A 54,416-nucleotide genomic window follows, 5' to 3' on the forward strand; every position below is an offset into this window, starting at 1 on the left:
AACTCAATTGACTTAAAGCTCTTGGCTGAACGTCTGCAAGAAATGGACTCATCCATCCCCAGCAGGCGCCCGCACAAATTTCCTGCGCACACTGTCAAAGATCGTCAAACCCGGCGGCCTTCCGGCCAACCATCCCAGGGCGTTTCGCTCAAGGGAGCCGCACATTATACGAGAGTTTCGGAGAACGTCAACACCTTCGCGCCGACTTTTTTCCGCCCCCGCCGCCGTGCCAGCCGTCGAGGGCCGCGAACTATAACGACCTATCTCAGGATTGGGAAGAGGGGGTGTCGCCGGCCTTGCCGCGACGGCGTTCCAGCCACCCCAGCGCCGCCAGTACGGCCAGCGTCAGCGCGGTGGCGCCGACCGCCAGCACGTAGCTGTGCACGCCCACCGCGATGCCGATCACCGCGACCATCAGCAGCGACGCGGCGGTGGTGATGCCGGTGACGACCGACTGGTCGCCGCCGCGGAAGATGGTGCCGGCGCCGAGGAAACCGACGGCCGCGACCACGGCTTCGATCAGGCGGATCGGATCCAGCCGCACCAGGCCGCTGTAGGCCTCGGAGGCATAACGGTGCGCAAGCAGGTCGACCAGGCCGACAAGCAGCGCTGCCGCGCCGGCGACCAGCATGTGCGTGCGGAAACCCGCGGGCCGGTTCTTGATTTCGCGCTCGTAGCCGATCGCGCCGCCGAGCACCATTGCAACGGCCATGGTGCCGACCAGCTGCAGCTGCAGTTGCCAGTTTTCCAGCACTCCGGGCATGCGGCCTCCGCGTGGTTGCGCGGGACTCAGGCCTGGACCAGGCGCACCCGCGCGAAGTTTCGCTTGCCAACCTGCAACACGCCTTCGAAACCCGCGGTGAACGGGCGCTGCGCATCCTCGAAGACTTCGCCGTCGATGCGCACCGCACGCTCCTTGAGCTTGCGGTTGCCTTCGGAGTTCGAGGCCACCAGGCCCGCGGCCACCAGCAGCGCGGCGATGCGCAGGCCGTCGGCCGGCACGGCCACGTCCGCCTGCGGCAGCAGTGAGGTGTCGCCTTCGCCGCGCACCACCGCGTGCCAGCCGGCGATCGCCTGCTCGGCCGCGGCGGCGCCGTGGAAACGCGCAGCCAGTTCCCGTGCTAGCCCGAGCTTCGCATCACGCGGGTTGAGCGCACCGGACGCGACGTCGGCCTTCATTTTCGCCAGCGCCGACAGCGACACATCGAAGCTCAGCAGCTCGTACCAGCGCCACATCAGTTCGTCGCCGACCTTCATCGCCTTGGTGACGATGTCGATCGCCGGCTCGTTGATGCCGATGTAGTTGCCCAGCGACTTGGACATCTTGTTGACGCCGTCCAGTCCCTCGAGCAGCGGCATCGTCAGCACCACCTGCGGCTTCTGGCCGTGGTGCTCCTGCAGGCCACGGCCCATCAGCAGGTTGAACTTCTGGTCGGTGCCTCCGAGTTCGACGTCGGCCCGCAGCGCCACCGAGTCGTAACCCTGCACCAGCGGATACAGGAATTCGTGGATGGCGATCGATTGCTGCGCGGCGTAACGCTTGGCGAAGTCGTCGCGCTCGAGCATGCGCGCCACCGTGTGCTGGCCGGCGAGACGGATCATGTCGGCCGCCGTCATCTTGCCGAACCACTCGGAATTGAAGCGCACCTCGGTGCGCTCCCGGTCCAGCACCTTGAAGACCTGGTCTTCGTAGGTACGCGCATTGGCCGCTACGTCCTCGGGCGTGAGCGGCTTGCGGGTGGCGCTCTTGCCGGTCGGGTCGCCGATCATCCCGGTGAAGTCGCCGATCAGGAAGATCACCCGGTGCCCGAGGTCCTGGAACTGCCGCATCTTGTTGAGCAGCACCGTGTGGCCCAGGTGCAGGTCGGGCGCGGTCGGGTCGAAACCCGCCTTGACCCGCAGCGGCCTGCCCTCGCGCAGGCGCGCGGCCAGTTCTTCGGGCTTGAGGATCTCGTCGGCGCCGCGGCCGATCTGTTCAAGGGCGTGGTCGATGTCGGGCATGGCTCGTGGGGGTCCGGGGCAGGGTCGGCCGCAGGGCCGTCGTTAAACTGAGGTTAATGGAAAGTTAAAGGGAGCAGACGGAAAAATCCAGCCAAGACAAGGGTTTGACGCTGGTATTTATTGCTGGTTATCGTAGCCCGACATCACCACTTGGCAGGGGAAGCCCTTGCAACACCGCGAAACGTTCTCCCCCAGCCGCTGGTCCCGGGATCACTGGATCCTCGCCAGCCTCTTCGCCGCCCTCGCCGTCCTCGTCGCCACCATCATCCCCGGTTTCGCCTCCGCCATGCGCGCGGGCGACGACGGCGATGCGCGCAGCGTGGTTTCGCTGGCGCTGCCGCCGCGGGAGAAGGCCGACGAGGCGCCCACTGCCGCGGCCGGTCCGGCCTGGCAGTCGGTGACGATCGAAAGCGGCCAGACCCTGGGCGAGGTGTTCTCCGACATGGGCGTGCCGGCCACCGCGATGCTGCAGGTGCTGGAGCTTCCCAGCGCTGAGAAAGCGCTGTCGCGCGTGCGCGCCGGCGCCGAGCTGGATTTCGACCTGGGCCCGGCCGGTGAACTGCGCGGCCTGCGCTTCGAGCGCGACGAAGGCGCCAACGTCGAGATCCAGCTGGTGGCGGGCAAGTACGAGGAGAAGGTGATCGAGCGCCCGCTCGAGCGCCGCGTAATGATCGCCAGCGGCGAGATCGACAGCTCGCTTTACGCCGCCGGCGCCAAGGCCGGCCTCGGCCCGGCCGTGATCAACGAGATGGCCAACGCCTTCTCCTACGACATCGACTTCACCCAGGACCTGCGCGTCGGCGACACATTCCAGGTGGTCTACGAGGAAATCTGGCGCGACGGCGAACGCCTGCGCAGCGGTGGCCTGGTGGCCGCCAGCTTCCACAACCGCGGCAAGGAATTCACCGCCCTGCGCTTCGAGCGCAATGGCAAGGCCGAGTACTTCGACCTCGCCGGCCGGCCGCTGAAGAAGGGCTTCATGCGCATGCCGATCGAGTTCGCGCGCATCAGCTCGCGCTTCAACCCGCGCCGCAAGCACCCGGTGCTGGGCACGGTGCGCGCGCACAAGGGCGTGGACTACGCGGCCGTCACCGGCACGCCGATCATGTCCGCCGGCGACGGCCGCATCGCGTTCGCCGGCTGGCAGCGCGGCTACGGCCGCACGATCATCGTCGACCACGGCCGCGGCTACACCACGCTGTATGCGCACATGTCCCGCCTGGGCAAGCACAAGGTCGGCCAGCGCGTGCAGCAGGGCGCCACCATCGGCTACGTCGGCGCGACCGGCCTGGCCAGCGGCCCGCACCTTCACTACGAATTCCGCGTCAACGGCGCCCACCGCGACCCGCTGACCGTCACCATGCCCAAGCCCGATCCGCTGTCCGGCGCCGAGCTGGCGGCCTTCCGCGCCGCCACCGCGCCGGCCATGGCCCAGCTCAAGCGCGTCGGCGGCACCCGCCTCGCCTCGCGCTGACGCCATGGCGCCTGCCGGCGACCCCTCCGAGCCCGCCGCGACCGACGGCGGGCTTTTTCTTGGCCTGATCTCGGGCACCAGCGCCGACGGGATCGATGCCGCGCTGGTGCGTTTCGGGCCGCGCGTCGAAGTGGTTTTCGCACGTACGTACCCGCTGCCGCCGGACGTGCTCGACGAGGTGCTGCGCCTGTCGCAGGCCGAGGCGCGGATCAGCCTGGATGAAGTCGGTCGCCTCGACACCCGCCTGGGCCATGCCTTCGCCGGCGCCGCGCGCCAGGCGCTGGCCGATGCCGGCGTGCAGGCCGAAGACGTCACCGCGATCGGCTCGCATGGCCAGACCCTGCGTCACGACCCCCGGGGCGCGGCACCTTTCACGCAGCAGCTGGGCGACGCCTGCGTGATCGCCGAAATCACCGGCATCACCACCGTGGCCGACTTCCGTCGGCGCGACGTCGCCGCGGGTGGCCAGGGCGCACCCTTGATGCCGGCCTTCCACGCCGCCGTGCTGCGCGATCCGGGCGAGGACCGCGCGGTGCTCAACCTTGGCGGCATCGCCAACCTGAGCCTGATGCCGCGCGAGGGCGGCGTGCGCGGCTTCGACACCGGCCCGGCCAACGGCCTGATGGATGCCTGGTGCCTGGCGCACCGGCAGCTGCCCTACGACCGCGGCGGCGCCTTCGCCGCCGAAGGCCGCGTCGACCCGGCCCTGCTGTCGGCCCTGCTGGCCGATCCGTGGTTCGGACTGCCGCCGCCCAAGAGCACCGGCCGGGACCAGTTCCAGCTGCAGTGGCTCGGGACCTTCCTCGGCACGCAGTCGCCGGCCGACGTGCAGGCCACGCTGTGCGAGCTCAGTGCCGCCACCGTGGCCGATGCCCTGATGCGCGAGATGCCGGCCTGCCAGCGCCTGCTGGCCTGCGGCGGCGGCGTGCACAACCCCGAACTGATGCGCCGGCTGGCGGCCCGCCTGCCCGGCGTCACCATCGCCAGCACCGCCAGCGCCGGCATCGATCCGGATTTCGTCGAAGCCACCGGTTTCGCCTGGCTGGCGCGGCAGACCCTGGCCGGACGCCCCGGCAACCTGCCTGCCGTGACCGGCGCCCGGGGCCCGCGCATCCTGGGAGCGATCCACCGCGCCTGAGGCGGCGGCTTATTCGCCCGGCTTCTTGGGCGGCACCATGTACGAGGGCGCGTCGTCGGGCAGGCTGTTGAGCGCCGCCATGGCTTCGGCGAAGGCTCGGCTTTCGTCGTCGTTCCAGGAGCCGGTGAGGCGGGCGATGTCACCCGGCTCCGGCGCCGGTTCGGGCTCGATGATGCCCAGCGCCTGCTTGAGCAGGTGCAGGATCACGTCGTTGAGCGGCCAGCCCTTCTGGCGCGCCATCTCCTTGATGCGCTCGGCAATCCGCTCGTCGATGTCGCGCAGCAGGAAGTCGGCCATGGCCTCGATCCTCGGGGGGACGCCCAGCATACGGCCACGGGCGGGGATGGCAAGGCCGGGGATTCAGCCAGCGTTGCCCCGGTAGCCGGCATCGCCCAGCGATTGTTCGACCAGGCCGGCGCGCAGCATGAACAGGTACAGCAGCAATCCCGGCAAGGCCACCAGCGTCGTGAGCAGGTAGAACTGCACGTAACCCAGCGATTCGATCAGCGCGCCGGCGGTGGTGCCGGTGACCAGCCGGCCGACCACGCTCGCCGCCGCCGACAGCAGCGCGAACTGCGTGGCGGTGAAGGCCAGGTTGCACAGCGCCGACAGGTAGGCGACCACGACCACGCCGCCGATGCCGCTGGCGAGGTTCTCGAAGCCGATCGTGAAGGCCAGAAGCGCGTTCGAATGCCCCACCGAAGCCAACCAGGCGAAGCTGAGGTTGGACACCGCCATCAGCGCCAGCGCGATCAGCACCGAGCGCTTCATGCCGATCGCCGCGTACATCATGCCGCCGATGAAGATGCCGGCCAGCATCGCCACGAAACCGAAGCCCACGTCGTACGTGGCGATCTCGTCGTTGCTGAAGCCCAGGTCGTTGAGCAGCAGCCGCAGCGTCAGGTTAGCCAGGGTGTCGCCGATCTTGTGCAGCAGTACGAACAGCAGCACCAGGAAGGCGCCGCGGCGCCGGAAGAATTCCAGCAGCGGACCAGCGGTGGCTTCCCAGGCCTGGCGCAGGCCGCGGTGGGTGGCCACGACCACGTGCCGGGCCGGTTCGCCGAGCACCAGGCCGGTCAGCATCGCCGGCAGCGCGAACACCGCGCACAGCAGGTAGGCCAGCGACCAGCCGTGCCGCGCGGCGACGAACAGCGCCAGCGAACCCGCCGCGACCGCGCCGATGCGCCAACCGTATTGCGACATGCCCGAACCGACGCCCAGCTGTTCGGGCTTGAGCGTTTCGATGCGGTAGGCGTCGATGACGATGTCGTAGGTGGCCCCGGCCGCGCCCAGGCACACGGCCGCCAGCGCGAACACGGCCAGGTTGGCCTTGGGATCAAGCAGGCCCAGCCACACCACCGCGGCCATCGCCAGCGTGCCCGCCAGCACCAGCCAGGACACGCGCTGGCCCAGCCGGCCCAGCAGCGGCAGCCGCACCGAATCGACCAGCGGCGCCCACAGGAACTTGATGTTGTAGACTAGGAAGGCCAGCGAAAACGCCGTCACCGCCTTCTTGTCGATGCCGTCCTGCGCCAGGCGGGTGGTCAGCGTGGCGCCGATCATCGCGAACGGGAAACCCGAGGAAATGCCCAGCATCAGCGCCGCCAGGGGTTCGCGCTGGATGTAGGGCTTCAGGCCGGCGCCGAGCCGGTCGATCCAGGTCGCGCTCACGCGTAATCCACCACGAAGGGCGCGTGGTCGCTGAACTTCGGCTCGGGATGGATGCTGCAGCCGCGCAGGCGGTCGCGCAGCGAGGGCGTGACCACCTGGTAGTCGATGCGCCAGCCCACGTTCTTGGCGCGGGCGGCGCCGCGCTGGCTCCACCAGGTGTAGTCCTCGCCTTCGGGACGCAGATGGCGATAGCTGTCGACCCAGCCGCGCTCAAGGAAAAGCTTGTCCAGCCAGGCGCGCTCCTGCGGCAGGCAGCCCGAGTTCTTCTGGTTCGAGGTCCAGTTCCGGATGTCCCTGCGCGTGTGCACGATGTTCCAGTCGCCGCAGATCACGTAGTCGCGGCCGCTGGCCAGCCACTGGTCGAAGATCGGCGTGATCCAGTCCATGCAGCGGAACTTGTAGTCCTGGCGCACGTCACCGGAGGAGCCGGAGGGGAAATACAGCGACACCACGCTCAGATTTCCGAAGCGCGCCTCGATGTAACGCCCCTCCTCGTCGAAGTCGGGCCAGCCCAGGCCCGTCAGCACCTCGTCCGGCGCCTGCCGACTGTAGATGCCAACGCCGCTGTAGCCCTTCTTGGTCGTGGCGTCGCGAAAATGGGCGTGGTAACCGGCCGGTCGCAGGTCGGGCGCGCCGAGCTGGTGTTCCTGGGCCTTGGTTTCCTGGATGCAGACGATGTCGGCGTCCTGTCCGGGCAGCCAGTCGAAAAAGCCCTTGCTGGCGGCCGAGCGGATGCCGTTGGCGTTGAAGCTGATGATTCTCAAGGTGGGGGGAACCCGGTCGATTTACCCGAAAGGTTAGCCCAAACCCGCGCCGGCGCGGGTGCCCGCGACGCACCGGCTGTTGCACAATCGGGCTTTGCCCCACCAGGTTGCCCCATGAAACCGCACCAGAGCCGCTTCCTGGACCTGGCGCTGGACCGGCAGGTCCTGCGTTTTGGCCAGTTCACCCTCAAGTCCGGCCGCACCAGCCCCTATTTCTTCAATGCCGGGCTGTTCGATTCGGGCGCGGCGCTCAAGGCGCTCGGCGAGTGTTACGCCGACGCGCTCGAGGCCTCCGGGCTGGCGTTCGACATGCTGTTCGGGCCGGCCTACAAGGGCATCCCGCTGGCAACGACGCTGTCCGTGGCCCTCGCGGCGCGCGGCCGCGACGTGCCGGTGGCCTTCAACCGCAAGGAAGCCAAGGCCCACGGCGAAGGCGGCACGCTGATCGGCGCGCCGGTGCGTGGCCGCGTGCTGATCGTCGACGACGTGATCACCGCCGGCACCGCGATCCGCGAATCGATCCGCACGATCATCGACGCCGGCGGCGAACCCTGCGGCGTGCTGATCGCGCTCGACCGCCAGGAGCGCGGCCAGGAAGGTGAGCGCTCCGCCGCCGAAGAAGTGACGGCGGAATTCGGGCTGCCGGTGTTTTCCGTCGCCGGCCTGGACGAACTGCTGGCCCACGCCGACGAGCGGCCCGGGCTGGCCGGGCACAAGGACGCCCTGGTGGCGTATCGTGCCGCCTATGGAAGCCGTCGCTGAACGCCGGAGCCCCCGCATGAAGACCAAGCTCACCTGCATCGCCCTCGCCCTCGTCGTGGCCGCCGGCGCCGCCGCCGGCCAGGAAAAGACCAAGAAGCTCTATCGCTGGGTGGACAAGGACGGCAAGGTCCAGTTCTCCGACACGCTGCCGGATGAAGCCCTGCAGCAGGCGCGCACCGAGATCAACGCCGAGAGCGGCATGACCACCGGCGCGGTCGATCGCGCGCTGACGCCCGAAGAGCAGGCCGAACACGAACGCCTGGCCGCGGAGCAGGAAGTCCAGCGCCGCGCCGACGAAAAGGAGCGCCAGACCGAGGAAGCCATGCTGGCCTCGTTCCAGACCGAAGAGGACCTGCGCCGCTCCTACGGCGTGCGCGTCACGCTGATGCAGGAAAACCTCAACGCCATCGAAGCCGGCATCGGCAGCCAGCGCAACAGCCTGACCAGCCTGCTCGCGGACGCCTCCGAGGCCGAGCTGGCCGGCCGGCCGGTCAACGCCAAGCAGGCCGCCACCATCCGCGAGCTGCGCGAGGAAATGGCCAAGCAGCAGAACATGCTGGTCATCAAGCAGGCGGAGTTGATTAAGCTCGACCAGGAGCTGGAGCACCTGGTCAAACGCTTCCATGAACTCAAGGGCGACGGCGAGCCCTCTCCCGCACCGGCGCCGCCGGCCACCGCGCCGGCCGGGGAAACCCCGACCGGCTGACCCGCTTCAGGCGGTCAGAACGGCAGCTGCAGCGACGGATCGGTCGCCAGCAGCTGCTCGCGGAAGGCGGCCTTGATGCGCTCCAGCGACGCCTCGTCCTTGGCGTCGAAGCGCAGCACCAGCACCGGCGTCGTGTTCGACGCGCGCACCAGGCCCCAGCCGTCGGGCCAGTCGGCGCGCAGGCCGTCGATGGTCGCCAGTCGCGCACCCTCGAACTTCGCCCGGCCCAGGAATTCCTCGATGAAGGTGTACTGCCGGCCTTCCTCGACCTCGATCTTGAGCTCCGGCGTCGACACGCCCTTGGGCAGGCTGTCGAAGATCTCCTGCGGCGACTCGCCGCGGCTCGAAAGGATCTCGAGCAGGCGCGCGGCGGCGTAGATGCCGTCGTCGAAGCCATACCAGCGCTCGCGGAAGAAGAAGTGGCCGCTCATCTCGCCGGCGAGCTCGGCTTCGGTTTCGCGCATCTTCGCCTTGATCAGCGAATGCCCGGTCTTCCACATCAGCGGGCTGCCGCCGTGGCGCAGGATGTGCATGGCCAGGTGGCCGGTGCACTTGACGTCGTAGATGATGCAGGCGCCCGGGTTGCGTTCGAGCACGTCGGCCGCGAACAGCATCAGCAGGCGGTCGGGGTAGATCATCTCGCCGGCCTTGGTGACCACGCCCAGGCGGTCGCCGTCGCCGTCGAAAGCCAGGCCCAGGTCGGCGTCCACGCGCTGCACCACGTTGACCAGGTCGCGCAGGTTGGCCGGGTCGCTGGGGTCGGGGTGGTGGTGCGGGAAGTTGCCGTCGACCTCGCAGAACAGCGGCTCGACGTCGGCGCCGATCGCCTCGAGCACCTGCGGCGCGAACGCACCGGCGATGCCGCTGCCGCAGTCCACGACGACCTTGAGCTTGCGTTCGATCTGGATGTCGCCGGCGATCTTGTTGATGTAGTCCTCGGCGATCTCGCGCTTGCTCGCCAGCCCCGGTTCGTCGGCCGTATGAAGGTCGTTCTCGGCAATGCGCTCGTACAGCTTCTGGATGGCGTCGCCGGCCAGCGTCTCGCCTTCGATGACGATCTTGAAGCCGTTGTAGTCGGGCGGGTTGTGGCTGCCGGTGACCGACACGCAGGAACCCGCGCGCAGCTGGTAGGCCGCGAAGTAGGTGACCGGCGTCGGCGCCTCGCCGATGTCGAAGACCTCGCGGCCGGCGCGGCGCAGGCCGTCGATGAGCGCGGCGGCCATGCGCGGCGACGACAGCCGGCCGTCGCGGCCGACCACGATCGATTTCGCGCCCTGGGCATGCATCACGCTGCCGATGGCCTGGCCGATCAGGCGGGCGGTTTCCTCGTCGAGCGTCTTTCCGACCACGCCGCGGATGTCGTAGGCGCGGAAAATGCTGCGGTCGAGCGCGGCGCGCGGCGGCGCCGGCGGCATCGGCGGCTTCTCCACGCCAGCGGCCTCCGGCTCGGGCGCCTTGATCCGGCCACTGGCCTGGAGTTCGGCCAGCGTCGGGCCATCCCCGGCCGGGACCTCTTCGGCCTCCTCGACGACGCCCTTGCGCCGAAGCTTCAGGTGCGGCTGCAGCAGCAGGCCGGCCGCGACCAGCACGCCCAGGGCGGCCAGCAGGAAGTGGCTGAGCATCGCGCCGCTGCCCGCCGGCGCCGCCGCCACCACGCGCAGGCGCGTGCCGGCCACCGGCACTGCACCGAATTCGGCGCCCGTGGCCAGTTCGGCATTGCCGCGCTCGAAGACGCTGTGCCGGCCCTGACGCAGGGCCAGGTAGGCACTGTCGGACAGGTCCGCGGAGGACAGCGGGCCGACGACCGTTTCCAGCGGCAGGCGCACATACACCACCGACAGCACGCGGCCATCGGCCAGCACGGGTGCGGCCAGCCCCAGCTTCGGGGCGCCGGCGTCCATCACGATGGCGGCGCGCGTGGTGTTGTCCTGCAGCGCCAGTTCCAGGATGCCCAGCTTGCCGTAGCCGAACGCCTTCGGGTCGGCGTAGGGCTGGTCCAGTCCCGGGTCGTGCCATTCCACCGCCTCGACCCCGGCCCAGCCACCGGTAATCACGGCGTCGGCCGACGCCTGGTCCTCGCGCTGCAGCGCAGTGGCCAGGGCGACGCGGCTGCGCCGGCCCTCGAGTTCCGAAACCGCGGCCTGCAGGCGGTTGACCACCTCGGCACCGGCGGCAACGCGGGCGGCATCCACCTGGGTCTGCAGGCGGGCCGCGCCCAGGTCCTGGACGCCTGCCCAGGCGAACCAGGCCGCGACCAGCAGGGCCAGTGCCGCCAGCAGCCAGGCCGGCTTGATGGAGCTCAACGCGTTCTTACCCGACGATTTCATGCTTCCCCCTGGTTCCGGCGCGGTTGCCCGCCCCGATCAGCGCGTCCCGGTGTGGCCGAAGCCACCTTCCCCGCGCGCGCTGCGTTCGAATTCATCCACCTGGCGCAGGACCGCCCGGGCCACGGGCAGGAACACCAACTGGGCGACACGGTCCCCGGGGCTGATGGTGAGCGGTTTCTGCCCGCGATTCCAGAGGCTCACCATCAGCGGACCCTGGTAATCGGCATCGATCAGACCCACCAGGTTGCCCAGCACCAGCCCGTGCTTGTGGCCCAGGCCCGAGCGCGGAAGGATCGTGGCGCACAGGCCCGGGTCGCCGATGTGGATGGCCAGGCCGGTCGGCACCAGTTCGGCCTCGCCCGGCGCCAGCTCCAGCGGCGCGTTGATCATCGCGCGCAGGTCCATGCCGGCCGCATGTGCGGTGGCGTAGTCGGGCAGCGGGAACTCGCTGCCCAGGCGGTCATCCAGGCACTTGAACTGGATCTGCGTGGTCATTCCATGGCCTCCAGGCGTTGTGCAACCAGGTCCAGCAGTTCGGCGGCGACCCGCGTCTTCGGACCGTGGCGAATGTCGTGCCGACCGTCGCGCCAGAACACCGACAGGGCGTTTTCCTCGGATTCGAAACCCTGGCCCGGCCGCGAGACGTCGTTGGCGGCGATCAGGTCCAGGCCCTTGCGCTGCAGCTTGTCGCGGGCATAGGCCTCGAGTTCGGCGGTTTCGGCGGCGAAACCCACCACCAGCCGAGGGCGCGCGGCGTGGGCGGCGACATCGGCAAGGATGTCGGGGGTGCGCACCAGGGTCAGCGTGAGGCTTTCACCGGACTTCTTGAGTTTCTGCGGCAGGGTTTCGGCCGGGGCGTAATCGGCGACCGCGGCGGCGCCGATGTAGGCGTCCTGGCCGGGCAGGGCCGCCATCACGGCGGCATGCATCTGCGCGGCGCGGCGCACGTCGATGCGGGTGACGCCCGGCGGCGTCGGCAGCGACACCGGGCCGGCGACCAGGGTGACCTCGGCGCCCATGCGCCGGGCGGCATCGGCGAGCGCGAAGCCCATCTTCCCGGAGCTGCGGTTGCCCAGGAAACGCACCGGATCGATGTCCTCGAAGGTCGGGCCGGCGCTGACCAGCACCCGGCGGCCGGCCAATCGCGGGGGCAGCAGGCTGGCTGCGACGGCGGCGACGATGTCGGCAGGCTCGGAAAGCCGGCCTTCGCCGACCTCGCCGCAGGCCTGGCCGCCGCTGCCGGGGCCGATCACCTGCACGCCGCGCGCCACCAGCGTGGCCAGGTTGGCCTGGGTGGCCGGATGCGCCCACATCACCCGGTTCATCGCGGGCGCCACCAGCAGCGGCGCTTCGCTGGCCAGGCACAGGGTGGAAAGCAGGTCGTTGGCGTGGCCTTGGGCAAGGCGGCGCAGGGTGTTCGCGGTGGCGGGCGCGACCAGCACGCGGGTGGCCCAGCGCGCCAGTTCGATATGGCCCATCGCGGCCTCGGCGGCTTCATCCCAGAGCGAGCAGCGCACCGGGTGGCCGGACAGCGCCTGGAAGGTGGTGGTGCCGACGAAATGGCGGGCGGCCTCGGTCATCACCACGCGCACCTCGGCGCCCGCGTCCTGCAGGCGGCGCACCAGGTCGGCTGCCTTGTAGGCGGCTATGCCGCCGCTGACGCCGAGCAGGATGCGTTGTCCCTTCAGCTCGTGCACCGGGTTTCCTTACCTTGCTGAACGCGCCTAGCTTACCCGAAGCGCCCATCGCCCCTGATGTCGGGGCGCCGCCCGCCGCGCGATGCTGCCGGCATGCGACTTCAGGACTGGCCCGAACACGAACGACCCCGCGAAAAGCTGCTCGGCCGCGGCCCCGCGGCCCTGTCGGACGCCGAGGTGCTGGCGCTGCTGATCGGCACCGGCCAGCGCGGCGCCGACGCCGTGGATGTTGCCCGCCGCCTGCTGGCCGGGGCCGGCGGGCTTCGCGGCCTGCTCGACCTGCCCGCCGAGCGCCTGGCGCGCCTGCCCGGGCTCGGCATCGCGCGGGCCTGCCGTCTGGCGGCGGTGGTCGAACTCGGCCACCGCCACCTGGCCCAGGAGCTGGCCCGCGGCGAAGCGCTCACCGACCCGGCCAAGGCCGGCGACTACCTCACCCGCCGGCTGCGCGCCCTGCCCTACGAAGTGTTCGCCTGCCTGTTCCTCGACACCCGGCACCGGGTGATCGCCTTCGAGGAGCTGTTCCGCGGCACCCTCGACGGCGCCGAGGTGCACCCGCGCGAAGTCGTGCAGCGCTGCCTGGCCCACCACGCGGCGGCCGTCATCCTCGGCCACAACCACCCCAGCGGCTGCACCGAACCCAGCGCCGCTGACCGCGCCGTCACCGCCCGCCTGCGCCAGGCCCTGGGCCTGGTCGAGGTGCGCCTGCTCGACCACTTCATCGTCGGCGACGGACCGGCCTGTTCGATGGCGCGGCTGGGTGCCCTGTGACCGGCCTGGCTGGCATCGCCCTGCCGCTACGTATACTCCCGGCAGGCACGGGCCAGACGCGCGGGAGCAGGCGTGATCCTCGGGGTTGCACATCATTACGCCGCCGACGCGGTCGAGACCGGCCTGCCCGACGCCGCGGCGGCGCGGCGGCGGCTCTCGGAAAACGACCCAGGCCTGGTGCCGCGCCTGGAAGCCGCGGGCGCCCGCGCGGCCGGGCCGGCGCCGGGCACCGCCGACCTCCGGCGCCACGTCGATGCCGCCGTGCTCGGCCTGGCCCGGCTGGGTTTGCGCCATGGCCACCTCGGCGGCGACCTGCACGATTACCACTGCGAAACCCACGTCATGGAAGTGGCCGAGCGTCGCCTGGGCCATGCCATCGACGCGCTGGGCCATGCCTGGCTGCCTGCCGCCGACTGGCTGGCCCTGTTCCTGTTCAGCGCCTGCCACGACCTGCGCCAGCGCGAATCCTTCGATCCGCCGGGACCGGTCGGCGGCAACGAAGCGGCCTCGATCGCCGAAACCTTCCGCATCCTCACGGCCTGCGGTTTTTCGGAGGTGGCCGACCGCGACACCTTCATTGCACTGGAGCTGATGATCGCCGGCAGCACCTTCGACGCCCGCCCGCTGCCGCATCCGGAAGCGGCCGACCTGGCCACCGCCGCCGGCGGCGCCCTGGCGCGGGGACTCGGCCTGTGGCTGGACGGCGAACGTCCCGACTGGGCCTCGGACCCCGCACTCCGCCGCGGCGAACGCCTGGGCCGCCTGGCCGCCGACCTGGACACCGCCAATGTCGGCGAATCGTTCGGCCACCTGGCCGACAGCGCGCTGCGCCTGTGCCGGGAGCGCGAACGCCGCGCCGGCCGGGCCTTGGACCGCGCCGAAAGCGGCCCGCCCTGCCTGGGCTTCCTGAGCCGGGGCCAGCTGGCCTACTTCTTCGAACTGCACCGCTTCGCCAGCCGCGAGGGCGAGCGCGTCTACGGACCGGGCAAGCTGGCCAACGGACCCGGCGTGCGGCGGGTGTCGGCGGCGCTGCTGCAGCGCTTCGAAACATCGCCGCCGGCCAGCGGCCAGGCGGTGCTCGACGCCTTTGCCGGACTGGCCGCCGCCGAAGACGGCTGAGCGGGGCGCCAGACGAGCCTCCCGCCAAAAAAGAAGGGCCGGCTTTTGGCCGACCCCTGCCCCGGCACCCGGCACGCGGCCAGTCCGAAAGTTCTAGAGAGAGCACGTTGTCTCTGCGTGCCCGGGCATTCTCGGCGACGGGGGTGACAGCGCCATGACAGCACCCGGCCCCGGGCGCGATACAATGCCCAGTTCACCCCCGTGGAATCCAAACAGCCGTGAAAGACCACCTTCGCGAACTCGTGGCGCAGGCCCTGCTTGATCTCAGGCGGCATGGCCGCCTGCCGCAGGACCTGCCGACCCCCGCCTTCGTGGTCGAACGCACCAAATCGCGCGAACACGGCGACTACGCCTCCAACGTGGCGATGCTGCTGGCCAAGCCCACCGGCATGAAGCCGCGCGAGCTGGCCGACCTGCTGGTGGCGTCGCTGCCGGCCTCGCAGCACGTGGAGAAGGTGGCCATCGCCGGCCCGGGCTTCATCAACTTCACGCTGGCCCGCGGCTGCCGCCTGGGCACGATCCGCCGCGTGTTCGAACTGGGCAAGGACTACGGCCGCATGCCCGAGGGCAGCGGCGAGTCGGTGACCGTGGAATTCGTGTCGGCCAATCCCAACGGCCCGCTGCACGTCGGCCACGGCCGCGGTGCCGCCTACGGCGCGTCCGTGGCCAGCCTGCTCGACGCCGCCGGCCACAAGGTCCAGCGCGAGTATTACGTCAACGATGCCGGCCGCCAGATGGACATCCTGGCGGTGTCGGTGTGGCTGCGTTACCACGAGCTGGGTGGCGTCAACGTGCGTTTCCCGGACAACGGCTACAAGGGCGAATACGTCGTCGACATCGCCCGCGGCCTGCGCGCGAAGGCCGGCGACGGCCTGCGCCACAGCACCATCGAGATCACCGACGGCCTGCCGCCCGACGAAGGCCAGGGTGGCGACAAGGAAAGCCACGTCGATGCCCTGATCGCGCGCGCCAAGCAGCTGCTGGGCGAGGCGGGTTACCGGCAGGTGTTCGAGTCGGGCCTGGCCTGGTGCCTGGGCGACATCCGCGACGACCTGGCCGGCTTCGGCGTCAACCACGACAACTTCTTCTCCGAACGCTCGCTGATGACCGAGGGTTACGTCGACCGCGCCATCGCGACGCTCGACGAACAGGGCCACCTGTACGAACAGGAAGGCGCGCTGTGGTTCCGCGCCACCAGCTTCGGCGACGACAAGGACCGCGTGGTTCGCCGCGAGAATGGCGTCACCACCTATTTCGCCTCCGACCTGGGCTACCTGCTCAGCAAGTTCGAGCGCGGCTACGAGCGCGCGATCTACATCTTCGGCGCCGACCACCACGGTTACGTCGCGCGCCTGAAGGCCGCGGCGCAGGGCCTGGGCCTGGACCCGGCCAGGATCGAGGTGCAGCTGGTGCAGTTCGCGATCCTGTTCCGCGGCGGCGAACGCGTGCAGATGTCCACGCGCGCCGGCAGCTTCGTCACGCTGCGCGAGCTTCGCGAGGAAGTGGGCACGGACGCGGCGCGCTTTTTCTACGTGATGCGCGGCAACGACCAGCACCTCGATTTCGACCTGGACCTGGCCAAGAGCCGCAGCAACGAAAACCCGGTCTATTACATCCAGTACGCGCACGCCCGCGTCAGCTCGCTGTTCCGCCAGCTGGCCGAGAAGCAGCTCACCTACAACCGCGGCGCCTGCGAGGCGGCTCGCCAGCGCCTGGTCGAACCGCACGAGGACGTACTGATCGACGAGCTGATGCGTTTCCCGGAGGTGGTGGAAGCCGCCGCCGCCGGCCGCGCGCCGCAGGTCGTCGCGAACTACCTGCGTGAGCTGGCCGCTGCCTTCCACGCCTTCTACAACGCCCAGCCGATCCTGGTCGCCGACGAGGAGCTGCGCAACGCCCGCCTGGGCCTGGCCAAGGCCACCCAGCAGGTGCTTGCCAACGGCCTGGCGCTGCTGGGCGTGTCCGCCCCGGAGAAGATGTAATGGCCCGCCGATCCAAGAACCAGGCCAAGCGCAACGGCAGCCAGGGCACGCCCGGCTGGGTCTGGCTGCTCGGCGGCCTGGTGCTGGGTGCGGTGATCGTCGTGGTGCTGCTGGTGCGCAACGGCGGCGATGTCGGCCAGCTGGTGCCCAAGCCCGACCCCGAGGCGCGGGCCCCGGTCGCCACCGACGAACCCGTGGCCCAAGACGCGCCCGAGCCGCGCAAGCCCAAGTACGACTTCTACGACGTGCTGCGCGACAAGGAAGTGGTGATCCCCGACGCCGAGCTTGCCGCCCAGGCCCGGGCCGAGGCCGAGTCGCCGCCCGCCACCGAACCGGCGCCGGCCGCCGACGGCGCGCGCTTCCTGATCCAGGCCGGCGCCTTCCGTTCGTCGTCCGACGCCGAGGCCCTGAAGGCCCGCATCGCGCTCACCGGCGAAGTCGCGCGGGTCGAGCCGGCGCAGATCGAGGGCGGCACCATCTACCGCGTGCGCCTGGGTCCCTACCCGAACGCCGCCAGCCTGGCGGCCGCCAAGGGCGCGCTCGGCAACCACGGCATCGAGGCCCTGGCGATCAGGGCGGAATAAGCTTCAGGCGCGGGAGAACGCGCGATGGGCTGGAACATCGAGTACCTGGCGGACCAGGACGTGGTGCAGGTCACCGCGGAAGGCCTGCACGACCGCAGGACGCTGCGCGAGCTCACCCGTGACGCCGTGGTGGCCGGCCACCAGCACCGCTGTCCCCGATTCCTGGTCGACCATCGCCGCACGCGCCTGGCGCTGGGTGCGGCGGAAATCTTCGACATGCCCCGGCGCGGCGAAGACGCCGGCTTCGGCCCCGACCTGCGCATCGCGATCCTGATCGAAGCCGACGGCCCGACCCGCGGCGACTTCGAGTTCTACGCCGTGCAGTGCGGCAATCTCGGCATCCACGTCATGCGGCTGTTCTTCGACCGGGACCAGGCGATGGAGTGGCTGACAGCCGACAGAGCCTGACAACATTGTAGGAGCGCCTTCAGGCGCGAATTTCTTCTTTGCCAGAGGCAAAAGCAAAAGATTCGCGCCTGAAGGCGCTCCTACAAGGTGAGCCGATCAGTCGCGCTTGAGCAGGATCAGCGCCGAGGTGTCGGCATCGCCTTCGCCGCGCTTCACCAGCTCGGCGTAGTCGGCCAGGGCCTGGTCGACCACCGGCGTGCGCAGGCCCAGCCCGGAGGCCATGCCCTGCACGATGCGCAGGTCCTTGACCAGGTGGCCGCACTTGAAGCCCGGCGTGAACTGGTTGGCCAGCATCGTCGCGCCGCGCTTTTCCAGGAACCAGTTGCCGGCGGCGCCGGCCATCAGGGTCGGCAGCAGCTTCTCCGGGTCCAGGCCCAGCTTCTCGCCCAGCGCCAGGCCTTCGCACACGGCTTCGTTGATGCCGGCCACCAGCACCTGGTTGACCGCCTTGGTGGCCTGGCCGGCGCCGGTGTCGCCCATGTGCGTGATGCGCGCGGCATAGGCTTCGAGCACCGGCCGGGCCTTGGCCAGGTCGGCGTCGCTGCCGCCGGCCATCACCGACAGCTTGCCGTTGCGCGCGCCTTCGACGCCGCCGGAAACCGGCGCATCGACAAAACCAATGCCCTTCGCGGCCAGCAGCGCCTGCGCCTGGTGCGCGGTGTCCACCGACACCGTCGAATGGTCGATCACCACGGCACCGGCCGCCAGCACGCCGGCCAGGGCCTGCACGTTCTCCAGCACGTCGGCATCGAGCGAGACACACAGCGCGACCACGTCGCAGCCGGCGAAGTCTTCGGATGAAGCCGCGGCGGCCACGCCCAGCTCTTCCGCCAGCGCCTGCGCCTTCGAGGTCGTGCGGTTGCCGACGACCGCGAGCAGCGCACGTGCGTGCAGATGCCGCGTCATCGGCGCGCCCATCGCGCCCAGTCCGATGAACCCGGCCTTCATGCCTTGCCTCCGTCCGCGTTCTCTTCGTGCAGGTAGGTGTAGCCGGTCAGGCCGGTTTCCAGGTCCACCAGCAGCTTGGCGGCCTCGGCCGGATCCAGGCCGGCGGCGTCGACCTTGGCCTTGTAGGCGCTGCGCAGTTCATTGAGGTCGTAACCGACGTAGTCGAGCATCACGTCGGTGGTGTCGCCCTTGCGCTGGCGGGCGACGGAATACGCGCCGCCTTCGCCGAGCTCGACGTTGGCGGTGTCGGTGTCGCCGAACAGGTTGTGGATGTCGCCCAGGGTCTCCTGGTAGGCGCCGACCATGAAGATGCCCAGCCGGTAGCTTTCGCCCTCGCGCGGCGAGTGCAGGGCCAGGGAGCTGTCGAGCGATTCGGACTCGACGTAGCTGTCGATGCGGCCGTCGGAATCGCAGGTGAGGTCGGCGATGACGCCGCGGCGGTCCGGCGTTTCGTCCAGGCGCGCGATCGGGACGATCGGGAACACCTGGTCGATGGCCCAGACGTCGGGGATCGATTCGAACACCGAGAAGTTGACGAAATACTTGTCGACCAGGCGTTCGTTGAGCTCGTCGAGCACGTCGCGGTGGCTGCGCTCCTGCGCCGTCAGGCGTTCGCGCACGGCGTGGGCGATCGCGTAGAACAGGTCGTCCAGGCGCGCGCGGTGGCGCAGCGTGATCTGGCCCAGCGCGTACAGGGCCTGGCCCTCGGCGAGGTGGTGCTGGGCTTCGTGGAAGAGTTCCAGCGCCGGCCGCTGGCCGAGCGCGGCGTGGGTTTCGCGCAGGTGGCGCACCACGGCCGGTTCGTCGTCGTCAGAGCGCGGCACCTGGCCTTCCGGCGCCCGTTCGACTTCCGACACGTTTACCACCATCACCGCGTGGTGCGCGGTCATCGCGCGGCCGGCTTCGGTGACCATGCGCGGCGGCGTGATGCCTTCTTCGGCGCAGGCTTCGGCCAGCGGCTGCACGAGGGTGTGCGCGTACTGGTCGAGGCCGTAGTTGATCGAGCAGAAGCCGCGCGAGCGCGTGCCTTCGTAATCCACGCCCAGGCCGCCGCCCGAATCCATGAAACGCACGTTGCAGCCCAGGCGGGTGAGTTCGACGAAATAGCGCACCGCCTCGCGCATGCCGTTGGCGATGTCGCGCACGTTGGAGATCTGGCTGCCCATGTGGAAGTGAAGCAGCTGCAGGGTGTCGAGCATGTCGGCGGCCTTCAGGCGTTCGACCAGGTCGAGCACCTGGCGCGGCGAGAGGCCGAACTTGGCCTTGTCGCCGCCGCTGTTCTGCCACTTGCCGGCGCCCAGCGAGGCCAGGCGCAGGCGCACGCCCAGGCCCGGCTTCACCCCCAGGGCCTTCGATTCCTCGATCACCATCGCCAGCTCGCTGGGCTTCTCGATGACGATGAAGGTTTCCAGGCCCAGCTTGCGGCCGACCAGGGCCAGGCGGATGAATTCGCGGTCCTTGTAGCCATTGCAGATGACCAGGCTGCCCGGCCGGGCCAGGCCCAGCACGGCCATCAGCTCGGGCTTGGAGCCGGCTTCCAGGCCGAAGCCTTCGCCGCCCGCCTCGGCCAGCTCGCCGGCGACGCCGCGGTGCTGGTTCACCTTGATCGGGTACACGGCGGTGTAGCCGCCCTGGTAGTCGAGTTCCTTCATCGCGCGGCCGAAGGCCGCCTGCAGCTTGCCCAGGCGGTCGCCGAGGATGTCGGAGAAACGCAGCAGCAGCGGCAGCTTCAGGCCGGCGTCGGTGGCCCTGGCCACGACCTCGGGCAGGGCCAGCTCGGGGCCGCCGGCGCCGCGCGGGCGCACGACCATCCGGCCCTGGGCGTCCACGTCGAAATAGCCCTCGCTCCAGTAGGGAATGGAGTAGGTGTGGCGGGCGCGGTCGAGGGACCAGGCGGGCATGGGCGCGGATTCCGGGGAAAAGGTGGGGGCGTAGTGTACCGCCCGGGGGTCGTGGGTTCATGCGCGGGCGGTACAATGCGCCCCCACGTTCAGCTACCCCCGGATACCGCGATGACCACCACTTGGCTGCATGAAAACTTCGAGCACACGGGTTCGGCCTTCGGCCTGCGCATGAAGCGCAAGCTCGAGGAAGTGCAGTCGCCGTTCCAGAAGATCGAGATGTACGAAAGCACCGACTGGGGCAACGTCATGCTGATCGACGGCGCGATGATGGTGACCACGCGCGACAATTTCTTCTATCACGAGATGATGGCGCACGCGCCGCTGTTCACCCACGCCGACCCGAAGGACGTGGTGATCATCGGCGGCGGCGACTGCGGCACCCTGCGCGAAGTGCTGCGCCACCCCGGCGTGCGCACGGCTGTGCAGTGCGACATCGACGAGCAGGTGACGCGCATGGCCGAGAAGTATTTCCCGGAGCTGTGCGAGTCGAACAACGACCCGCGCGCGACGGTGATGTTCGACGACGGCATTGCCTACATGAAGAACGCCAAGCCGGAGTCGATCGACGTGATCATCGTCGATTCCACCGACCCGGTCGGCCCGGCCGAGGGCCTGTTCAACAAGGCCTTCTACGAAACCTGCCTGCGCGCCCTGCGCCCGGGCGGCCTGCTGGTGCAGCAGAGCGAATCGCCGCTGGCGCTGATGCAGCTGATCCTGGACATGCGCGATGCGATGACGGATGCCGGCTTCAAGAGCTTCCGCACCCTGCCCTTCCCGCAGCCGTGTTACCCGACCGGCTGGTGGAGCTGCACCATCGCCTCGAAGGAAACCCGCGACCTGACCGCTTTCCGCGAAGCCGACGCCGCCGCCAAGTCGTTCGACACGCAGTACTACACCGCCGACATCCACCGCGGCGCGCTGTCGATGCCGCCGATGATGCAAAAGGCGCTGGGCGACTGAGTCCGCCGCGGTCCGGAACGAAAAATGAAGAAGGCCGGCGTCCTCACGACGCCGGCCTTTCTCGTTGGCAGCCGGTCCTGCTTACTCGGCCGCGACCGTGAACTCCCGGGTTTCGACCTTGTTGCCGTCCAGCGAGACCTCCAGCGTGTAGCGACCGACCGGCCAGCCGTCGGGCTTGCTGATCTGGAAGTTGGTGACGCCCGGGCCGCTGAAGTTGAAGGACTTCGTTTCCTCGTTCACCACCTGGCCGTCTTCGAACAGCCACTTTGCCGTCAGGCTGCCGGCCACGGAGGCGGCGGGGTCGCTGGTGGCCGTGCTGATCGAGGCGGTGATTGGCTGGTTCGGGGCGAACTGGGCCTGGCTTTCGATCACCCGGCCGTCCGCGTCGACATCGCTGCCGAGGCTGACGCTGGTGACGGATGCGGTGGCGGCGACGGGCGCGGGCGCCGGAGCCGGCGCAGGTTCGACCACCACCGGCGGCGGCGCGGCCTCTTCCTTCTTGCAGCCGGCCAGGGCCAGCGTCGCGGCCAGCGCAATGGCAATGGACCGGGAAAGTCGGATCGGTTTCATGGTGTTCTCCATTGGGGGGTCAGTCTTTGTCGGCTTCCAGCGGCGGAATCTTCAGTTCCTGACCGGGGTGGATCAGGTCGGGATTGTCGAGCTTGTCGCGATTGGCCTCGAAGATGATCGGCCACATGCCGGCCTTGCCGTAGTAGTGCTTGGCGATGCCCGACAGCGTGTCGCCGCGGACGACGGTGTGCACCTGCACGCCCTGGCTGCCGCCGCCGCCTTCGTGGATGGTCTCTTCGGAGCTTGTGACGCTTGACTGGACGTTGCTGAAGTCCGCGCGCGGGGCCTCGGTACCGGTCACGCGGGACTGGACGTTGGAAAAATCGGGCTTTTTCGGGGGGGTGCTCATCGGTGTCTCCCGGACTGGGTGTCCGGGAGACAGACTAGGCGCTCAGCAGGCCCGGAAAGTGAATATTTCGCTAGCCCCGATCAAAGCGCGTCGCCGTCGAGTTCACCCGTGCGGATCCGCAGCACCTTGTCGAGGTCGTAGACGAAGATCTTGCCGTCGCCGACCTTGCCGGTATTCGCCGCCGCCTGGATGGCTTCCACCACGCGATCGGCCTGGTCGTCGGTGACCGCGACCTCGAGCTTGATCTTGGGCAGGAAGTCGACCACGTATTCGGCGCCCCGGTAGAGCTCGGTGTGGCCCTTCTGGCGGCCGAAGCCCTTGACCTCGGTGACCGTGACGCCCGAGACGCCGACTTCGCTGAGGGACTCGCGCACGTCGTCGAGCTTGAAGGGTTTGATGATGGCCATGACCATTTTCATCGTCGGATCTCCCGGGGCGTTCAAAGGTTGTAACCGCGTTCGTTGTGCAGGGCGAGGTCCAGGCCCTCGGCTTCCTGGTCCTCGTCCACCCGCAGCCGGATGACCGAACCCACCAGCTTGAGCAGGACGTAGGTGACGACCGTAGTGTAGGCGATGGTGAAGCCCACGCCCTTGGCCTGGATCCAGACCTGGCCGGCGATGTCGGTGACTTCACCAAATCCGCCCAGCGCCGGGGCCGCGAACACGCCCGTCAGCAGCGCGCCGACGATGCCGCCCATGGCGTGCACGCCGAAGACGTCCAGCGAATCGTCGTAACCCAGCCGGTGCTTGAGCGTGGTGGCGCAGAAGAAGCACACGATGCTGGCGCTGAAGCCGATCACCAGCGCGCCCACCGGCCCGGCCGTGCCGGCGGCCGGGGTGATCGCCACCAACCCCGCCACCACGCCCGAGGCGATGCCCAGCGCGCTGGGCTTTCCGTGCGTGAACCACTCGATGCCCATCCAGCCCAGTGCCGCAGCCGCCGTCGCCACCTGGGTCACCAGCATGGCCATGCCGGCGGTTTCGTCGGCGGCCACCGCCGATCCGGCGTTGAAGCCGAACCAGCCCACCCACAGCATCGCCGCGCCCACGAGGGTGTAGCCCAGGTTGTGCGGCGCCATCGGCGTGCCGGGGTAGCCATTGCGCTTGCCCAGCACCAGCGCCGCGACCAGGCCCGCCACGCCGGCATTGATGTGCACCACGGTGCCGCCGGCAAAATCGAGCACGCCCCAGTCCCACATCAGTCCGCCCTCGCCGGCCCAGACCATGTGCGCGATGGGCGCGTAGACCAGCGCGAACCACAGCAGCATGAACACCAGCATCGCCGAGAAGCGCATGCGTTCGGCGAAGGCCCCGACGATCAGCGCCGGGGTGATGATCGCGAAGGTCATCTGGAAGGTGATGAAAACACTTTCCGGGAAGGCGCCGACCACGCTTTCCTTCGTCAGGTTCTTCAGGAAGGCGTTTTCGAAGGTGCCGACGAAGGACGCCAGGTTCACCGTACCGGCCTGCATGCCGGTGGTGTCGAAAGCCAGGCTGTAGCCGAACACGACCCAGGCCACCGAGATCAGGCCGGTGATCGCGAAACACTGCATCAGCACCGACAGGATGTTCTTCGAGCGCACCATGCCGGCGTAGAACAGCGCCAGCCCGGGGATGACCATGAACAGCACCAGGGCCGTGGCGGTGAGCATCCAGGCGGTGTCGCCCGAGTCGATGGGCGGCGGGGCCGCCGGGGTGGCGAGCGCAAGCAAAGGCAATACGGGAACCATGGGCGTGGCCTCCTGGGACGTGGGAAGGGGGTGGCGAGGGGGAGCACCTGGACCCTGACCGCCACGCGGCGATTGAATGCTCGGCCCCGGCGTGGAATTCTTGTGGGCCCCGTGGGGAATCCCTGACAGACGCCGGCGCCGCCGCGTCGCATCGTGGCCCCACCCCACCGGAGCAAGCCCATGATCGACCTCAAGAACATCGACGACCTGGCCCGCAAGCTCAGCGACCTGGTGCCCCCGGGCCTGAAGGACGCGCGCGCCGACCTCGAGCAGAACTTCAAGTCCACCCTGCAGGCCGGCCTGAACCGCCTGGACCTGGTGACCCGCGAGGAATTCGACGTGCAGCGCGCCGTACTGCTGCGCACCCGCGAAAAGCTCGAAGCGCTGGAGCGCAAGCTGGCCGAACTCGAAGCGCGCGGCGGCGCGCCCGACGGCACCGCGCACTAAGCCCCGCTTTCCCTTGCGATGAACCTGGCGCTGGCGCACAGCCGCGCCCGGGTCGGCGTGCTTGCGCCCGCCGTGCGGGTCGAGACCCACCTGGGCGGCGGTTTGCCGAACTTCACGCTGGTGGGCATGCCGGCCACGGCCGTGCGCGAAAGCCGCGAGCGCGTGCGCTCGGCGATCGGCAACGCCGGCTTCGATTTCCCGCAGCGGCGCATCACCGTCAATCTGGCGCCGGCCGACCTGCCCAAGGAAGGCGGCCGTTATGACCTGGCGATCGCACTGGGCCTGCTGGCCGCCAGCGGCCAGGTGCCGGTGCAGGCCCTGGGCGCGGTCGAACTGCTGGGCGAGCTGGCGCTCACCGGCGAACTCAAGCCGGTGGACGGCGTGCTGCCGGCCGCCCTGGCCGCGGCGCGCGAAGGCCGGCCCCTGCTGGTGCCCGCCGGCAACGGCGCCGAAGCCGCGCTGGCCAGCGGCGGCCGGGCCTACGTGGCGCGCACGCTGCGCGAGGCCTGCGCCCACCTGCGCGGCGAAGCGGTGTTGCCGCTGGCCAGCACCGGCGACCTGGCCCTGGCCACGCCGCGATACCCGGACCTGGCCGACGTGCGCGGCCAGGCCGCGGCAAGGCGCGCGCTGGAAGTCGCGGCGGCCGGCGCGCACGCGCTGCTCTTCATCGGACCACCCGGCTGCGGCAAGACGCTGCTTGCCTCGCGATTGCCCGGCCTGCTGCCAGACCCGGACGAAAACGAGGCGCTGGAAACCGCCGCCATCCATTCGGTGAGCGGCCAGGGCCTGGACCTGTCGCGCTGGCGGCAGCGGCCATTTCGGTACCCGCACCATCTCGCCAGTGCGGTGGCGCTGATCGGCGGCGGCGGCAATCCGCGGCCGGGAGAGGTATCGCTGGCGCACAACGGCGTGCTTTTCCTCGACGAACTGGCCGAGTGGTCGCGGCATGCGCTGGAAACGCTGCGCCAGCCGATGGAGTCGGGCCGGGTCACCGTCTCGCGGGCGGCGCGACAGAGCGAGTTCCCGGCCAGCTTCCAGCTGATCGCCGCGATGAACCCCTGCCCCTGCGGCTGGGCCGGCGACCCCAGCGGCCGCTGCGGCTGCAGTGCCGAAGCCGTGTCGCGCTACCGGGCCAGGCTCTCAGGCCCGCTGCTCGACCGCATCGACCTGCAGCTGGCGGTGCCGCGCCTGCCGCCTTCCCAGCTGCGCCCGGACCAGCCGCCCGGCGAATCCACCGCCACGGTGCGCGCCCGCGTCCTGGCCGCACGCGCCCGCCAGCTCGAACGCGCCGGCGTACCCAACGCCCGCCTCGACCAGGCCGGCACCGACCGCGACTGCGTTCTGCGCCCGCGCGACCGCCGCCTGCTCGAACGCGCCATCGACCAGCTGCAGCTTTCCGCCCGCGCCCTGCACCGCATCCAGCGCGTCGCGCGCACGCTGGCCGACCTCGCCGGCGACGAGGCCATCGGCACCGACCACGTCGCCGAAGCGATCGGCTATCGCCTGCTCGATCGCGCGGGCCCCTCGGCCTGAGCCGGCACCGGATCGAGAACGTCGAGTTCCCGGTACGTTTTTTGCTCCGAACGCGGCCCGAAGCCCACCAGCGCGATCGCGCCTTCGCGCAGCAGTGGAAGGCCCAACGCCTCACCAACTTCACGATCGTTGATGGCCGCCGTCACGAAGCAGCCCAGCCCCAGTTCGGTCGCCGACAGGTACATCGTCTGGGAAAGATGCCCGGCGTCGAGGTGTACCACGCGCCAGGCCTTGGCATGCCGGCGGTATTTCCAGAACATCCGGTCGAAGCGCGCCACCATCACCACCATCGCCGGCACGTCGCGGAACCAGGCCTGGCCGGCGACGAATCGGTGGGCCCAATCCGCGGCTTCATCGGTCGAAAGTGACTGCAGCGGCTCCAACGCGTGCCGCATCGGCAGGTAGTGGTAAAAGCCCGGCGCCAGGCCTTGCACGCGCTGCACCAGCACGTAGGCTTCGATCGCGTGCATACCACCCCCTGCCGGGCTGGTCTTCTTGACCACCACTGCCCCCGGCGCGAGTTGATGGGTGCCGACCGCGCCCCAGACCCGTCGCATCATCGTCGCGAACTCTTCCGCGCCCAGGGTCGCCTCTGCCTCGAAATTGCGGCAGGTGCGGCGGGCGAGCAGCAGGGCGTCAAACTCCGTGTTTCGTGGCGACGCCAGGGGAACGGCCAGCGTGTGGGGCGAGCGCCGGAACTCGGGGTCTGGCGCCGAGCCGAAGGTCTTCACCAGCTCGACCGCGCTGGGCCGCTGCCCGGCTTCGCCCCGCTGTTCGATATCCACGCCGCTCCAGCCGCCCTGGGACTGCGCCATCAGCGCCGGCGGCCACCAGGCAACGTCGCGCGAGGTCTGGTCGATTCCGCGGGCGGCTTCCGAGGCGGGGCCGTCATCGAGCAACAGGCCGCTGGCGACCACCCTGTCCACGAGGTCCGCACCGAAGCGGTGTTCAAGCGTGACGCGCGCCGCCCACGCATCGTCCGGCATCGCCTCGACCACGGCCAGCATCGCCAGGTCCACGGGCACCGGCGACGGCAGGTGCGGCGCCATGGCCAGCCAGCGCGGGCGGCGGTCCATGCCGTCGCCGCCGGACAGCAGCGCGCCGAATTCGAAGCGGGGTTCATTGTCCAGCGCCACCGCGAGGTGGGCGCACCGTTTGAGCTGCATGGTCGGGTCCCGGTGTACGGCCGCCAGACTGACCGCTGCAGCCACGGCCTGACAAGCCCGCCGGTCGCCGGCTAGACTCCGGCGGCACCAGCTGGTGCGCCATCAGGGGAACCCAACGTGTCCAGACCACTTTCCGACAAGACCGCCAGCGCGCTGCTCGATAAGCTCGCCAGCGACGACGGCTTCCGCGACCGCTTCATGGCCAATCCGAAGGCCGCCACCCTCTCGCTGGGCACCGACGACCCGGCCGCCGACGACCTGCCGGACGCGCCGATCGCGCAACTGGCTCCCAAGGAAAGTTTCCTCGCGTCGGGCGCGACGATGCGCGAGAGCCTGGTGTCCTCGAAGTCGCCCTTCGAGCCGATCAGCTTCGAGCTCTCCTAGGACCTTCGCCGCAGCCGCGCGGCCCGGGATTCAGAGTGCGGCGTCCCGACGCGTGACCTGCGGCAGTTCCGCGCCGCCGGGCCAGGCCTTCTCGAAGGCCTGGCTGGCGGACGCTGCGTCCGTCGAGCCGGGCTCCGACAGCCGCGCGACCGCCCGCAAGGCCAGCGTGCTTTCCGCCACGCTGGCGAGTTGCCAGCCCCAGTTGTACGTCGGCTCACCGAAGGCGACGCCCCGGTTTTCATCCAACCATTTCGCCACCCGCGCCGCTTCGGCGCGATCCCCGGCGGCCGCCAGCGCACGCACCAGCACGGCGCGGCTGAAATAAATGCCCTCGGACTTTGCGTGGTCGTCGGCCAGCAGTGCCACTGCTTCGGATGCCCGCCCTTCGGCCAGCGCAACTTCCGCCTTCACTGCCCGGATCATCGCGGCATTGGCCGGGTAGATCCGGGCCTGGTTTTCGTTTTCAACGCCGGCCAGCAGTTCGCGGGCGCGGCCGGGATCACCGGTGTGGGCGCTCATCCAGGCGCCGGCCAGCACATGGAAGATCGCCTGTCGGCGCAGCAGCGCCCCCGCCTCCACCAGCCGGTCCACTTGCACGTCGGTCCAGGCACGAAGATCTGCCTTGAAGGCTTCATCGGGGGCATAGACCCGTAACGCGAGCGCCATCAACTCCACGTTGGCCAGGGTCTCGGGCGAGACCTCCGCCTTCGCGGCGTCGTCCACGAGCCCGGCGATCGCGTCGCGTGCCGCCGTCCAATCGCCCTGGTCGAGCGGCAGGCTGGCTTCGTAAAAGCGGCTCTCGATGTCCTGGCCGGGCAGGCCGACGGGCTTTTGCAGCGCCGCGATGCGGCGGGCGTCGACGTACCGGCGCTTGGCCGAGTAAGCGTCGACGTACTCGCGCAGGCTGCCCCGGGTGCCCAGGGTCACCGACCGCTCGAACAGGGCCAGGGCCGCATCCACTTCGCCCGAGGCCAGCTCGATCGAAGCCATCAGGTAGACGGCGGAGGGGCGCTGCGCATTCTGCGGCACGTCGGCGCCCTTCATGGCCCGGCGCGCCTCTTCGTAACGCAGCAGGTCGAAGTGGGCGAAGTAGGCCTCGTTGTAGCGGGCGCGGTAGTCATCCGGATACAGCGAGGCCAGCAGGCGAAGGCGCTCGACGGCGCGCGGGGCGTCATCCAGCGTCGCCTCGGCGCCTTCCATGAACAGCAGTTCGCGCCGGGTCAGCCGGTCGCGATGGGCCTGGGCCTGGGCCAGGTATTCGCGGGTTCCCTCGGCGTCGCCTTCGACGTAGCGCATGAAGGCCAGCCGCAGCCAGGCCATGGCGAAGCCGGGGTCGATGCGCACGGCTTCCTTGTAAAGGGCCTCGGCGTCGGCAGCCCGTCCTTCGGTGCGGGCCAGCAGGCCCAGCGAGAACGCACGCAGCGCTTCGATATCGCCGGTGGTGGCCTGCTCCAGCGGCACCCGGTCGGCGGCCACGGCAGCCATGGTCTCGCCGAGCCGGCCGCGCACGTCCACCAGCGCCTGGTCGAGCGAGGGCAATACGCTTTCCACCCCCTTGCCGTCGGCGCTCTCGCTGTACACCGTGACGCCACTCTCCGGGTCGATCACCTCCAGGCTGACGCGCATCACGCCGCCAACCTGGGCGATGGTGGGCAGGATGACCGCGCGCGCGCCCTCTCGCAGCGCGAGTTCGGTGGCCAGCTGGCGGTCTAGCGGCTGGCCCGGCCGCTGCATGCGCTGCAGGGCGCGATCCACTTGCAGGTCATTGAACAGGTTCACGTACTGCGACTGCTCGAGCCCGACCCGAAGGGCGGTATCGAGCGAATCGTCGAACATATCCTCGCCGGTGCGGTTCTGCAGGTCGGCCACCACCACCCAGTCGCGCTCGGCGAAGGCGATGGCCGGTTCGCTGCGGAAGGTGCCCCAGAGCACGCCGACGCCCAATGCCACCAACAGCAGGGCCTCGGCGGCGATGACCGGCGGACGGCGCCACAGCGGCAGCTCGCGCCAGGCCTTGTCGCCGGATGTGGGCGCGCGCAGCGGCGCGATGCCCGGCTCGCCGACCTCGTGCACCAGCATCGGCGCCGGCACGCCCTTGAAGCGATAGCGGCCGTGCATCAGCCAGCGCAGGCGCCCGGCGCGTTCACCCAGCTCGCCGGCGGCGCGGTGGGACAGGTTCTGGGCCATGCCCGACATCAGGATCTGGCCGGGCATGGCCAGGCTCATCAGTCGCGCGGCCACCGGCTTGGCCAGGCCTTCGACCTCGATGGGCTTGGCGCCAGCCTGCACGTCGCGCGGGTGGTTGGCCCAGGTCATCACGTCGCCGACGTGGATGCCGGTGCGGGCGCGCAGTTCGATGCCTTCGGACTTGCCCAGCTCGTGCAGGCCGCGCTGGTAGCGCAGCGCGAAATCCAGGGCCTGGATGGGACGCTCGAACAGCGCCAGCACGCCGTCGGCCTTGTCCACCAGCTGGCCGTTGCACAGCTTCATGGCCTGCAGCAGCAGCTGGTCGTGACGCTGCATCAGCGCGGCGGTGCGGGCATCCCCAAGGCGTTCGACCAGGGCCGTGGAACCGACGATGTCGCACACCAGCACCGCGCGCAGCATCGGCCGCACGGCGGGCGCGTCGGGGCGACTCGGGTGGCGGGGGTCCATGGCGTGCATTGTCTTGCCAGCAGGCGTCCTATCGGGGTGAACGCGGGCGCCGCGGCGCGCCGGACAAGAATTATTCGTCCAGGCGCCAGGCGTCGCCGCCCTGGCGCTTGGCGGCATACAGGGCCCGGTCGGCCTCGCTGTACCAGGCCGCCCAGCCGCCGGGATCGGCGCAGAAGGCGCCGCCAACGCTCACGCTCAGGCGCGATTCGCCCAGGCTCGGCAGGCGCAGGCAGCGCACGCCCGCCAGCAGGCCCAGGGCACGGTTGGCCAGCTCGCCGCGGTCGGCCACCCGCAGGACCAGGGCGAACTCGTCGCCGCCCAGGCGGCAGGGCAGCTCGAGCGGGCCGGCCATGCGCCGCACTTCCTCGGCCACGGCGCGCAGGGCCGAGTCTCCAGCCAGGTGCCCGCTGCGATCGTTGATCAGCTTGAAGTGGTCGATGTCCACCAGCAGCAGGGCCAGGCGGCTGCCGGCCAGCGGCTGGTGGGCCAGTTCGTCCAGGTAGCGGTACAGGCCGCGGCGGTTGGCCAGGCCGGTCAGGTCGTCGCTGCGCACCAGCTGCTGGGCGACGGTGAGCTCGCTGCGGGTCTGGCGCAGGGTGTCGAGGGTCTGCAGCAGGTCTTCGTTGCGGCGGCGCAGGCTTTGCACCAGCTGGTGCTCGCCGGCCACCAGGTAGGCGAAGCTGCGGCGCATGAAGCGGGCCATGTGCGCCGGCTCCTGGCCGACCAGGGACTCGAAGGCCTGCTGGGTGATCTCGTAGAGCACGCCGGGGGTCTCGGCCACGGCGCGGGCGAAACGCTGGTGCCGGCCGATGAAGACGGCGAGTTCGCCGAAATACTGGCCCGGGCCCAGCAGCTTGTCGGCCAGGCCGTCGTCGAAGCAGAGCCGGATCTCGCCGGTATCGACCAGGAACATGCTCTGGGCATCTTCACCGCGCCGGAACAGTTCCTCGCCCGGCAGCACCGCGCGACTGACACCGACCGAAGCCAGCACCCGGAACTCCTCGGGCGACAGCTGCGTCGGCAGTCGGGCGTCCGTGTCGCCACCCGCATCGGCGGCGACATGGACCGGGTAATCGCTTGGTTTCACTGAGTGACTCGACCCCTGGTTGCGGCCGAGTGTAACCGCGTCCGCGCCCGGAATACGCGATATGCGTCAAATCCGTGAATCGGGCCGGCCCCCTCCCCCGACGGGGCCGGCCCCGGGATCAGGCGGCGTCCGCCTGGCGCTCCCCGTGGAACTGCTCTTCTTCGGTCGAGCCCTTCAGCGCGGTGGTCGAGCTGTTGCCGCCCTGGATGGCCTGGGTGACCGAATCGAAGTAGCCGGTGCCGACCTCGCGCTGGTGCTTGACCGCGGTGAAGCCCTTGTCGGCGGCGGCGAACTCCTTCTCCTGCAGTTCGACGAAAGCGGTCATCTGGTTGCGCGCATAGCCGTGGGCCAGCTCGAACATGCCGTAGTTGAGCGCGTGGAAGCCGGCCAGGGTGATGAACTGGAACTTGTAGCCCATCGCGCCCAGCTCCTTCTGGAACTTGGCGATCGTGGCGTCGTCGAGGTTCTTCTTCCAGTTGAAGGACGGCGAGCAGTTGTAGGCCAGCAGCTTGCCCGGGTACTTCGCGTGAATGGCCTCGGCGAACTTGCGCGCGAACTCGAGGTCGGGCTTGCCGGTCTCGCACCACACCAGGTCGGCATAGGGCGCGTAGGCCAGGCCGCGGCTGATGGCCTGGTCGATGCCGTTGCGGGTCTTGTAGAAGCCTTCGGGCGTGCGCTCGCCGGTGCAGAACGGCTTGTCGTTGGGGTCGATGTCGCTGGTCAGCAGGTCGGCGGCCTCGGCGTCGGTGCGCGCGACCAGCAGCGTCGGCACGTTCATCACGTCGGCGGCCAGGCGCGCGGCGATCAGCTTCTGCACGGCTTCCTGGGTCGGCACCAGCACCTTGCCGCCCATGTGGCCGCACTTCTTCACGGACGCGAGCTGGTCCTCGAAGTGCACGCCGGCGGCGCCGGCCTCGATCATCGCCTTCATCAGTTCGAAGGCATTGAGCACGCCGCCGAAACCGGCCTCGGCGTCGGCCACGATCGGCTGCAGGAAGTCGATGTCGTCCTTGCCTTCGGCGTGGTGCAGCTGGTCGGCGCGCAGCAGCGCGTTGTTGATGCGCTTGACCACCAGCGGCACCGAGTTGGCCGGGTACAGGGACTGGTCGGGGTACATCTCGCCGGCGACGTTGGCGTCGGCCGCGACCTGCCAGCCGCTGAGGTAGATCGCCTTCAGGCCGGCCTTGACCTGCTGCATGGCCTGGTTGCCGGTCAGCGCGCCCAGCGCGTTGACGAAGGGCTCGCTGCCCAGCGACTTCCACAGCTTCTCGGCGCCCAAGCGGGCCAGGGAATGTTCGATGTTGACGGTGCCGCGCAGGCGCACCACTTCTTCGGCGCTGTAGCCGCGTTCGATGCCGGCCCAGCGGGCGTCGGTGGCCCAGGTCTGCTTGAGCTGCTCGGCGGTGGGGAGGGGCGTGGTCATGGCGGCGGGTCCTTGTCGTAGGGGTTTGTCGTTTTTTGTAGGAGCGCCGTCAGGCGCGAAGCTTTGCCTTCGGCAAAGAAGGGATTCGCGCCTGAAGGCGCTCCTACAGGTGTGTCGGGTCAGAGGCGTTCGTAGGCGGGCAGCGTCAGGAACTCGACGAGTTCATCGGCGTGGGTGAGTTCGTCGAGCAGCGCGATCGCCTCGTTGATCTTCGAACCGCCCGGCAGCTTCATGCGGTCGGCCAGCTTCGAGGGCAGCGCCAGCAGCGCGCGGTCGAACAGCGAGAAATCCACCGGCGTGCCGTCGTCGAGGTGCAGGTGCCGGTTGTGCAACCACTGCCAGAGCTGGGCGCGGCCGATTTCGGCTGTGGCGGCGTCTTCCATCAGCCAGTGGATGGGCACGCAGCCGTTGCCGTCGAGCCAGGCCGCCAGGTAGCGCACGCAGACCTCGACGTTGTTGTCGAAACCCTTGCGGGTGATGGTGCCGATGCTCGGGCGGATCAGCGTGTCGCGATCCACCTGCACGTCCTCGCGGCGCTTGTCGCGCTGGTGCGGGCCGGGCATGCCGGCGTCGAAGATCTCGCGCGCCACCTTGATCAGCGCCGGGTGCGCGACCCAGGTGCCGTCGTGGCCGGCGTCCACTTCGCGCTGCTTGTCGGCGCGCACGCGGGCGATGGCTTCCTCGTTGGCGATCGGGTCGCCGGCGATCGGGATCTGCGCCGCCATGCCGCCCATCGCGTGGGCGCCGCGGCGGTGGCAGGTCTGCACAAGCAGCTCCGAGTAGGCCTTCAGGAAGGGCTGGGTCATGCCGACCTGGCCGCGCTCGGGCAGCACGCGGTCGCGGTGCCGGCGGAATACCTTGAGGTAGCTGAAGATGTAGTCCCAGCGGCCGCAGTTGAGGCCAACGATGCGGCTGCGCAGCGCGTGCAGGATCTCGTGCATCTCGAAGGCCGCGGGCAGGGTTTCGATCAGCACCGTTACCTTCATGGAGCCGGCCGGCAGGCGCAGGCGCGCTTCGATCCAAGCCAGCACGTCTTCCCACAGCGCCGCCTCTTCCATGCACTCGAGCTTGGGCAGATAGAAGTACGGACCGCGGTCACGGGCCTGCAGCACGGTCGCGTTGTGGAAGGCGAACAGGCCCAGGTCGAACAGGCTGGCCGAGAGGCGCTCGCCGTCGACCAGCACGTGTTTTTCGTCCAGGTGCCAGCCGCGCGGGCGCACGATCAGGGTGGTGGTGGAGTTCGGGTCCAGCACGTAGTGCTTGCTGCCGTCGGGCGCCATCCAGTCCAGGGTGCCGCTGGTGGCCTTGCGCAGGGCGCGCTGGCCGACCAGCAGGTTTTCCCAGGTCGGGCTGGTGGAATCCTCGAAATCGGCCATGTAGCAGCTGGCGCCCGAGTTCAGCGCATTGATCACCATCTTCGGTTCGACCGGACCGGTGATCTCGACGCGGCGGTCGAGCAGCGCGGCCGGGGCGGGGGCCACGGTCCAGTCGCCTTCGCGGATGTCGCGGGTGTCGGCGCGGAAGTCCGGCAGCTGGCCGGCATCGAAGGCTTCCTGGCGCTTGCGCCGGGCGGCCAGGCGTTCCTGGCGGCGCGGCTCGAAGGTCCGGTGCAGTTCGACCAGGAAGTCCAGGGCCGCCTGGCCCAGCAGGTCTTCCTGGCCCGCCAGGCGCGGGCCGGCCAGGACCAGGGGGGAAAGGGTGCGTGCCGCGTCGCCTGCCATGGGGAATCTCCGGAGTCGGGACTGGCCTCGACCCTATGACCCGGGAGTCGCCTTTGACAAAACAAATGTTTTGATACTTGTTATAAGCTGGGCTTATAGCTATTCGGAAACAGCCACTTATGGCCGAGCGCAAGCCCCGTTTTTATTACAAGGGCGACCGCCTCAAGCCCGTGCGGGCCTTCTGCCAGGTCGCGCGCCTGGGCTCGGTGACCCGGGCGGCCGAGGCCCTGTTCCTCAGCCAGCCGGCCGTGACCCTGCAGGTGCAGGCCCTGGAGCGTGAGCTCGGCACGCCGCTGTTCGAGCGAATCGGACGTCGCTTCAGCCTGACCCGCGAGGGCCAGCTGCTGTACGACCTGGCCCGGCCCCTGGTCGAGGGACTGGACGGCCTGGAGGCCGAGTTCCGCAGCAGGATCAAGGGCCTGAAGGCCGGCGAGCTGCACGTGGCGGCCGGCAGTTCGACCATCCTCTACCTGCTGCCGACCCTGGTGCAGGCCTTCCGGGAACAGCACCCGGAGGTGCAGCTGGTGCTGCACAACGTCACCGGCCAGGACGGCCTCGGCCTGCTGCGTTCGGACGGCGTCGACCTGGCCGTGGGCTCGATGCTCGACGTGCCCACCGACCTGGCCTACGAGCCGGTGTACTCCTTCGACCCCATGCTGATCTGCCCGCCCGGCCACCCGCTGGCGGAAAAACCCGACCTGCGGCTCGAGGACCTTTCGCCCTACGGCCTGATCCTGCCGCCGCGCCGGCTCACCACCTACCGGCTGGTGGACCTCGTGTTCCAGCAGCAGCGCGTGCCCTACACGGTGGCGCTGGAAGTGGGCGGCTGGGAGGTGATCAAGCAGTACGTGGCGATGGGCCTGGGCATCAGCATCGTCACCGCGATCTGCCTGACCGAGGCCGACAAGCAGCGGCTGGTCGCGCGCAGCCTGGCCGACTACTTCCCGCCGCGCAGCTACGGGGTGGTGATGCGCAAGGGCAAATACCTGAGCCCGCAGGCGCGGGACTTCGTCGACCTGGTCAAGCCCGGCCTGTTCCAGCGCCGCGACTACTTCGACTCAGGCCACTCCGAGCGCTGAAGCCTCCGCCTGTAGGAGCGGCTTCAGCCGCGAATCTTCTGGCTTTGCCTTTGGCAAAGAACCACTTCGCGGCTGAAGCCGCTCCTACAGGGGTTTGGCCAGGGCAGCCAGATCGGCGCCGGAGGGGGACTGGAACGCCCGCAGCCCGAACTCGGGCAGGATCGCCAGCAGGTGGTCGAAGATGTCGGACTGGATGTCCTCGTAGTCGTTCCAGGCCGTGGTGGCGGTGAAGCAGTAGATCTCGATCGGCAGGCCCTGCGGGCCCGGGTCGAGCTGGCGGACCAGCAGGGTCATGTCGTCGCGGATGCCCTTGTGCGCCTGCAGGTAGGCGCGGGCATAGGCGCGGAACGTGCCCAGGTTGGTGAGCCGGCGCAGGTTCACCGGTGCCTTGCCCTGGCGCTGGGCGTTCCACTCGGCCAGCTCCGAGGCCTTTTTCTCGAGATAGGGCTGCAACAGCACAAAGCGCGACAGGGCCTCGCGCTCTTCGTCGGCGAGGTATCGCACCGTGCCCTGGTCGATCGGCAGCGCGCGCTTGATGCGGCGGCCGCCGGATTCGCTCATGCCGCGCCAGTTCTTGAAACTGTCCGCGATCAGCGTGTGCGTCGGGATCGTGGTGATGGTCTTGTCCCAGTTCTGCACCTTCACCGTGTGCAGGGCGACGTCGATGACGTCGCCGTCGGCACCGTACTTGGGCATCTCAATCCAGTCGCCGACGCGCACCATGTCGTTGGACTGGATCTGCACGCTGGCCACCAGCGAGAGGATGGTGTCCTTGAACACCAGCATCAGCACCGCCGTCATCGCGCCGAAGCCCGACAGCAGCAGCAGCGGCGACTTGTCCACCAGCACGGCGACGATCAGCACCACCGCCAGCACGAACAGCACGATCTTGGCGACCTGCAGGTAGCCCTTGATCGGGCGGCTGCGGGCGCGCTCGGGGTCGCTCGACTCGTAGATGTCCTGCAGGCTGGCCAGGAAAGCGCTCAGCGCCTGCGCCGCGGTCAGCACCACGTAGGCAGCGGCGACGTTGCGCACCACCTCCACCGCGCCTTCGGGCAGGTGCGGCACCAGCGGCACGCCGAGATAGATGACGATCGCCGGCACCGCGTGGGCCAGGCGCGAGATGACGCCGCGCGCCAGCAGGGCGTCGTCCCATTTCACCGACGAGGCTTCGACCATGCGCACCAGCACGCGCAGCAGGATGCGCTGGGTCAGCTGGTCGGCCAGCCAGGCCAGCAGCAGCAGGGCCAGGCCGATGGTGGCCGAGTGCAGCCAGGGGTGGGCGGCGATCTGGTCGTAGAGGGTTTGCAGGAAATCCATGCAGGGGAGTCTAACCAGCCTGCTTTCGCAGCCCAAGGCGCGGATTGAGGCCCAAGGCCATTGCACAAGGGCAAGGGCTTCGGGACTCAAGTCCCTCCCACAGGGCTTACAGCGTGTCGCGGTTCTTGCCGATATGGGGGCGGTAGATAGCGCGGATGCGGGCCATGTCGGCCGCCATGTCGTCGGTGAGTTCGACGCGCGGGCCCAGGCCGATCGTGCGCGTGGGGTAATGGAACCAGGCGCAGAACACCGGCACCTGCGCGCGCGTGGCGATCTTCCAGAAGCCGGTCTTCCACTGCTCGACGCGCTTGCGGGTGCCCTCGGGCGCGAGCACGAAATACATGCGCTCGGCGCCGCGGATCTTCTCGACGGTCTGGTCGACCAGCCCGCCGGGCGCGCTGCGGTCGACCGGCACGCCGCCGAGCTTGCGCAGAAGCCAGCCCAGCGGGCCGCGGAAGAGTTCGGCCTTGGCGATGAAGCTGATGTCCACGCCCATCGCCAGCTTCGCGGCCAGGCCCCAGTAGGCGTCCCACCCGGAGGAATGCGGCGCCGCGATCACGACCAGGCGCGGGTCGGCCGGGAATTCGCCCTCGATCGTCCAGCCGCCCAGCCGCAGCAGGCAACGACCGAACCAGCGGCTGAACCGGCCACCGCTGCGCGGGGCATGGGCGGGCAGCTCCGGGACGCGCGTCATTCGCGCTCCCAGCGCGACACGCTGCGCTGGCGCTTGACGGTTGCGCGTTCGCGCTTGGCGCCCAGGCGGCGTTCCTTCGAGCCTTTGGTCGGCTTGGTGGCGATGCGCTTCTTCGGCGCCACCGTCGCGGCGGCCAGGACGGCGGCCAGGCGCTCGCGCGCGTCTTCACGGTTGCGATCCTGGGTGCGGAAACGCTGGGCGCTGAGCACCAGCACGCCCTCGGCCGTGAGCCGACGGTCGCGCCGGGCCAGCAGGCGGGCGCGCACGGCGTCGGGCAGCGACGGCGAATTGGCCACGTCGAAACGCAGTTCGACGGCGGTCGATACCTTGTTCACGTTTTGCCCGCCCGGCCCGCCCGAGCGCACGAAACGCTCGACCAGTTCGTCGTCGGGGATGGCCAGGGTGGGCGTGACCTGCAGCATGGCGCGCAGTTTACTTTGGAAAACCCGGGTCAGAGTCGAGTTTTGAAAACTCGACTCTGACCCGGGTTTTCGCCGGTACAATCGGCGCCCCATGCATGACCTCAACCCCCCCCAGAAAGAAGCGGTCGCCTACACGGCCGGCCCGCTGCTGGTGCTGGCCGGCGCCGGCAGCGGCAAGACCCGCGTGATCACCGAAAAGATTGCCCACCTGATCGCCAGCGGCCAGCGCGAGGCCCGGCATATCGCTGCGATCACCTTCACCAACAAGGCTGCGCGGGAAATGCGCGAGCGCGTCGCCAAGCGCATCAAGGGCGACGCGGCGGAAGGGCTGACGGTCACCACCTTCCACTCCCTGGGCCTGCGCTTCCTGCAGATCGAACACGAGCGCGCCGGCCTGCGCCGGGGTTTTTCGATCTTCGACGCCGACGACCAGATGTCGATCATCAAGGACCTCTCGCCGCAGGGCCTGAAGAACGACGCCCTGTACGCGCTGCAGAACCTGGTCAGTACCGCCAAGAACAACGCGCTCACGCCCGAACAGGCCGCCGAGGCCGCGCGCAGCGTGCGCGAACGCGAGGCGGCTGCGCTGTATGCGCGCTACCAGGCGCGGCTGCAGGCCTTCAACGCGGTGGACTTCGACGACCTGATCCGGCTGCCGCTGCAGCTGCTCGAAGCAGAGCCCGACCTGGCCGCCGGCTGGCGCGAACGCATCCGCTACCTGCTGGTGGACGAATGCCAGGACACCAACGGCGCGCAGTACCGGCTGCTCAAGCAACTGGCCGGCAGCAAAGGCAACATGACCTGCGTCGGCGACGACGACCAATCCATCTACGCCTGGCGCGGCGCCCAGCCGGAAAACCTGGAGCTGCTGGCGCAGGACTACCCGGCGCTGAAGGTGATCAAGCTCGAGCAGAACTACCGCTGCTCGGGCCGCATCCTGCGCTGCGCCAACACCCTGATCGAAAAGAACCCGCACAAGCACCTCAAGCAGCTCTGGAGCCAGCACGGCGACGGCGAGCCCGTGCGGGTCTGGCAGTGCCGCAATTCCGAACACGAAGCCGAGCGCATCGCCGCCGAGATCCACTACCTCAAGCAGGCCAAGGAAATCCCCTGGGGCGAGTTCGCCATCCTGTTCCGCGGCAACCACCAGTCGCGGCCGCTGGAAAAGGCGCTGCAGCTGCTGCGCATTCCCTACCACCTGACCGGCGGCACCGCGTTCCTGGACCGCGCCGAGGTGAAGGACCTGCTGAGCTGGCTGCGCGTGCTGGCCAACCCCGACGACGACACCGCCTTCCTGCGCGCGATCGCCGCGCCCAAGCGCGAGGTCGGCGCCACGACGCTGGAGAAGCTGGCAGCCATGGCGCAGACGGCGGGCCTGTCGCTTTCGCGGGCGGCCGGGCAGATCGGTTTCCTGAAGCAGCTGACGCCGCGCGCCGCTGCCGGCCTGGACGAGTTCACCCGCATCGTCGAATCACTGCGCGACGACGCCGAACGCCTGACGCCGGCCGAGCTGGTGCCGGTGCTGGCCGAACGCAGCGGCCTGCTGGGCATGGTGCGCAGCCAGTGCAAGGACGAAGCCGGCTTCCTGCGCCGCAAGGCCAACCTCGACGAACTGGCCTCGTGGTTCGAAGGCGCCCGCGGCGGCGGCCCGGGCGAACTGGCCGCCCAGCTGGCGCTGCTGTCGAACGCCGATCGCGGCGAACCCGGCAACGCGGTGCGGCTGATGAGCCTGCACGCGGCGAAGGGCCTGGAGTTCCGCGCGGTGTTTGTGATCGGCTGCGAGGACGGCAACCTGCCGCACGAAGCCAGCGTCGAGGAAGGCGGGCTCGAGGAGGAGCGCCGGCTGATGTACGTCGGCATCACCCGCGCCAAGGAACGCCTGTACCTGTCGCACAGCGCCGAGATCAAACGCTGGGGCGCCGTCGAACACCTGCTGCCCAGCCGCTTCCTGGACGAACTTCCGGCCGCCGACCTGCTGCGCGACGGCAGCGACCCCGAACGCGAGACCGCCGAGAAGAAACAGCGCGGCCGCGCCCACATGGACGCCATCGCCGCCCTCTTCAACGACTGAAACCGGCGGCAAGAACCCGGGTCAGAGTCGAATTTCCGGCTCGCCGGCCATTGCAGTTTTGTGTCATTGCACCGGTGCCGGGTCATAAATTCGACTCTGACCCGGGTTTTGGAAATTCGACTCTGACCCCGGTTTTGGCCCGTGTAAACTTTGTGGCCTACGCGAAAGGAAACCAATGATGACGACCCTGCGCACCTTGTCGCTGTCCGCCCTCGTCCTGGCGCTGGCCGCCTGCCAGACCGCGCCGAGCCGCGCGCCGGCCGAAGCCCCGCAGCCGGAGCCGGTCCCGGCCGCCGTCGGCCCCGCCGCCAACGACAACATGAACGCCGTCGCCTGGGTGCAGACCGCCGAGGAGTACCAGCTGCTCGCCGTCCAGACCTTCCTGGCCGCCGGCAAGGAGCTCGATCGCGCCATCAACACCCCCGGCTGGGACGCCCTGGTGCCCTCCGAGCGCGCCAACCCGCCCGACGGCCTGCCGCCGGCGGTGATCGTGGACATCGACGAAACCGTGCTCGACAACTCGCCCTACCAGGCCCGCCTGGTCCGCGACGGCGGCAGCTACAACGAAGTCACCTGGGACGGCTGGGTGCGCGAGGAAAAGGCCCGGCCGGTGCCCGGCTCGCTGGAGTTCGCCAGGGCCGCGGCCGAGCGCGGCGTCACCATCTTCTACGTCTCCAACCGCGCCGCCCACCTCAACGAGGCCACCGTCGCCAACCTCAAGGCGGCCGGTTTCCCGATCGAGTCCGACGCCCAGTTCCTGGGCCTGGGCTTTTTCGTCGAGGGCTGCGAACAGCACGGCTCGGAAAAGGGCTGCCGCCGCCAGCACGTCGGCCGCACGCACCGGGTGCTGATGCAGTTCGGCGACCAGATCGGCGACATGGTCACCATCGACGCCAACACCCCGGCCGGCCGCAAGCAGGCGCTGCAGCCTTACCTGGCCTGGTTCGGCGAACGCTGGTTCGTGCTGCCCAACCCGACCTACGGCAGCTGGGAGCCGGCCCTGTTCAACAACGCCTGGGACCTGCCGGAGGCCGAGCGCCGCCAGCGCAAGCTCGACGCCCTGCACTACGCCGAATAAAACCATGATCCCCGTCCGAGACCGCCTCATCTTCGCCCTCGACGTACCCACGGCCGCCGGAGCCAGCGCCTGGGTCGACCGGCTGGGCGATTCGGTGGGCTTCTACAAGATCGGCATGGAGCTGCTGACCAGCGGCGACTACTTCCGGGTGCTCGAGGACCTCGCCGGCCGCGGCAAGCAGGTGTTCGTGGACCTGAAGTTCCACGACGTGCCTGCGACCGTCGCCGCGACGATCCGCGGCCTGCGCCGTTACCCGGTTTCGCTTTGCACCATCCACGGCCAACATCACGCCATGATGCAGGCCGCTTCGCAGGAGAAGGGCGACATTCGGCTCCTGGCGGTCACCGTGCTCACATCCATGGATCGCAGCGATCTTCGGCAAATGGGCATCGATCGTGACCCTTCGGAGGTCGTCGTCGACCGCGCCCTGGCCGCGAAGGCCGCCGGCTGCGACGGCGTCATCGCTTCGGGCCAGGAAGTCGGCGCGATCCGCCAGGCGGCAGGCCCGGGTTTCCTGGTGGTCTGTCCAGGCATCCGGCCGGCCGGCCCGGCCGGCGACGACCAGAAGCGCACCGTGGACGTGGCCACGGCCTTTGCCGCCGGCGCCGACTACATCGTGGTCGGCCGGCCGATCCGCAATGCCGCCGACCCGGTCGCCGCGGCGGAGCAGATCCAGGCCCAGGTCCGCCAGGCCGTCGAAGCCGCGGAAAACGGGTCCTGAACACCCGATCTGGTAGATTCGGCCGCCATTCCCACGGTACCCAAGCCGCATGATCCGTTTCCCGACCCTCCGGGCCCTGGCGGCCCTGCTGCTGATCGCGCTCGCCCTGGTCGCCTGCCGCCGGGACCCGCCTGCCGAAGAAGCCTCCACCGTGCCCGGCAGCCCGGTCGCCGCCATCGAAGCCCAGGCCCAGGCCCTGCGTGACAACGACCTGGTGCGCTGGTCGCGCCTGAGCCTGCCGCCGGAGCTGCACGCCCGCAGCGAAGCCCTGTGGAACCAGCGCCTGGCCGAGGCCGAACCGGCCGATCCGGAAGAGGCCCGCGAATACGCCGACACCATGGCCCGCCTGATGGCCCCGGACGCCGAGCAGGCCCTGATGCGCGACATCGAGCCCAAGCTGGCCGAGCTCGAAACCGAGATCGCCGGCCAGTGGCCGCTGATGCAGGCCACGGCCGGCATCTTCCTCAACGCCGCGATCGAGGCCAACACCGAACTCAGCGCGGCCGACAAGTCGCATGGCCAGGAGCTGGTCGCCGCCATGCTGGCCTGGGCCCAGCCCTCGCTGTTCACCGATCGCGAGCGCGCCCGCGAGGCGATCCGGGCGCTCAGCGCCACCGCCCGCGAACTGGACCTGCCCACGCTCGAGGACGCCCGCGCCCTGGAAATGATGCCGGCGATGGAGAAGGGCGGCGTCGCCCTGGCCGGCATCAAGCAGGCCGCCAAGGCCTACGACATGGACCTGGATGCATCGCTCGACGGCATGGAGGTTGAACTGCTGTCGTCCGAGGGCGACCAGGCCCGGGTGAAGGTCACCTACCCGCTGCTGCAGCAGACCGTCAGCTTCGAGATGGACATGCAGCGCGTCGGCGAAGGCTGGTACAGCGCCGACGCCATCCGCCAGGCCGAGGCCGACCTGGCCGAAGCCGGCCAGGACGCCGGAACCGAGGCCGACCTGGCCGGCCCGCCCGCCCCCGACGCGGACGCCGCCACCCCGGGCGCCGGCAGCGCCGACTGAGCCCACGCGCATGGAAGCCGTCAACACGCCCGTTCCGGGCCCCGCCCCTCGTCCGCCCGGCAAGCCGCCGCTCTGGGCGCGCTTCATCGAAGCGCTGCTCAAGCCCTGGATCGAGATCAAGCGCGAGCCCGCCGAGCCGCCCTTCGATCTCGACCGGCCGATCTGCTACGTCATCGAAAACTACGGGCTGTCGAACACCCTGATCCTCGACCGCGCCTGCCGCGAGGCCGGCCTGCCCTCGCCGCTGGCCGCCCTGCCGGGCGACCCGCTGGGCCGCAAGCGCGCCTACGTGGCGCTGTCGCGCCGGCGCGCCGGCATCTTCGGCCGGCCGCGCAACCGCAGCCATTCCGACGCACTGTCGCGCCTGCTGATGGCGCACCGCCTCTATCCCGACCAGGACGTGCAGCTGGTGCCGGTGTCGATCTTCGTTGGCCGAGCGCCGGCGCGGCAGTCGGGCTGGTTCTCGGTGCTGTTCTCGGAAAACTGGGCGCTGGTGGGCCGCTTCCGCCGGCTGCTTGCGATCCTGCTCAACGGCCGCGACACCGTGGTGCAGTTCTCGCCGGGCGTGCGCGTCTGGGAAATCCTCGGCGACGACATGCCGCACGAGCGCCAGGTGCGCAAGGTCAGCCGGGTGCTGCGCGCGCACTTCCGCCGCATCAAGACCGCGGTCATCGGCCCGGACCTGTCCACGCGCCGCCTGCTGGTCGATCGCGTGCTCGACGCCGAGCCGGTGCGCAAGGCGATCACCGACCAGGCCCGCCGCGACGGCACGGAATACCTTGACGCCTGGAAAAAGGCGCATGGTTTTGCCTGGGAGATCGCCGCCGACTATTCCAACCCGGTGGTGCGTTCGGCCTCGTTCGCGCTGACCGGTTTCTGGAACCGCATCTACGACGGTCTCAACGTCCACCACATGGACACGCTCAAGCAGGTCGCGCCCGGGCACGAAGTGATCTACGTGCCCTGCCACCGCAGCCACATGGACTACCTGCTGCTGAGCTACCTGCTCTACAGCCGCGGCATCGTGCCGCCGCACATCGTCGCCGGCGTCAACCTCAACATGCCGGTGCTGGGGCCGATCCTGCGCCGCGGCGGCGCCTTCTTCATCCGCCGCTCGATCAAGGGCAACGCGCTGTACGCGGCGGTGCTGGGCGAGTACGTGGCGCAGCTGGTGTCGGAAGGTTTTTCGCTCGAGTACTTCATCGAAGGCGGGCGCTCGCGCACCGGCCGGCTGCTGCCGCCCAAGGGCGGCATGATCGTGATGACGCTCAAGGCCTTCCTGCGCGCGCCGCGCCGGCCGGTGGTGTTCCAGCCGGTCTACATCGGCTACGAGAAGCTGATCGAGGGCAAGAGCTACCTCGACGAACTGACCGGCCAGCCCAAGGAAAAGGAAACCATCTGGGCCCTGCTCAAGGCCGCCGCCGGCATCCTGCGCCAGCACTACGGCAAGGTGGCGGTGAACTTCGGCGAGCCGATCTTCCTGGACAAGGTGCTGGCCGAACACGCGCCGGACTGGCGCGAGCGCAACAGCGCCAACCCGGACGAAAAGCCGGCCTGGCTCAATGCCGCGGTCGAGGACATCGCCAACCAGATCCAGGTGAACATCAACCGCGCCGCCGACGTGAACCCGGTGAACCTGCTTGCGCTGGCCCTGCTGGCCACGCCCAAGCATGCGATGTCGGAAGCCGACCTGCTGGCGCAGCTGGGCCTGTACAAGAAGCTGCTGGCGACGCTGCCCTATTCCGACCGCGTTACCGTCACCGAGCTCGAGCCGGCCGAAATCGTCGCCTACGGCGAGAAGATCGGCGTGCTCACCCGCACCGATCATCCGCTCGGCGCCGTGCTCAGCGTCGAAGGCGAGACGGCGGTGCTGCAGAGCTACTTCCGCAACAACGTGCTGCACCTGTTCGCCGGCGCCGCCTGGGTGGCGCTGTGCTTCCAGAACAACCGCCGCATGAGCCGCTCGGGCCTGCTGCGCCTGGGTCGCACGATCTACCCGTTCGTGCAGGAAGAGCTGTTCCTGCCCTGGGACGGCGATGGTTTCGTCGCCCACCTCGACGCCACCGTGGACCTGTTCGTCGCCGAGGGCCTGCTGTCGATGGCCAGCGAGGACGACGGCGGTTACCTGTCGCGCGGCCCGGGACAGACCGACGAAGTCTTCCGCCTGCGCGCGGTCGCCCACAGCCTGCAGCAGGCCTTCGAGCGCTACTTCATCGCGATCACCACGCTGGTGAAGAACGGCCCGCGCACGCTCAGCTCGGGCGAGCTCGAAACCCTGTGCCAGCTGACTGCCCAGCGGCTTTCGCTGCTCTATGCGCCGGCGGCGCCGGAGTTCTTCGACAAGACGCTCTTCCGCGGCTTCATCCAGAAGCTGCGCGAGATGAAGCTGGTCTGGATCGCCGAGAACGGCAAGCTCGATTTCGACGAGCCGCTGATGGCCTGGGAAAAGGACGCCAAGGTGGTGTTGGGCCGCGACCTGCGCCACACCATCGCCAAGCTGTCGCCCGAAGCGGTGAGCAAGGTGGCCAAGGCCCGGGGCGAGGAAGAAAAGCCGGCCTGAGGCCGGCGCCGCGGATCGCGTCGGGAAAACTCAGGCGTCGAGGTCGGGGATCAGCCGGCTTTCGAGCGCGGTGATCATGTCCTTGATGCGCAGCTTGCGCTTCTTCAGGCGCTTGAGCGTCAGCTCGTCGGCCTGGATGTCGGCGGCCAGGCGCGCGATCGCCTCGTCGAGGTCGCGGTGCTCGACCCTCAGCTCGACCAGCTGGGCGGTGATCTTGGCGGGATCTTCGGTGGCCATGCATTCTCCCGGTTCCCCGGAAGCTTACTCCGGCCGGCCCCTCTGTAGGAGCGCCTTCAGGCGCGAAGCTCTTCTTCGCCAAAGGCAAGCCCAAAGATTCGCGCCTGAAGGCGCTCCTACAGAGGATCGGCGTAAAATGGCCGGCCGCCTCCCGTCGTTGCCCGAAATGACCCTCCCGCTGCACGACCCCGTCCCCCGCAAGCAGTCGCATGAGCGCGCCAAACTGGCCAAGCGCCTGCGCCGCCAGGTGGGCCAGGCCATTGCCGACTACGGGATGATCGAGGACGGCGACAAGGTCATGGTCTGCCTTTCCGGCGGCAAGGACAGCTACACCATGCTCGACCTCCTGCTGCAGCTGCAGAAGAAGGCGCCGGTGCGCTTCGAGCTGGTGGCGGTGAACCTCGACCAGAAGCAGCCGGGTTTCCCGGAACACGTGCTGCCCGATTACCTGCGTTCGATCGGCGTGCCCTTCACCATCCTCGAGCAGGACACCTATTCGGTGGTCAAGCGCGTGGTGCCGGAGGGCAGGACGATGTGTTCGCTGTGCTCGCGCATGCGTCGCGGCGCGCTGTACCGGCATGCGAAGGAACAGGGTTTCACCAAGGTCGCGCTCGGCCACCACCGCGACGACCTGGTGGCGACCTTCTTCATGAACCTGTTCTTCCACGCCAAGCTCGCGACGATGCCACCGAAGCTGCTCAGCGACGACGGCGAGCACGTGGTGATCCGCCCGCTGGCGACCTGCCGCGAAGCGGACCTGGTGGCCTACGCCGACTGGAAACAGTTCCCGATCATCCCCTGCACGCTCTGCGGCTCGCAGGAAAACCTGCAGCGCAAGCAGGTGAGCCGCATGCTGGCCGCCTGGGAAAAGGAAAGCCCCGGCCGCATCGAAACCATCGCCCGCGCCCTCACCGACGTGCGACCCTCGCAGCTGGCCGACCCCTCGCTCTTCGACTTCGCCGCCCTGGGCCGCCGCGGCAACAGCCCGCTGCCCGACGCCCTCGCCTGGCTAACCGGCGACGTACAAATGGGGTCAGAGAACATTAACGATTGAATCAATCGCTTCAATCCTGGTTTGAAACGTTAATGTTCTCTGACCCCATTTTGTTTGCGCCTCTCTTCCGGAGTTTTGATGTTTTTTCGCAACCTCACGTTCTTCCGTTTTCCGACGACCCTCGCCAAGACCCTCGATGATCTCGATGCCCGCCTGGAGGAGTGCAAGCTCAAGCCGGTCGGGCCGTCCGAGCTGATGTCGCGTGGTTTCATCTCGCCCTTCGGCCGCGACGGCGCGACGATGAGTCACCGGGTCGGCGACGCCATCTGGATCACGCTCGGCGGTGAAGACCGCCTGCTGCCCTCGGCCGTCGTCAACGACCAGCTGGGCCGCAAGCTCGCCGAGATCGAGGAGAAGGAAGGCCGGCGCCTCGGTGGCCGCGCCCGCAAGCGCCTGAAGGAAGACATCGTGATGGAGCTGCTGCCGCGCGCCTTCGTGCGCCCGGTGCGCTGCTCGGCCACGCTCGACCTGGAGCACGGTTTCATCGCCGTCGACACCAGCTCGCGCAAGACCGCCGAGAACCTGGTGTCGGAACTTCGCCACGCCCTCGGCAGCTTCCCGGCCCTGCCGCTGAACGCAGAAGCCTCGGTGCGCGCCATCCTCACCGGCTGGCTGGCCGGCGAAGCGCTGCCGCCGGGCCTTTCGCTGGGCGACGAGTGCGAACTCAAGGATCCCGTGGACGGCGGCGCCGTCGTGCGCTGCAGCCGCCACGAACTGCAGGTCGACGAAATCCGCCAGCACCTCGAGGCCGGCAAGCAGGTCACACGCCTGGCCCTGGTGCTCGACGACCATGTCGGCTTCGTGCTCGGCGAAGACCTGGTGCTGCGCAAGCTCAAGTTCCTCGACGGCGCCGTCGACCAGCTCGAGGGCACCGAGTCCGACGGCGTGGCGGCCGAACTCGACGCCCGCTTCGCGCTGATGTCCGGTGAACTCAAGCGCCTGTTCGCGGTGCTCGAGCCGGCGCTGAAGTTCAGCCGCGCCGACAGCTGATGCACCCGCCCTGCTGATCCCTGTTGTGGGAGGGACTTCAGTCCCGATGCCTTGCCGCGACAAAGGCATCGGGACTGAAGTCCCTCCCACAAGAAGCGGCGCCGCCTGCTAGATTCCGCCCATGTTCCTGCGAACCAAGCACCCCGCCCCGCCCGCGGCCGAGATCCGGCCGCTGGCGCTGGCCGACGGGCGCGAGGTGCCGGTGCGCTGGGTGCGCGACCGGCGCGCGCGGCGGCTGCGGCTGATCGTTTCCGACAAGGGCGCGCGGCTGACCCTGCCCACCGCGGCCTCGGTGCGGATGGCCGACGCCTTCCTGCATGAACACCGCGACTGGCTGGCCGAACAGCTCGGGCGCCAGCACCCGGACGACGCCCCCCTGTTCGGCCGCGACTGGGCCCAGCCGCTGCCCCTGCGCGGCACCCACGCCCCGCTGGCCTGGCGCGAGGGCCGCTTCGCCCGCGCCCTGCTCACCGAACACGGCATCGAACTGCAGCTGCCCGAGCGCGCCGACGACCGCCGCGCCCGCGCCGCGCTGCGCGATTTCTACCTGCAGCAGGCCCGCACCGACCTGGGCGCCTGGCTGCCGCGTTACCTGCCGTCGCTGCCGCGCCCGCCGTCGTCGCTGCGGCTGCGCGCGCTGTCCTCTCTGTGGGGTTCTCTCAGCCCCGGCGATGCCGTGTCCCTGGACCTGGCGCTGGTGCTGGGCCGGCCCTCGGCCTTCGAATACGTGCTGGTGCACGAGCTCTGCCACCTGCTGCACGCCGACCATTCGCCGCGCTTCTGGCGCGAGGTCGAGGCGCGCTGGCCGCGCTGGCGCGACGAGCGCGACTACCTGCGCGGCGAAGGTCTGGCCTTGAAGTCGACACTGGCGCGTTTGACCCGGTAGTCCCTTGCCGGGGAGCCGCCTTGGCCCCGATCGTCCGCCCCTTGCTGACCGCCTGCCTCGCGCTGCTGCTGTGCAGTGCCTGCGGCCCCGACCCCGACGCGGCCCAGGAAAGCCTGGTCCGGGAAGCGCTGCAGGCCAATGCCCGGCAGCAGGCCGACGCCGACCCGGCGCGGGCCGGCAACCAGACGCTGACGCTGGAAACCGAAGAAGGCCTCTACAGCGCCACCAGCGGCGACGACCTGCCGCTGCCGGCGGGCTTTCCCGCTGACGTCGTGCTGCCGCGCGATGCCCAGATCGGCAGCGTCACCGAACTGGGACCGACGATCTCATTGGGTGCGCACAGCCCGCGCAGCGTGGCGCTGGTGTTCGAAGAATTCCGCCAGGCCCAGCAAGCGGCCGGCTGGTCCGAAGCCAGGGTCGAGGCCGACGCGGCCGTGCGCGTCACCGGCTTTGACAAGGCCGGCCGGCACCTGGAAGCCAACTTCGTCGAAGAGGCCGGCGGCGGCACCACGCTGGCGCTGACCGTCGGCCCCGCGGGCAACTAGCCCCGCAGGAAGTCCAGCAAGGCGTCCGCCACCGCGGCGGGCTGCTCCATGTGCAGGTGATGGCTTCCCGGCAGCACCACCACGCTGGCCTCGCGCAGGCAGGCAAGACGGGCCTGGCGCACCTCGGGCGGGAAATACGGCGGCGCCGGATCGGCCGCCACCACGCGCACCGGCGCCTCGATGGCGCGCAGCATGGCCTGGATGGTGTTTTCGTCCATGCGCACGTGGCCGGGCCAGGTCAGGCGCGGGTCGCTGCGCCAAGCGTAGCCGCCTTCGACCTCGCGCAGGTTGCGCTGCACGATCAGCCGCGCGGCCTCCGGCGACATCCGGCTGGCGACCAGGCGCGCGGCGACGGCGGTGTCGACGTCCGGCAGCACGCGCGGCGCCCGCGCCGGTTTGTCGCGGCGCGCGGCGACGGCGTCGCGGAGGCGCTCACCGGCCTTCGCGGGATCGCCGGCGACCGGGCCCAGGGCTTCGACCAGGGCCAGCCGGCGCACCCGCGCAGGCACGGCGGCGGCCAGCACGCAGGCGATGGCGCCGCCCATCGAATGGCCCAGCAGGTCGGCCCGGGCCCAACCCAGCGCGTCCATCGCGTCGAGCACGTCGTGCAGCCAGTCGGCGAAGGCGTAGTCGTAACCCGGCGCACGGTGCGCCGAAGCCCCGTGCCCCGGCAGGTCCGGCGCTACCCAGTCGAAACCGGCCAGGTGTGGCGCCAGCGGCACGAAGCTGGCGGCGTTGTCGAGCCAGCCGTGCAGGCAAAGCAGCTTCGGCCCGGACGGATCGCCGCCGCGCAGCGCGGCCAGCGGCCCGCGCGCGGTGTCCAGCGTCACTTCCTGCATCAGTGCGGCCAGCCCTGCAGGTGCCGGCGCGCCAGCGCCGACAGCGCCGCCACGTGGCCGGGTTCGTCGTTGAGCGCGCTGATGTAGCGCAGGGCCTCGCCGCCGGCGCCGCGGAAGACCTCGGCGTTTTCGACGGCGATTTCCTCGAGGGTTTCGAGGCAGTCGCTGGCGAAACCCGGGCAGACCACGTCGAGGGTTTTCACGCCGTCGCGGCCCAGCTTTTCCAGGGTCTTGTCGGTGTAGGGCTGCAGCCATTCCTCGCGGCCGAAGCGCGACTGGTAGGTCAGCAGCCACTGGTCGTCGGCCAGCTCAAGCCGGCTCGCGAGGGCGCGGGCGCCGGCTTCGCACTGGCGCGGGTAGGGGTCGCCGGCGGTTTCAAAGCGCTTGGGCAGGCCGTGGAAGGACATCACCAGGCGCTCGGCGCGGCCGTGCAGGTCCCAGTGTGCGCGCACTCGGGCCTCGAGCGCGTCCAGCCAGCCGGCATCGACGTGGTAGTCGGCGATGAAGCGCAGCTCCGGCGCGCGCCGCCAGGTCGCCAGTTCCTTGTTCACCGCGTCCATCACCGCGGCCGTTGTCGAGGCCGAATACTGCGGGTACAGCGGCAGCACCAGCAGGCGCTGCATGCCCTCGTCCTGCAGCTTTCGCAGCACCTCGGGCACCGACGGATTGCCGTAGCGCATGGCCAGGCGCACCTGCACGTCGGGCAGGGTGTGCTGCATCTGCCGGGCCAGGCGTTGTCCGTAGACCAGCAGCGGCGAGCCCTCGTCCATCCAGACCGAGGCGTAATTGCGCGCCACCCGCGGCGAGCGCAGCGGCAGGATCACGAAGTGCAGCAGCGGGCACCAGATCCAGCGGCTCAGCTCGACCACCCGGTGGTCGTGCAGGAACTGCGACAGGTAGCGCCGCACGGCGGCCGGCGTCGGCGCGTCGGGCGTGCCCAGGTTGACCAGCAGCAGCGCCGTCCGGCCGGGGCCGGGCGCGGGGACGGGGGCGTCGAGGTAGGGTTTCATGCGGGACGGTGATTGTGTGCTGCGCGCAACTTATCATCCGCAGGGTGAAGGCGTGGCTCACCCGAGGTTCATTGCCCGCCCCCATACTCAGGCCGTTGCGCCCACCCGGAGACCGCCCCATGACCCGAATCCTCGCCCTGTTGCTCGCCGCGCTCGCGCTGGCCCTGCCCGCCGCCCCCGCCCTGGCCGGCGAGAAGGAAGAATCCCGCGCCGCCGACGCCGCCCGCGTGCTCGGCGAGATCATGCGCATCCCGGAAACCGCCATTCCCGAAAAGATGTTCGACGAGGCCTACGCCATCGCGGTCATCCCGGACGTGGTCAAGGCCGGCCTGGTCATCGGTGGCCGCGGCGGCAAGGGCCTGATCTCGGTGCGCACGGCCGACGGCACCTGGTCCAACCCCAGCTTCATCAAGCTCGGCGGCGGCAGCGTCGGCTTCCAGGCCGGCGTGCAGTCGGCCGACGTGATCCTGGTGTTCCGCTCCGAGCGCGGCGTCAACGACATCGTCAACGGCAAGTTCACCCTCGGCGCCGACGCCTCGGTGGCCGCCGGCCCGGTGGGCCGCAGCGCCCAGGCCAGCACCGACGAACAGCTCAAGGCCGAGATCTACAGCTATTCGCGGGCCCGCGGCCTGTTCGCCGGCGTCTCGCTCGACGGCACCTGGCTGCGCATGGACCACACCGCCAACCAGCGGGTCTACGGCAAGAACACCACTCCCCGCCAGATCTTCGAGGGCCGCACCCCGGCCGCGCCGACCGCGGTGGTCGATTTCCGCGACCGGCTCGAGGAAAACACCGTTTCCCAGGACTGATGGGCAAGGCGGCCCGGGGCCGGCTGCGCTAGACTCCGGGCATTCCTAATTCGCGGGACGCACGCAGATGGGCAGTTTCAGCATTTGGCATTGGATCATCGTGCTCGTGGTCGTCGTGCTCGTGTTCGGCACCAAGAAGCTGTCGAGCGTCGGCAAGGACCTGGGCGAAGGCATCAAGGGCTTCAAGAAGGGCCTCAAGGACGGTGACGAAACTCCGCCGCCGCCCTCGCAGCTGGGCAACGAGCGCCGCGAGAACGGCGAGACGCCACGCGAAGGCGCGCCGCAGGACAGCCAGCGCAAGGATTCCTGAGTCCGGCCCCGGCCGGCCCCGGCACCGCCATGTTTGACCTGGGTTTCAGCGAGCTGCTGGTGATCGCGGTCGTGGCCCTGGTGGTGCTCGGGCCCCAGCGGCTGCCCAAGGCCGCGCGCTTCGCCGGCCTGTGGGTGCGCAAGGCGCGCGCCCAGTGGTATTCGGTGAAGTCCGAGTTCGAACGCGAGATGGCCGCCGAAGACCTCAAGCGCAGCATCGGCGACCCGGCCCGCGACCTGCGCGGCGACGTCGAGGACATCCGCCGCGAGCTCGACGAAACCAGCGCCCAGACCGGCAGCGCCCTGCGCGAGGCCGAGGCCAGCGCCCGCGACGACGCCCGCCCGGCGCCGGACGATACGCGGGACACGCCCACCCAGCCCTCCCTGCTTCCCCCGCGCCGCGATGACTGACCCGGCCGAGCCGCGCGAAGAGAGCCTGATGGGCCACCTGCTGGAGCTGCGTTCGCGCCTGCTCAAGGGGGTGCTGGCGGTCGTGGTGGTCTTCCTGGCGCTGATGCCCTTCGCCAACGACATCTATGCCCGGCTCACGGCGCCGCTGCTGGCGGCCCTGCCCGCGGGGACCGCGCTGGTGGCGATCGAGGTCGCCTCGCCGTTCTTCATCCCGATCAAGGTGGCGTTTTTCGTCGCGCTGCTGCTGGCGATGCCGGCGCTGATCTACCAGGCCTGGGCCTTCGTCGCGCCGGGGCTGTACCAGCAGGAAAAGCGCATGGCCCGGCCCCTGCTGGTGGCGGCGATCGTGCTGTTCTACGTGGGCTGCGCCTTCGCCTACTACCTGGTGCTGCCGACGGTGTTCGCCTTCCTGGCCGGCACGACGCCCGACGGCGTCGCCTGGACGCCCGACATCAGCCAGGTCCTCGACTTCCTGCTGGTGATCTTCCTGGCCTTCGGCCTGAGCTTCGAGATGCCGGTCGCGGTGATGGTGCTGCTGCTGCTCGGGGTGGTGACGCCGGCGCAGCTGCGCGAGGCGCGCGGTTACGTGATCGTCGGCGTATTCGTGCTGGCCGCGATCATCACGCCGCCGGACGTGGTGTCGCAGATCATGCTGGCGGTGCCGATGTGGCTGCTCTACGAACTCGGCATCCTGATGGGCACGCTGCTGGCGCGGAAGCCCAAGGCCGCCTGAGCCATGCGCCCGACCGGGTTCTTTCGCCGCTACGCCGCATACAGCCTGGACCTGCTGGTGCCGGGGCTGGTGTCCGTGCCGATCCTGTGGAGCACCGGCCAGCGCATGCTCGCGCGCACCGAACTGCACATGGCCGAAGCCGAACTGCGCATGTTCGAACTGATGAGCCAGGCCGAGGCCGGCGGCGGACACGCCCTGGGCGGGATGCTGGAATGGGGCGCCGACCCGGCGCTGCGCTCGGCGCTGCTGGCCCTGGTGGCCGCCTGGCTGGAGGCCGCCGGCATCGCGGCGCTGGTGTTCGTGGCGCTCACGGCCCTGTGGTTCATCGCCTTCGAAGCCTCGCCCTGGCAGGCCAGCCCCGGCAAACGCCTGGCCGGCCTGCGCGTGGTGAAGGCCGATGGCGGCCGGCCCGGGGCCGGGCGCATTGCGGCGCGTTTTTTCGCCGGCGCACCGTCCTGGCTGCTGCTGCACCTGGGCCATGCGATGGCGGCGGTCCGTCGCGACGGCCGCGCCATGCACGACCTGCTGGCAGGCACGCGGGTGGTGCTGGCGCCAGAGGCCACGACGAAGATGCCGCGCTGGGCGCGCTACTGGCTGGCGGCCCAGGCGATCGTGCTGGTCGCCGCGCTGATGGCGGTGGCTGCGCAGTACCTGCTGCTGGCCGTGGAAGCCTGGAAGGTCCAGCAGCTCTAGACCGCGATCAGACCTCGAGCGTGCCCTGCGTCGGCGCGGGCGGCGCCGGTGCGTCGGCCAGGCCGAAGATCTCGCGCCAGCCGTGGTAGTAGAACGCGAACAGCATCGCGTACATGCCCAGCATCACCAGGAACATCAGCGGGAACAGCACCAGCACCATCAGCACCGGGCTGGCCATCGCCAGCAGCGCCAGCAGCAGGCCCAGCAACAGGCCGAGCAGCAGCATGGCGAAGAAGCCCGCGACCGTGAGCACCAGCGCGAAGCCCAGCAGCGGCAGGAAGTTGCGCAGCGCCGCGAGGGCGCCGGCGACCACCGCCGTCGCCACGTCCACGTCGCGCAGCGCGGCGGTGGCCAGCGCCAGCATCGAGGCATGCAGCCAGGTGGCCAGCACGATCGCCACCACCGGCAGCCACAGGAAGGCCGCCGGCGAGGTGTTTTCCATCAGCGCCTGCAGCGCCGCCATGTCGGGCTCGCCGCCGACCGGCGTGGACATGGCGATGGCGAAGTAGTCGCGGAAGAACTGGCCCAGCGGCGTCAGCATCAGCAGCGCCGCGATGCCCACGTACACCAGCGAGTACACCATCGAGGTCAGCACCAGGCGCTTGCCACCCTGGCCGCGGCCGTAGGCATTGAACACGTCGGTGGCCGAGGCCGGCTGGCCCC

General features: G+C 69.7%; 53 protein-coding genes and 1 pseudogene (1 of these 54 running past the window's edge). 28 read left to right on the forward strand and 26 right to left on the reverse strand.

Annotated features, from left to right (window positions below; all coding sequences use genetic code 11):
* Positions 1-265: 265 nt before the first annotated feature.
* Both ACE3TE_RS06635 and tyrS read right to left on the reverse strand, forming a co-directional pair.
* Complete coding sequence (locus ACE3TE_RS06635) at positions 266-763, reverse strand: MgtC/SapB family protein (RefSeq protein ID WP_374603357.1); 498 nt, start codon at positions 761-763, stop codon at positions 266-268.
* Positions 764-789: 26 nt separating this feature from the next.
* On the reverse strand, positions 790-2,001 hold the full coding sequence (tyrS, locus tag ACE3TE_RS06640; protein WP_374603359.1) for a tyrosine--tRNA ligase: 1,212 nt from the start codon (positions 1,999-2,001) through the stop codon (positions 790-792).
* A 166-nt stretch (positions 2,002-2,167) separates the two neighbouring features.
* On the opposite strand from tyrS, the gene ACE3TE_RS06645 reads away from it, so the two are divergent.
* The gene (locus tag ACE3TE_RS06645; RefSeq protein ID WP_374603360.1) at positions 2,168-3,475 is read left to right on the forward strand and encodes a peptidoglycan DD-metalloendopeptidase family protein; all 1,308 of its coding nucleotides are present in this window, start codon (positions 2,168-2,170) and stop codon (positions 3,473-3,475) included.
* A gap of 4 nt (positions 3,476-3,479) precedes the next feature.
* Positions 3,480-4,613, forward strand: a complete 1,134-nt coding sequence (locus ACE3TE_RS06650) for an anhydro-N-acetylmuramic acid kinase (RefSeq protein ID WP_374603361.1) — start codon at positions 3,480-3,482, stop codon at positions 4,611-4,613.
* A gap of 9 nt (positions 4,614-4,622) precedes the next feature.
* Here ACE3TE_RS06650 and ACE3TE_RS06655 read toward each other — a convergent pair whose 3' ends face one another.
* From ACE3TE_RS06655 to ACE3TE_RS06665, 3 genes are all read right to left on the reverse strand, one after another.
* Positions 4,623-4,910: a hypothetical protein gene (locus ACE3TE_RS06655; protein ID WP_374603362.1), complete on the reverse strand. Its 288-nt coding sequence runs from the start codon at positions 4,908-4,910 to the stop codon at positions 4,623-4,625.
* A 63-nt stretch (positions 4,911-4,973) separates the two neighbouring features.
* The gene (locus ACE3TE_RS06660; RefSeq protein WP_374603364.1) at positions 4,974-6,284 is read right to left on the reverse strand and encodes an MFS transporter; all 1,311 of its coding nucleotides are present in this window, start codon (positions 6,282-6,284) and stop codon (positions 4,974-4,976) included.
* The gene (locus ACE3TE_RS06665; RefSeq protein WP_374603366.1) at positions 6,281-7,048 is read right to left on the reverse strand and encodes an exodeoxyribonuclease III; all 768 of its coding nucleotides are present in this window, start codon (positions 7,046-7,048) and stop codon (positions 6,281-6,283) included. The genes ACE3TE_RS06660 and ACE3TE_RS06665 overlap by 4 nt, the downstream gene beginning before the upstream one ends.
* A gap of 114 nt (positions 7,049-7,162) precedes the next feature.
* Here ACE3TE_RS06665 and pyrE point away from each other — a divergent pair, with 114 nt between their 5' ends.
* Both pyrE and ACE3TE_RS06675 read left to right on the forward strand, forming a co-directional pair.
* Positions 7,163-7,810: an orotate phosphoribosyltransferase gene (pyrE, locus tag ACE3TE_RS06670; protein WP_374603368.1), complete on the forward strand. Its 648-nt coding sequence runs from the start codon at positions 7,163-7,165 to the stop codon at positions 7,808-7,810.
* A gap of 16 nt (positions 7,811-7,826) precedes the next feature.
* Positions 7,827-8,516, forward strand: coding sequence for a DUF4124 domain-containing protein (locus ACE3TE_RS06675; RefSeq protein WP_374603370.1), 690 nt, complete (start codon positions 7,827-7,829; stop codon positions 8,514-8,516).
* 14 nt (positions 8,517-8,530) lie between these two features.
* Here ACE3TE_RS06675 and ACE3TE_RS06680 read toward each other — a convergent pair whose 3' ends face one another.
* The 3 genes from ACE3TE_RS06680 to coaBC are packed head-to-tail and all read right to left on the reverse strand — an operon-like array spanning position 8,531 to position 12,540.
* Positions 8,531-10,843 carry a phosphomannomutase/phosphoglucomutase gene (locus tag ACE3TE_RS06680; protein ID WP_374603372.1) on the reverse strand — a complete coding sequence of 771 codons (2,313 nt, stop codon included), beginning with the start codon at positions 10,841-10,843 and terminating at the stop codon, positions 8,531-8,533.
* Positions 10,844-10,879: 36 nt separating this feature from the next.
* A complete protein-coding gene (gene dut, locus ACE3TE_RS06685; protein WP_374603373.1) occupies positions 10,880-11,338 on the reverse strand; it encodes a dUTP diphosphatase in 459 nt (152 codons plus the stop codon).
* A complete protein-coding gene (coaBC, locus tag ACE3TE_RS06690; protein ID WP_374603375.1) occupies positions 11,335-12,540 on the reverse strand; it encodes a bifunctional phosphopantothenoylcysteine decarboxylase/phosphopantothenate--cysteine ligase CoaBC in 1,206 nt (401 codons plus the stop codon). Before coaBC ends, dut begins: the two co-directional genes overlap by 4 nt.
* Positions 12,541-12,633: 93 nt before the next feature.
* Here coaBC and radC point away from each other — a divergent pair, with 93 nt between their 5' ends.
* The 5 genes from radC (at position 12,634) to ACE3TE_RS06715 (ending at position 17,401) form a co-directional block, all read left to right on the forward strand.
* Positions 12,634-13,308 carry a DNA repair protein RadC gene (gene radC, locus ACE3TE_RS06695; protein WP_374603376.1) on the forward strand — a complete coding sequence of 225 codons (675 nt, stop codon included), beginning with the start codon at positions 12,634-12,636 and terminating at the stop codon, positions 13,306-13,308.
* Positions 13,309-13,380: 72 nt separating this feature from the next.
* Positions 13,381-14,427 (forward strand): hypothetical protein, encoded by a 1,047-nt coding sequence (locus tag ACE3TE_RS06700; protein ID WP_374603378.1) that lies wholly within the window; start codon positions 13,381-13,383, stop codon positions 14,425-14,427.
* A 218-nt stretch (positions 14,428-14,645) separates the two neighbouring features.
* Positions 14,646-16,409: an arginine--tRNA ligase gene (gene argS / locus ACE3TE_RS06705; protein WP_374603380.1), complete on the forward strand. Its 1,764-nt coding sequence runs from the start codon at positions 14,646-14,648 to the stop codon at positions 16,407-16,409.
* Positions 16,409-16,993, forward strand: coding sequence for an SPOR domain-containing protein (locus ACE3TE_RS06710; RefSeq protein ID WP_374603382.1), 585 nt, complete (start codon positions 16,409-16,411; stop codon positions 16,991-16,993). Before argS ends, ACE3TE_RS06710 begins: the two co-directional genes overlap by 1 nt.
* 24 nt (positions 16,994-17,017) lie before the next feature.
* A complete protein-coding gene (locus tag ACE3TE_RS06715) occupies positions 17,018-17,401 on the forward strand; it encodes a hypothetical protein (RefSeq protein ID WP_374603384.1) in 384 nt (127 codons plus the stop codon).
* A 96-nt stretch (positions 17,402-17,497) separates the two neighbouring features.
* On the opposite strand, the gene ACE3TE_RS06720 is transcribed toward ACE3TE_RS06715, so the two are convergent.
* Positions 17,498-18,349 (reverse strand): NAD(P)-dependent oxidoreductase, encoded by an 852-nt coding sequence (locus tag ACE3TE_RS06720; protein ID WP_374603386.1) that lies wholly within the window; start codon positions 18,347-18,349, stop codon positions 17,498-17,500.
* Positions 18,346-20,250, reverse strand: a complete 1,905-nt coding sequence (gene speA, locus ACE3TE_RS06725) for an arginine decarboxylase (RefSeq protein ID WP_374603388.1) — start codon at positions 20,248-20,250, stop codon at positions 18,346-18,348. The genes ACE3TE_RS06720 and speA overlap by 4 nt, the downstream gene beginning before the upstream one ends.
* A 111-nt stretch (positions 20,251-20,361) precedes the next feature.
* Between speA and speE the strand changes: the two genes are divergently transcribed.
* Positions 20,362-21,213: a polyamine aminopropyltransferase gene (gene speE / locus ACE3TE_RS06730; protein WP_374603390.1), complete on the forward strand. Its 852-nt coding sequence runs from the start codon at positions 20,362-20,364 to the stop codon at positions 21,211-21,213.
* Positions 21,214-21,294: 81 nt separating this feature from the next.
* Here the strand turns inward: speE and ACE3TE_RS06735 are convergent, their stop codons facing one another.
* The 4 genes from ACE3TE_RS06735 to ACE3TE_RS06750 form a co-directional block, all read right to left on the reverse strand.
* Entirely contained in the window at positions 21,295-21,783 is a 489-nt protein-coding gene (locus tag ACE3TE_RS06735) for a hypothetical protein (RefSeq protein ID WP_374603391.1), read from the reverse strand.
* A gap of 19 nt (positions 21,784-21,802) precedes the next feature.
* A complete protein-coding gene (locus ACE3TE_RS06740) occupies positions 21,803-22,132 on the reverse strand; it encodes a LysM peptidoglycan-binding domain-containing protein (protein ID WP_374603393.1) in 330 nt (109 codons plus the stop codon).
* An 80-nt stretch (positions 22,133-22,212) separates the two neighbouring features.
* Positions 22,213-22,551 (reverse strand): P-II family nitrogen regulator, encoded by a 339-nt coding sequence (locus ACE3TE_RS06745; protein WP_034224894.1) that lies wholly within the window; start codon positions 22,549-22,551, stop codon positions 22,213-22,215.
* Positions 22,552-22,571: 20 nt separating this feature from the next.
* A complete protein-coding gene (locus ACE3TE_RS06750) occupies positions 22,572-23,861 on the reverse strand; it encodes an ammonium transporter (protein ID WP_374603395.1) in 1,290 nt (429 codons plus the stop codon).
* A gap of 180 nt (positions 23,862-24,041) precedes the next feature.
* Between ACE3TE_RS06750 and ACE3TE_RS06755 the strand changes: the two genes are divergently transcribed.
* Together ACE3TE_RS06755 and ACE3TE_RS06760 are read left to right on the forward strand one after the other, a co-directional pair.
* Entirely contained in the window at positions 24,042-24,308 is a 267-nt protein-coding gene (locus tag ACE3TE_RS06755; RefSeq protein ID WP_374603397.1) for an accessory factor UbiK family protein, read from the forward strand.
* A gap of 18 nt (positions 24,309-24,326) precedes the next feature.
* Positions 24,327-25,841: a YifB family Mg chelatase-like AAA ATPase gene (locus ACE3TE_RS06760; RefSeq protein WP_374603399.1), complete on the forward strand. Its 1,515-nt coding sequence runs from the start codon at positions 24,327-24,329 to the stop codon at positions 25,839-25,841.
* On the opposite strand, the gene ACE3TE_RS06765 is transcribed toward ACE3TE_RS06760, so the two are convergent.
* A complete protein-coding gene (locus tag ACE3TE_RS06765; protein ID WP_374603401.1) occupies positions 25,805-27,007 on the reverse strand; it encodes a putative peptide maturation dehydrogenase in 1,203 nt (400 codons plus the stop codon). The genes ACE3TE_RS06760 and ACE3TE_RS06765 overlap by 37 nt on opposite strands.
* 117 nt (positions 27,008-27,124) lie before the next feature.
* Here ACE3TE_RS06765 and ACE3TE_RS06770 point away from each other — a divergent pair, with 117 nt between their 5' ends.
* On the forward strand, positions 27,125-27,391 hold the full coding sequence (locus ACE3TE_RS06770) for an NHLP-related RiPP peptide (RefSeq protein ID WP_374603403.1): 267 nt from the start codon (positions 27,125-27,127) through the stop codon (positions 27,389-27,391).
* 30 nt (positions 27,392-27,421) lie between these two features.
* Here ACE3TE_RS06770 and ACE3TE_RS06775 read toward each other — a convergent pair whose 3' ends face one another.
* The 4 genes from ACE3TE_RS06775 to aceB all read right to left on the reverse strand — a co-directional run bounded on the left by ACE3TE_RS06775 (position 27,422) and on the right by aceB (position 34,277).
* Positions 27,422-30,046: a putative peptide modification system cyclase gene (locus tag ACE3TE_RS06775; RefSeq protein ID WP_374603405.1), complete on the reverse strand. Its 2,625-nt coding sequence runs from the start codon at positions 30,044-30,046 to the stop codon at positions 27,422-27,424.
* A gap of 70 nt (positions 30,047-30,116) precedes the next feature.
* The gene (locus tag ACE3TE_RS06780; protein WP_374603407.1) at positions 30,117-31,133 is read right to left on the reverse strand and encodes a diguanylate cyclase domain-containing protein; all 1,017 of its coding nucleotides are present in this window, start codon (positions 31,131-31,133) and stop codon (positions 30,117-30,119) included.
* A 118-nt stretch (positions 31,134-31,251) separates the two neighbouring features.
* Positions 31,252-32,556: an isocitrate lyase gene (aceA, locus tag ACE3TE_RS06785; protein ID WP_374603408.1), complete on the reverse strand. Its 1,305-nt coding sequence runs from the start codon at positions 32,554-32,556 to the stop codon at positions 31,252-31,254.
* 119 nt (positions 32,557-32,675) lie between these two features.
* Positions 32,676-34,277 carry a malate synthase A gene (aceB, locus tag ACE3TE_RS06790; RefSeq protein WP_374603409.1) on the reverse strand — a complete coding sequence of 534 codons (1,602 nt, stop codon included), beginning with the start codon at positions 34,275-34,277 and terminating at the stop codon, positions 32,676-32,678.
* A gap of 119 nt (positions 34,278-34,396) precedes the next feature.
* Here aceB and ACE3TE_RS06795 point away from each other — a divergent pair, with 119 nt between their 5' ends.
* Positions 34,397-35,356, forward strand: coding sequence for a LysR family transcriptional regulator (locus tag ACE3TE_RS06795; protein WP_374603410.1), 960 nt, complete (start codon positions 34,397-34,399; stop codon positions 35,354-35,356).
* A gap of 84 nt (positions 35,357-35,440) precedes the next feature.
* Here ACE3TE_RS06795 and ACE3TE_RS06800 read toward each other — a convergent pair whose 3' ends face one another.
* The 3 genes from ACE3TE_RS06800 to arfB all read right to left on the reverse strand — a co-directional run bounded on the left by ACE3TE_RS06800 (position 35,441) and on the right by arfB (position 37,792).
* A complete protein-coding gene (locus ACE3TE_RS06800) occupies positions 35,441-36,676 on the reverse strand; it encodes a mechanosensitive ion channel family protein (protein ID WP_374603411.1) in 1,236 nt (411 codons plus the stop codon).
* Positions 36,677-36,782: 106 nt separating this feature from the next.
* Positions 36,783-37,370: a lysophospholipid acyltransferase family protein gene (locus ACE3TE_RS06805; RefSeq protein WP_374603412.1), complete on the reverse strand. Its 588-nt coding sequence runs from the start codon at positions 37,368-37,370 to the stop codon at positions 36,783-36,785.
* Positions 37,367-37,792 (reverse strand): alternative ribosome rescue aminoacyl-tRNA hydrolase ArfB, encoded by a 426-nt coding sequence (gene arfB / locus ACE3TE_RS06810; RefSeq protein WP_374603413.1) that lies wholly within the window; start codon positions 37,790-37,792, stop codon positions 37,367-37,369. The genes ACE3TE_RS06805 and arfB overlap by 4 nt, the downstream gene beginning before the upstream one ends.
* Positions 37,793-37,883: 91 nt before the next feature.
* Here arfB and ACE3TE_RS06815 point away from each other — a divergent pair, with 91 nt between their 5' ends.
* From ACE3TE_RS06815 to plsB, 5 genes and pseudogenes are all read left to right on the forward strand, one after another.
* Positions 37,884-39,863: a UvrD-helicase domain-containing protein gene (locus ACE3TE_RS06815; RefSeq protein ID WP_374603415.1), complete on the forward strand. Its 1,980-nt coding sequence runs from the start codon at positions 37,884-37,886 to the stop codon at positions 39,861-39,863.
* A gap of 178 nt (positions 39,864-40,041) precedes the next feature.
* Positions 40,042-40,941, forward strand: coding sequence for a 5'-nucleotidase, lipoprotein e(P4) family (locus ACE3TE_RS06820; protein WP_374603417.1), 900 nt, complete (start codon positions 40,042-40,044; stop codon positions 40,939-40,941).
* Positions 40,942-40,945: 4 nt separating this feature from the next.
* Entirely contained in the window at positions 40,946-41,662 is a 717-nt protein-coding gene (gene pyrF, locus ACE3TE_RS06825; RefSeq protein WP_374603418.1) for an orotidine-5'-phosphate decarboxylase, read from the forward strand.
* 49 nt (positions 41,663-41,711) lie between these two features.
* On the forward strand, positions 41,712-42,677 hold the full coding sequence (locus ACE3TE_RS06830) for a hypothetical protein (RefSeq protein ID WP_374603420.1): 966 nt from the start codon (positions 41,712-41,714) through the stop codon (positions 42,675-42,677).
* Positions 42,586-45,237 (forward strand): annotated as a pseudogene (gene plsB, locus ACE3TE_RS06835) (glycerol-3-phosphate 1-O-acyltransferase PlsB); the annotation flags it as partial. The gene ACE3TE_RS06830 and the pseudogene plsB, both read left to right, overlap by 92 nt.
* Positions 45,238-45,267: 30 nt before the next feature.
* Here the strand turns inward: plsB and ACE3TE_RS06840 are convergent.
* A complete protein-coding gene (locus tag ACE3TE_RS06840) occupies positions 45,268-45,474 on the reverse strand; it encodes a YdcH family protein (RefSeq protein WP_374603423.1) in 207 nt (68 codons plus the stop codon).
* A 166-nt stretch (positions 45,475-45,640) separates the two neighbouring features.
* Here ACE3TE_RS06840 and ttcA point away from each other — a divergent pair, with 166 nt between their 5' ends.
* From ttcA to ACE3TE_RS06860, 4 genes are all read left to right on the forward strand, one after another.
* Positions 45,641-46,528 carry a tRNA 2-thiocytidine(32) synthetase TtcA gene (ttcA, locus tag ACE3TE_RS06845; RefSeq protein ID WP_374603499.1) on the forward strand — a complete coding sequence of 296 codons (888 nt, stop codon included), beginning with the start codon at positions 45,641-45,643 and terminating at the stop codon, positions 46,526-46,528.
* A 78-nt stretch (positions 46,529-46,606) separates the two neighbouring features.
* A complete protein-coding gene (locus ACE3TE_RS06850) occupies positions 46,607-47,518 on the forward strand; it encodes a recombination-associated protein RdgC (RefSeq protein ID WP_374603425.1) in 912 nt (303 codons plus the stop codon).
* Positions 47,519-47,639: 121 nt separating this feature from the next.
* Positions 47,640-48,404 carry a SprT family zinc-dependent metalloprotease gene (locus ACE3TE_RS06855; RefSeq protein ID WP_374603427.1) on the forward strand — a complete coding sequence of 255 codons (765 nt, stop codon included), beginning with the start codon at positions 47,640-47,642 and terminating at the stop codon, positions 48,402-48,404.
* 20 nt (positions 48,405-48,424) lie between these two features.
* Positions 48,425-48,949: a hypothetical protein gene (locus ACE3TE_RS06860; protein ID WP_374603429.1), complete on the forward strand. Its 525-nt coding sequence runs from the start codon at positions 48,425-48,427 to the stop codon at positions 48,947-48,949.
* Here the strand turns inward: ACE3TE_RS06860 and ACE3TE_RS06865 are convergent.
* On the reverse strand, positions 48,946-49,788 hold the full coding sequence (locus ACE3TE_RS06865; protein WP_374603431.1) for an alpha/beta fold hydrolase: 843 nt from the start codon (positions 49,786-49,788) through the stop codon (positions 48,946-48,948). The genes ACE3TE_RS06860 and ACE3TE_RS06865 overlap by 4 nt on opposite strands.
* Complete coding sequence (gene hemH, locus ACE3TE_RS06870) at positions 49,788-50,798, reverse strand: ferrochelatase (RefSeq protein WP_374603433.1); 1,011 nt, start codon at positions 50,796-50,798, stop codon at positions 49,788-49,790. Before hemH ends, ACE3TE_RS06865 begins: the two co-directional genes overlap by 1 nt.
* A 119-nt stretch (positions 50,799-50,917) precedes the next feature.
* On the opposite strand from hemH, the gene ACE3TE_RS06875 reads away from it, so the two are divergent.
* From ACE3TE_RS06875 to ACE3TE_RS06895, 5 genes are all read left to right on the forward strand, one after another.
* Positions 50,918-51,607 carry a lipid-binding SYLF domain-containing protein gene (locus ACE3TE_RS06875; protein ID WP_374603435.1) on the forward strand — a complete coding sequence of 230 codons (690 nt, stop codon included), beginning with the start codon at positions 50,918-50,920 and terminating at the stop codon, positions 51,605-51,607.
* 67 nt (positions 51,608-51,674) lie between these two features.
* A complete protein-coding gene (tatA, locus tag ACE3TE_RS06880) occupies positions 51,675-51,917 on the forward strand; it encodes a Sec-independent protein translocase subunit TatA (protein WP_374603437.1) in 243 nt (80 codons plus the stop codon).
* A gap of 29 nt (positions 51,918-51,946) precedes the next feature.
* Positions 51,947-52,327 (forward strand): Sec-independent protein translocase protein TatB, encoded by a 381-nt coding sequence (gene tatB, locus ACE3TE_RS06885; RefSeq protein WP_374603439.1) that lies wholly within the window; start codon positions 51,947-51,949, stop codon positions 52,325-52,327.
* Positions 52,320-53,060, forward strand: coding sequence for a twin-arginine translocase subunit TatC (gene tatC, locus ACE3TE_RS06890; RefSeq protein WP_374603441.1), 741 nt, complete (start codon positions 52,320-52,322; stop codon positions 53,058-53,060). The genes tatB and tatC overlap by 8 nt, the downstream gene beginning before the upstream one ends.
* Positions 53,061-53,063: 3 nt before the next feature.
* Complete coding sequence (locus ACE3TE_RS06895) at positions 53,064-53,753, forward strand: RDD family protein (protein WP_374603443.1); 690 nt, start codon at positions 53,064-53,066, stop codon at positions 53,751-53,753.
* Positions 53,754-53,760: 7 nt separating this feature from the next.
* On the opposite strand, the gene ACE3TE_RS06900 is transcribed toward ACE3TE_RS06895, so the two are convergent.
* A protein-coding gene (locus ACE3TE_RS06900; protein ID WP_374603445.1) for a hypothetical protein crosses the window boundary here: on the reverse strand, positions 53,761-54,416 show its 3' portion. The gene runs 274 nt beyond the window's last position; the window shows 656 of its 930 coding nt (coding positions 275-930); its start codon lies off the right edge, out of view; it ends in the stop codon at positions 53,761-53,763.

Source organism: Arenimonas sp., from assembly GCF_041919775.1.
GTDB lineage: Bacteria > Pseudomonadota > Gammaproteobacteria > Xanthomonadales > Xanthomonadaceae > Arenimonas.

Excerpts from the sequence above, each read along its gene's own strand:
- ACE3TE_RS06635 (WP_374603357.1), bottom strand. The coding sequence starts at position 763 with ATGCCCGGAGTGCTGGAAAACTGGCAACTGCAGCTGCAGCTGGTCGGC.
- tyrS (WP_374603359.1), bottom strand. The coding sequence starts at position 2,001 with ATGCCCGACATCGACCACGCCCTTGAACAGATCGGCCGCGGCGCCGAC.
- ACE3TE_RS06650 (WP_374603361.1), top strand. The coding sequence starts at position 3,480 with ATGGCGCCTGCCGGCGACCCCTCCGAGCCCGCCGCGACCGACGGCGGG.
- ACE3TE_RS06655 (WP_374603362.1), bottom strand. The coding sequence starts at position 4,910 with ATGGCCGACTTCCTGCTGCGCGACATCGACGAGCGGATTGCCGAGCGC.
- pyrE (WP_374603368.1), top strand. The coding sequence starts at position 7,163 with ATGAAACCGCACCAGAGCCGCTTCCTGGACCTGGCGCTGGACCGGCAG.
- ACE3TE_RS06675 (WP_374603370.1), top strand. The coding sequence starts at position 7,827 with ATGAAGACCAAGCTCACCTGCATCGCCCTCGCCCTCGTCGTGGCCGCC.
- ACE3TE_RS06680 (WP_374603372.1), bottom strand. The coding sequence starts at position 10,843 with ATGAAATCGTCGGGTAAGAACGCGTTGAGCTCCATCAAGCCGGCCTGG.
- dut (WP_374603373.1), bottom strand. The coding sequence starts at position 11,338 with ATGACCACGCAGATCCAGTTCAAGTGCCTGGATGACCGCCTGGGCAGC.
- radC (WP_374603376.1), top strand. The coding sequence starts at position 12,634 with ATGCGACTTCAGGACTGGCCCGAACACGAACGACCCCGCGAAAAGCTG.
- ACE3TE_RS06710 (WP_374603382.1), top strand. The coding sequence starts at position 16,409 with ATGGCCCGCCGATCCAAGAACCAGGCCAAGCGCAACGGCAGCCAGGGC.
- ACE3TE_RS06715 (WP_374603384.1), top strand. The coding sequence starts at position 17,018 with ATGGGCTGGAACATCGAGTACCTGGCGGACCAGGACGTGGTGCAGGTC.
- ACE3TE_RS06720 (WP_374603386.1), bottom strand. The coding sequence starts at position 18,349 with ATGAAGGCCGGGTTCATCGGACTGGGCGCGATGGGCGCGCCGATGACG.
- speA (WP_374603388.1), bottom strand. The coding sequence starts at position 20,250 with ATGCCCGCCTGGTCCCTCGACCGCGCCCGCCACACCTACTCCATTCCC.
- speE (WP_374603390.1), top strand. The coding sequence starts at position 20,362 with ATGACCACCACTTGGCTGCATGAAAACTTCGAGCACACGGGTTCGGCC.
- ACE3TE_RS06735 (WP_374603391.1), bottom strand. The coding sequence starts at position 21,783 with ATGAAACCGATCCGACTTTCCCGGTCCATTGCCATTGCGCTGGCCGCG.
- ACE3TE_RS06740 (WP_374603393.1), bottom strand. The coding sequence starts at position 22,132 with ATGAGCACCCCCCCGAAAAAGCCCGATTTTTCCAACGTCCAGTCCCGC.
- ACE3TE_RS06745 (WP_034224894.1), bottom strand. The coding sequence starts at position 22,551 with ATGAAAATGGTCATGGCCATCATCAAACCCTTCAAGCTCGACGACGTG.
- ACE3TE_RS06750 (WP_374603395.1), bottom strand. The coding sequence starts at position 23,861 with ATGGTTCCCGTATTGCCTTTGCTTGCGCTCGCCACCCCGGCGGCCCCG.
- ACE3TE_RS06755 (WP_374603397.1), top strand. The coding sequence starts at position 24,042 with ATGATCGACCTCAAGAACATCGACGACCTGGCCCGCAAGCTCAGCGAC.
- ACE3TE_RS06760 (WP_374603399.1), top strand. The coding sequence starts at position 24,327 with ATGAACCTGGCGCTGGCGCACAGCCGCGCCCGGGTCGGCGTGCTTGCG.
- ACE3TE_RS06765 (WP_374603401.1), bottom strand. The coding sequence starts at position 27,007 with ATGCAGCTCAAACGGTGCGCCCACCTCGCGGTGGCGCTGGACAATGAA.
- ACE3TE_RS06775 (WP_374603405.1), bottom strand. The coding sequence starts at position 30,046 with ATGGACCCCCGCCACCCGAGTCGCCCCGACGCGCCCGCCGTGCGGCCG.
- aceA (WP_374603408.1), bottom strand. The coding sequence starts at position 32,556 with ATGACCACGCCCCTCCCCACCGCCGAGCAGCTCAAGCAGACCTGGGCC.
- aceB (WP_374603409.1), bottom strand. The coding sequence starts at position 34,277 with ATGGCAGGCGACGCGGCACGCACCCTTTCCCCCCTGGTCCTGGCCGGC.
- ACE3TE_RS06795 (WP_374603410.1), top strand. The coding sequence starts at position 34,397 with ATGGCCGAGCGCAAGCCCCGTTTTTATTACAAGGGCGACCGCCTCAAG.
- ACE3TE_RS06800 (WP_374603411.1), bottom strand. The coding sequence starts at position 36,676 with ATGGATTTCCTGCAAACCCTCTACGACCAGATCGCCGCCCACCCCTGG.
- ACE3TE_RS06805 (WP_374603412.1), bottom strand. The coding sequence starts at position 37,370 with ATGACGCGCGTCCCGGAGCTGCCCGCCCATGCCCCGCGCAGCGGTGGC.
- arfB (WP_374603413.1), bottom strand. The coding sequence starts at position 37,792 with ATGCTGCAGGTCACGCCCACCCTGGCCATCCCCGACGACGAACTGGTC.
- ACE3TE_RS06815 (WP_374603415.1), top strand. The coding sequence starts at position 37,884 with ATGCATGACCTCAACCCCCCCCAGAAAGAAGCGGTCGCCTACACGGCC.
- ACE3TE_RS06820 (WP_374603417.1), top strand. The coding sequence starts at position 40,042 with ATGACGACCCTGCGCACCTTGTCGCTGTCCGCCCTCGTCCTGGCGCTG.
- pyrF (WP_374603418.1), top strand. The coding sequence starts at position 40,946 with ATGATCCCCGTCCGAGACCGCCTCATCTTCGCCCTCGACGTACCCACG.
- ACE3TE_RS06830 (WP_374603420.1), top strand. The coding sequence starts at position 41,712 with ATGATCCGTTTCCCGACCCTCCGGGCCCTGGCGGCCCTGCTGCTGATC.
- ACE3TE_RS06840 (WP_374603423.1), bottom strand. The coding sequence starts at position 45,474 with ATGGCCACCGAAGATCCCGCCAAGATCACCGCCCAGCTGGTCGAGCTG.
- ttcA (WP_374603499.1), top strand. The coding sequence starts at position 45,641 with ATGACCCTCCCGCTGCACGACCCCGTCCCCCGCAAGCAGTCGCATGAG.
- ACE3TE_RS06850 (WP_374603425.1), top strand. The coding sequence starts at position 46,607 with ATGTTTTTTCGCAACCTCACGTTCTTCCGTTTTCCGACGACCCTCGCC.
- ACE3TE_RS06855 (WP_374603427.1), top strand. The coding sequence starts at position 47,640 with ATGTTCCTGCGAACCAAGCACCCCGCCCCGCCCGCGGCCGAGATCCGG.
- ACE3TE_RS06865 (WP_374603431.1), bottom strand. The coding sequence starts at position 49,788 with ATGCAGGAAGTGACGCTGGACACCGCGCGCGGGCCGCTGGCCGCGCTG.
- hemH (WP_374603433.1), bottom strand. The coding sequence starts at position 50,798 with ATGAAACCCTACCTCGACGCCCCCGTCCCCGCGCCCGGCCCCGGCCGG.
- ACE3TE_RS06875 (WP_374603435.1), top strand. The coding sequence starts at position 50,918 with ATGACCCGAATCCTCGCCCTGTTGCTCGCCGCGCTCGCGCTGGCCCTG.
- tatA (WP_374603437.1), top strand. The coding sequence starts at position 51,675 with ATGGGCAGTTTCAGCATTTGGCATTGGATCATCGTGCTCGTGGTCGTC.
- tatB (WP_374603439.1), top strand. The coding sequence starts at position 51,947 with ATGTTTGACCTGGGTTTCAGCGAGCTGCTGGTGATCGCGGTCGTGGCC.
- tatC (WP_374603441.1), top strand. The coding sequence starts at position 52,320 with ATGACTGACCCGGCCGAGCCGCGCGAAGAGAGCCTGATGGGCCACCTG.
- ACE3TE_RS06895 (WP_374603443.1), top strand. The coding sequence starts at position 53,064 with ATGCGCCCGACCGGGTTCTTTCGCCGCTACGCCGCATACAGCCTGGAC.